The 57,340-nt window shown below is 68.5% G+C and carries 47 protein-coding genes and 1 pseudogene (2 of these 48 cut by a window edge); 12 read left to right on the forward strand and 36 right to left on the reverse strand.

All coding sequences use genetic code 11. The features are described 5' to 3' along the window. A protein-coding gene (locus ACYVGY_RS08580; RefSeq protein ID WP_460457293.1) for a CDP-glycerol glycerophosphotransferase family protein crosses the window boundary here: on the reverse strand, positions 1-137 show its start. 925 nt of this gene lie to the left of the window's left edge; 137 of the gene's 1,062 nt are visible here — the first part of the coding sequence; it begins with the start codon at positions 135-137; its stop codon lies beyond the left edge, outside the window. Here ACYVGY_RS08580 and ACYVGY_RS08585 point away from each other — a divergent pair. Together ACYVGY_RS08585 and asnB are read left to right on the forward strand one after the other, a co-directional pair. Beyond that, positions 133-924 (forward strand): annotated as a pseudogene (locus ACYVGY_RS08585) (glycosyltransferase family 2 protein); the annotation flags it as partial. The gene ACYVGY_RS08580 and the pseudogene ACYVGY_RS08585 overlap by 5 nt on opposite strands. Positions 925-1,058: 134 nt before the next feature. After that, a complete protein-coding gene (asnB, locus tag ACYVGY_RS08590; protein WP_460457072.1) occupies positions 1,059-2,951 on the forward strand; it encodes an asparagine synthase (glutamine-hydrolyzing) in 1,893 nt (630 codons plus the stop codon). 18 nt (positions 2,952-2,969) lie between these two features. Here the strand turns inward: asnB and ACYVGY_RS08595 are convergent, their stop codons facing one another. The 9 genes from ACYVGY_RS08595 to ACYVGY_RS08635 all read right to left on the reverse strand — a co-directional run bounded on the left by ACYVGY_RS08595 (position 2,970) and on the right by ACYVGY_RS08635 (position 10,284). After that, positions 2,970-3,446: a GNAT family N-acetyltransferase gene (locus ACYVGY_RS08595; protein WP_460457073.1), complete on the reverse strand. Its 477-nt coding sequence runs from the start codon at positions 3,444-3,446 to the stop codon at positions 2,970-2,972. A gap of 51 nt (positions 3,447-3,497) precedes the next feature. Further along, positions 3,498-4,133, reverse strand: a complete 636-nt coding sequence (locus ACYVGY_RS08600; protein WP_460457074.1) for a superoxide dismutase family protein — start codon at positions 4,131-4,133, stop codon at positions 3,498-3,500. An 81-nt stretch (positions 4,134-4,214) separates the two neighbouring features. Beyond that, positions 4,215-4,607 carry a VOC family protein gene (locus tag ACYVGY_RS08605; protein ID WP_460457075.1) on the reverse strand — a complete coding sequence of 131 codons (393 nt, stop codon included), beginning with the start codon at positions 4,605-4,607 and terminating at the stop codon, positions 4,215-4,217. A 52-nt stretch (positions 4,608-4,659) separates the two neighbouring features. Further along, complete coding sequence (ntrC, locus tag ACYVGY_RS08610) at positions 4,660-6,063, reverse strand: nitrogen regulation protein NR(I) (RefSeq protein ID WP_460457076.1); 1,404 nt, start codon at positions 6,061-6,063, stop codon at positions 4,660-4,662. A 47-nt stretch (positions 6,064-6,110) separates the two neighbouring features. Then, positions 6,111-7,157, reverse strand: a complete 1,047-nt coding sequence (locus tag ACYVGY_RS08615; protein WP_460457077.1) for a two-component system sensor histidine kinase NtrB — start codon at positions 7,155-7,157, stop codon at positions 6,111-6,113. A gap of 35 nt (positions 7,158-7,192) precedes the next feature. Beyond that, a complete protein-coding gene (locus ACYVGY_RS08620; protein ID WP_460457078.1) occupies positions 7,193-8,305 on the reverse strand; it encodes an acyltransferase family protein in 1,113 nt (370 codons plus the stop codon). A 4-nt stretch (positions 8,306-8,309) separates the two neighbouring features. After that, positions 8,310-8,987 (reverse strand): hypothetical protein, encoded by a 678-nt coding sequence (locus ACYVGY_RS08625; RefSeq protein ID WP_460457079.1) that lies wholly within the window; start codon positions 8,985-8,987, stop codon positions 8,310-8,312. Next, entirely contained in the window at positions 8,984-9,868 is an 885-nt protein-coding gene (locus ACYVGY_RS08630) for an ABC transporter ATP-binding protein (protein ID WP_460457080.1), read from the reverse strand. Before ACYVGY_RS08630 ends, ACYVGY_RS08625 begins: the two co-directional genes overlap by 4 nt. Further along, positions 9,865-10,284, reverse strand: coding sequence for a GntR family transcriptional regulator (locus ACYVGY_RS08635; protein ID WP_460457081.1), 420 nt, complete (start codon positions 10,282-10,284; stop codon positions 9,865-9,867). Before ACYVGY_RS08635 ends, ACYVGY_RS08630 begins: the two co-directional genes overlap by 4 nt. Before the next feature lie 119 nt (positions 10,285-10,403). Here ACYVGY_RS08635 and ACYVGY_RS08640 point away from each other — a divergent pair, with 119 nt between their 5' ends. Continuing rightward, positions 10,404-11,444, forward strand: coding sequence for an adenosine deaminase (locus ACYVGY_RS08640; RefSeq protein WP_460457082.1), 1,041 nt, complete (start codon positions 10,404-10,406; stop codon positions 11,442-11,444). Between the two features lie 51 nt (positions 11,445-11,495). On the opposite strand, the gene ACYVGY_RS08645 is transcribed toward ACYVGY_RS08640, so the two are convergent. Then, positions 11,496-12,836, reverse strand: a complete 1,341-nt coding sequence (locus tag ACYVGY_RS08645; RefSeq protein WP_460457083.1) for a hypothetical protein — start codon at positions 12,834-12,836, stop codon at positions 11,496-11,498. Positions 12,837-12,970: 134 nt separating this feature from the next. Further along, a complete protein-coding gene (gene glnA, locus ACYVGY_RS08650) occupies positions 12,971-14,380 on the reverse strand; it encodes a type I glutamate--ammonia ligase (RefSeq protein WP_460457084.1) in 1,410 nt (469 codons plus the stop codon). Positions 14,381-14,602: 222 nt separating this feature from the next. On the opposite strand from glnA, the gene ACYVGY_RS08655 reads away from it, so the two are divergent. Then, on the forward strand, positions 14,603-15,397 hold the full coding sequence (locus tag ACYVGY_RS08655; RefSeq protein ID WP_460457085.1) for an undecaprenyl-diphosphate phosphatase: 795 nt from the start codon (positions 14,603-14,605) through the stop codon (positions 15,395-15,397). Here ACYVGY_RS08655 and ACYVGY_RS08660 read toward each other — a convergent pair. The 9 genes from ACYVGY_RS08660 to ACYVGY_RS08700 all read right to left on the reverse strand — a co-directional run bounded on the left by ACYVGY_RS08660 (position 15,394) and on the right by ACYVGY_RS08700 (position 24,002). Beyond that, the gene (locus ACYVGY_RS08660) at positions 15,394-17,421 is read right to left on the reverse strand and encodes a tetratricopeptide repeat protein (RefSeq protein WP_460457086.1); all 2,028 of its coding nucleotides are present in this window, start codon (positions 17,419-17,421) and stop codon (positions 15,394-15,396) included. The genes ACYVGY_RS08655 and ACYVGY_RS08660 overlap by 4 nt on opposite strands. 13 nt (positions 17,422-17,434) lie before the next feature. After that, positions 17,435-18,454, reverse strand: a complete 1,020-nt coding sequence (locus ACYVGY_RS08665; RefSeq protein ID WP_460457087.1) for a YheT family hydrolase — start codon at positions 18,452-18,454, stop codon at positions 17,435-17,437. Position 18,455: 1 nt separating this feature from the next. Further along, entirely contained in the window at positions 18,456-19,247 is a 792-nt protein-coding gene (locus ACYVGY_RS08670; protein ID WP_460457088.1) for a lysophospholipid acyltransferase family protein, read from the reverse strand. A gap of 69 nt (positions 19,248-19,316) precedes the next feature. Next, complete coding sequence (locus ACYVGY_RS08675) at positions 19,317-19,697, reverse strand: hotdog fold thioesterase (RefSeq protein ID WP_460457294.1); 381 nt, start codon at positions 19,695-19,697, stop codon at positions 19,317-19,319. 58 nt (positions 19,698-19,755) lie between these two features. After that, positions 19,756-20,364 (reverse strand): YkvA family protein, encoded by a 609-nt coding sequence (locus ACYVGY_RS08680; RefSeq protein WP_460457089.1) that lies wholly within the window; start codon positions 20,362-20,364, stop codon positions 19,756-19,758. Positions 20,365-20,462: 98 nt separating this feature from the next. Next, positions 20,463-22,298 carry a phospholipase D-like domain-containing protein gene (locus ACYVGY_RS08685; protein WP_460457090.1) on the reverse strand — a complete coding sequence of 612 codons (1,836 nt, stop codon included), beginning with the start codon at positions 22,296-22,298 and terminating at the stop codon, positions 20,463-20,465. After that, positions 22,295-22,864 carry a YceI family protein gene (locus ACYVGY_RS08690; RefSeq protein ID WP_460457091.1) on the reverse strand — a complete coding sequence of 190 codons (570 nt, stop codon included), beginning with the start codon at positions 22,862-22,864 and terminating at the stop codon, positions 22,295-22,297. The genes ACYVGY_RS08685 and ACYVGY_RS08690 overlap by 4 nt, the downstream gene beginning before the upstream one ends. A 4-nt stretch (positions 22,865-22,868) precedes the next feature. Then, positions 22,869-23,345: a SixA phosphatase family protein gene (locus tag ACYVGY_RS08695; protein ID WP_460457092.1), complete on the reverse strand. Its 477-nt coding sequence runs from the start codon at positions 23,343-23,345 to the stop codon at positions 22,869-22,871. Between the two features lie 24 nt (positions 23,346-23,369). After that, positions 23,370-24,002: a ParA family protein gene (locus ACYVGY_RS08700; protein WP_460457093.1), complete on the reverse strand. Its 633-nt coding sequence runs from the start codon at positions 24,000-24,002 to the stop codon at positions 23,370-23,372. A 171-nt stretch (positions 24,003-24,173) separates the two neighbouring features. On the opposite strand from ACYVGY_RS08700, the gene gltB reads away from it, so the two are divergent. After that, on the forward strand, positions 24,174-28,640 hold the full coding sequence (gltB, locus tag ACYVGY_RS08705) for a glutamate synthase large subunit (RefSeq protein ID WP_460457094.1): 4,467 nt from the start codon (positions 24,174-24,176) through the stop codon (positions 28,638-28,640). Next, the gene (locus ACYVGY_RS08710) at positions 28,637-30,040 is read left to right on the forward strand and encodes an FAD-dependent oxidoreductase (RefSeq protein WP_460457095.1); all 1,404 of its coding nucleotides are present in this window, start codon (positions 28,637-28,639) and stop codon (positions 30,038-30,040) included. Before gltB ends, ACYVGY_RS08710 begins: the two co-directional genes overlap by 4 nt. Before the next feature lie 36 nt (positions 30,041-30,076). On the opposite strand, the gene ACYVGY_RS08715 is transcribed toward ACYVGY_RS08710, so the two are convergent. Genes ACYVGY_RS08715 through ACYVGY_RS08725 form a run of 3 tightly spaced genes read right to left on the reverse strand, consistent with a single transcriptional unit; the run spans position 30,077 to position 32,849 of the window. Beyond that, complete coding sequence (locus ACYVGY_RS08715) at positions 30,077-30,661, reverse strand: hypothetical protein (RefSeq protein WP_460457096.1); 585 nt, start codon at positions 30,659-30,661, stop codon at positions 30,077-30,079. Further along, positions 30,658-32,340, reverse strand: coding sequence for a GMC family oxidoreductase (locus ACYVGY_RS08720; RefSeq protein ID WP_460457097.1), 1,683 nt, complete (start codon positions 32,338-32,340; stop codon positions 30,658-30,660). Before ACYVGY_RS08720 ends, ACYVGY_RS08715 begins: the two co-directional genes overlap by 4 nt. After that, positions 32,337-32,849, reverse strand: coding sequence for a gluconate 2-dehydrogenase subunit 3 family protein (locus tag ACYVGY_RS08725; protein WP_460457098.1), 513 nt, complete (start codon positions 32,847-32,849; stop codon positions 32,337-32,339). The genes ACYVGY_RS08720 and ACYVGY_RS08725 overlap by 4 nt, the downstream gene beginning before the upstream one ends. A gap of 69 nt (positions 32,850-32,918) precedes the next feature. On the opposite strand from ACYVGY_RS08725, the gene ACYVGY_RS08730 reads away from it, so the two are divergent. Next, the gene (locus tag ACYVGY_RS08730; protein WP_460457099.1) at positions 32,919-34,406 is read left to right on the forward strand and encodes an AAA family ATPase; all 1,488 of its coding nucleotides are present in this window, start codon (positions 32,919-32,921) and stop codon (positions 34,404-34,406) included. Between the two features lie 105 nt (positions 34,407-34,511). On the opposite strand, the gene ACYVGY_RS08735 is transcribed toward ACYVGY_RS08730, so the two are convergent. The 3 genes from ACYVGY_RS08735 to ACYVGY_RS08745 form a co-directional block, all read right to left on the reverse strand. Beyond that, a complete protein-coding gene (locus ACYVGY_RS08735; RefSeq protein ID WP_460457100.1) occupies positions 34,512-34,991 on the reverse strand; it encodes a methyltransferase family protein in 480 nt (159 codons plus the stop codon). Between the two features lie 111 nt (positions 34,992-35,102). Further along, a complete protein-coding gene (locus tag ACYVGY_RS08740; protein ID WP_460457101.1) occupies positions 35,103-36,017 on the reverse strand; it encodes an AEC family transporter in 915 nt (304 codons plus the stop codon). Positions 36,018-36,094: 77 nt separating this feature from the next. After that, the gene (locus ACYVGY_RS08745) at positions 36,095-37,915 is read right to left on the reverse strand and encodes a DUF885 domain-containing protein (protein WP_460457102.1); all 1,821 of its coding nucleotides are present in this window, start codon (positions 37,913-37,915) and stop codon (positions 36,095-36,097) included. 69 nt (positions 37,916-37,984) lie between these two features. Between ACYVGY_RS08745 and ggt the strand changes: the two genes are divergently transcribed. Then, positions 37,985-39,739: a gamma-glutamyltransferase gene (ggt, locus tag ACYVGY_RS08750; RefSeq protein WP_460457103.1), complete on the forward strand. Its 1,755-nt coding sequence runs from the start codon at positions 37,985-37,987 to the stop codon at positions 39,737-39,739. Positions 39,740-39,746: 7 nt separating this feature from the next. Here ggt and ACYVGY_RS08755 read toward each other — a convergent pair whose 3' ends face one another. Next, complete coding sequence (locus ACYVGY_RS08755) at positions 39,747-42,599, reverse strand: ATP-binding protein (RefSeq protein WP_460457104.1); 2,853 nt, start codon at positions 42,597-42,599, stop codon at positions 39,747-39,749. Between the two features lie 7 nt (positions 42,600-42,606). Further along, positions 42,607-43,788 (reverse strand): EAL domain-containing response regulator, encoded by a 1,182-nt coding sequence (locus tag ACYVGY_RS08760; protein ID WP_460457105.1) that lies wholly within the window; start codon positions 43,786-43,788, stop codon positions 42,607-42,609. Positions 43,789-44,102: 314 nt separating this feature from the next. Between ACYVGY_RS08760 and ACYVGY_RS08765 the strand changes: the two genes are divergently transcribed. The 3 genes from ACYVGY_RS08765 to lnt are packed head-to-tail and all read left to right on the forward strand — an operon-like array spanning position 44,103 to position 48,336. Then, positions 44,103-45,191, forward strand: coding sequence for a hypothetical protein (locus ACYVGY_RS08765; protein WP_460457106.1), 1,089 nt, complete (start codon positions 44,103-44,105; stop codon positions 45,189-45,191). Then, positions 45,188-45,853, forward strand: a complete 666-nt coding sequence (locus tag ACYVGY_RS08770) for a hypothetical protein (RefSeq protein WP_460457107.1) — start codon at positions 45,188-45,190, stop codon at positions 45,851-45,853. Before ACYVGY_RS08765 ends, ACYVGY_RS08770 begins: the two co-directional genes overlap by 4 nt. A 23-nt stretch (positions 45,854-45,876) precedes the next feature. Beyond that, a complete protein-coding gene (lnt, locus tag ACYVGY_RS08775; RefSeq protein ID WP_460457108.1) occupies positions 45,877-48,336 on the forward strand; it encodes an apolipoprotein N-acyltransferase in 2,460 nt (819 codons plus the stop codon). Between the two features lie 7 nt (positions 48,337-48,343). Here lnt and ACYVGY_RS08780 read toward each other — a convergent pair whose 3' ends face one another. Beyond that, positions 48,344-48,808: a hypothetical protein gene (locus tag ACYVGY_RS08780; RefSeq protein ID WP_460457109.1), complete on the reverse strand. Its 465-nt coding sequence runs from the start codon at positions 48,806-48,808 to the stop codon at positions 48,344-48,346. A 199-nt stretch (positions 48,809-49,007) separates the two neighbouring features. On the opposite strand from ACYVGY_RS08780, the gene ACYVGY_RS08785 reads away from it, so the two are divergent. After that, complete coding sequence (locus ACYVGY_RS08785) at positions 49,008-52,514, forward strand: indolepyruvate ferredoxin oxidoreductase family protein (RefSeq protein WP_460457110.1); 3,507 nt, start codon at positions 49,008-49,010, stop codon at positions 52,512-52,514. Between the two features lie 45 nt (positions 52,515-52,559). Here ACYVGY_RS08785 and ACYVGY_RS08790 read toward each other — a convergent pair whose 3' ends face one another. The 6 genes from ACYVGY_RS08790 to ACYVGY_RS08815 form a co-directional block, all read right to left on the reverse strand. Continuing rightward, positions 52,560-53,252, reverse strand: coding sequence for an OmpA family protein (locus tag ACYVGY_RS08790; protein WP_460457111.1), 693 nt, complete (start codon positions 53,250-53,252; stop codon positions 52,560-52,562). Between the two features lie 110 nt (positions 53,253-53,362). Further along, positions 53,363-53,938 carry a hypothetical protein gene (locus ACYVGY_RS08795; protein WP_460457112.1) on the reverse strand — a complete coding sequence of 192 codons (576 nt, stop codon included), beginning with the start codon at positions 53,936-53,938 and terminating at the stop codon, positions 53,363-53,365. 43 nt (positions 53,939-53,981) lie between these two features. Then, positions 53,982-54,563 carry a GTP cyclohydrolase I FolE gene (gene folE / locus ACYVGY_RS08800; protein WP_460457113.1) on the reverse strand — a complete coding sequence of 194 codons (582 nt, stop codon included), beginning with the start codon at positions 54,561-54,563 and terminating at the stop codon, positions 53,982-53,984. A 42-nt stretch (positions 54,564-54,605) separates the two neighbouring features. Beyond that, positions 54,606-55,847, reverse strand: coding sequence for a TCR/Tet family MFS transporter (locus tag ACYVGY_RS08805; protein WP_460457114.1), 1,242 nt, complete (start codon positions 55,845-55,847; stop codon positions 54,606-54,608). A gap of 51 nt (positions 55,848-55,898) precedes the next feature. Further along, the gene (locus tag ACYVGY_RS08810; RefSeq protein ID WP_460457115.1) at positions 55,899-56,474 is read right to left on the reverse strand and encodes a pyridoxamine 5'-phosphate oxidase family protein; all 576 of its coding nucleotides are present in this window, start codon (positions 56,472-56,474) and stop codon (positions 55,899-55,901) included. A gap of 45 nt (positions 56,475-56,519) precedes the next feature. Further along, on the reverse strand, positions 56,520-57,340 hold the 3' portion of the coding sequence (locus ACYVGY_RS08815) for a class I SAM-dependent rRNA methyltransferase (protein ID WP_460457116.1). Its footprint extends 352 nt past the window's final position; 821 of the gene's 1,173 nt are visible here — the last part of the coding sequence; its start codon lies off the right edge, out of view; its stop codon occupies positions 56,520-56,522.

The following is a 57,340-nucleotide window of genomic DNA, read 5'->3' on the forward strand; positions in this document are numbered from 1 at the left end:
GGCAGCGTGGCCCCCGCGGCGCCGGCCACGAACAGGCTGCTGACGCCGTGCCCGGCGGCTTGCAGCGCGCTCGCCAGCGGCCCCAGAATGGGCATCGCATAGCGTTCCGTCGCGAACAGCAGGTATTCCGCCATCAATCTTCCCCAGGCCACGTCGCCGCGCATCTCAGCCTGCATTATCACGTTCAACGAGGCTGGCCGCCTAGCCGACTGCCTGGACTCGCTGGCGTTCTGCGACGAGATCATCGTGCTGGACTCGCACTCCACCGACGCCACCGTGGCCATCGCGCAAGCGAAGGGCGCGCGGGTGTACGTGCGTACCTTCGACGGCTTCCGCAGCCAGAAGTGCTTCGCGGTCGAGCAGGCAACGAACGACTGGGTGCTTTGCCTGGACGCCGACGAGCGCGTCAGCCCGGAGCTGCGGGCTTCGATCCTGGCCGCGCGCGACACCGGTTTCGCGAATGTCGCCGGCTACCGCTTCGCGCGCCTGTCCGACTACTTCGGCCGCTTCCTGCGTCACGGCAACGCCTATCCCGACCGCGTGCTGCGCCTGTTCAACCGGCGCCAGGGCGGCTGGCGTGGCAAGCGCGAGATCCACGAAGCCGCCAGCGTGGACGGTCCGGTGCACACCCTGGCCGGCGACCTGATCCATTACCCCTACCGTTCGCTGGAACAGCAGCTGGCCAAGACCCAAAAGTACGCGCGGATGATGGCCGAGCACGAATTCGCGCGCGGCAAGCGCGCCTCGCTATTGAAGCTGGTGCTGTCCCCGGCGTGGCGGTTCTGGCGCGGCTATCTGTTCCGCGGTGGCTTCCTGGACGGCTGGCATGGCCTGGTCTACGCCTACGTCCGCGCCAACTACGTCCGCCAGAAAACCGTAATGCTCTGGCTCCTCCAAAACCACCAGCCCATCACCGACCCTCCGGCCGCCCAAGCGTCAGCCCCGAACCCGCCCCCTGTAGGAGGGGCTTCAGCCCCGAACCTGCCCCCTGTAGGAGGGGCTTCAGCCCCGAACCCTGGCCAAAGGCCAGGCGCTCCCGCCCCAGGCCAAGACGCCTGATGTGCGGCATCGCCGGCGCCTGGCACCCCGACGCACGCGAACCTGAGGACGCCCTACTCGCCCTGGGTCGCCGCCTCGGCGCCGCCATCGCCCACCGCGGTCCCGATGACGCCGGCGCCTGGGCGGACCCCGCGGCCGGCCTGGTGCTCGCCCACCAACGCCTGGCCATCGTTGACCTGAGCCCCGAAGGCCACCAGCCGATGAGCTCGGCCGACGGCCGCTGGCTGATCGCCTTCAACGGCGAGATCTACGACCACGCGGCAATCCGCGCCGAACTGGTGGCCCTGGGCCACGGCTTCCGCGGCCGCTCGGATACCGAAGTACTGCTGGCGGCGATTTCACAGTGGGGCGTCGAGGGTGCGCTCACGCGCGGCAACGGCATGCTCGCCTTCGCCGCCTGGGACCGGCGCGATCGCGTGCTCTGGCTGGCCCGCGACCGCCTTGGCAAGAAGCCGCTTTACTACGGGCACAGCGACGGCCGCCTGGTCTTCGGCAGCGAACTGGCGGCGCTGCGCGCGCTGCCCGGCTTCCGCGCTGAAGTCGATCCGGATGCGCTGGCGCTGCTGCTTCGCTTCGACTACATCCCGGCGCCGCATTCGATCCTGCGCGGCGTGCGCAAGCTGCCGGCCGGCCACCTGCTGCGGCTCGATGCCGCGGCGGTCGCAGCGACGGACCTGCCCGCGCCGCGCGCCTGGTGGACTGCGCTGGACGCGCAGCGCGCCGCGATAGCGCGCGGTTTCGACGGCGACGAGGCCGCGGCGCTGGACCAGCTCGATGCGCTGTTGCGCGACGCCACCGCCCTGCGCATGGAGGCCGACGTACCGCTGGGCAGCTTCCTCTCCGGCGGCACCGATTCGTCCTTGGTCACCGCGCTGATGCAGGCGCAGTCCTCGCAGCCGGTTCGCACGTTCTCGATCGGCTTTGACAACGCCGTTCACGACGAGAGCGCGCAGGCCGCCGCCGTCGCCGCGCACCTGGGCACCGCCCACACGCCGCTGCACGTCGACGGCAAGGCCGCCCTGGACCTGGTGCCGGAGCTGCCGCGGCTGTTCGACGAACCCTTCGCCGACTCCTCGCAAATTCCGATGACGCTGCTGTGCCGGCTGACCCGCCAGCACGTCACGGTGGCGTTGTCGGGCGACGGCGGCGACGAACTCTTCTTCGGCTACCGTCGCTACGCGCGAACGCTAAAGAACGACGCGTTGCTGCGCCGCCTGCCGCGCGCGGCGCTGGCCAGGCTGGCGGGTGAGCCCGGCGAACGCGCACGCCTGGGCGGCTTGGCCGCGCTACGCGCCGAACTCGCCGCCGGCGACCTGCAGGGCCTGGCCCGGCACCGCGTCAGCCACTGGCGCGATCCCGAAACAGTGGTGATGGGCGCCCGCCGCCTCGCCACCGCCTACGACGACCCGGCGGCGATGCCCGGGGTCGGCACGCCCGGCGACGCGCTGATGGCGCTCGACACCGCCTGCTACCTGCCCGAAGACATCCTCACCAAGGTGGATCGCGCCAGCATGTCGGTGGCGCTGGAAGCACGCGCGCCCCTGTTGGATTACCGCGTCGCCGACTTCGCCTGGTCGCTGCCGATGGCGATGAAGTACCGGGCCGGCGAGCTCAAGGTGCTGCCCAAACGCCTGCTCGAGCGCTACCTGCCGCGCGAAATGGTCTACCGCAGCAAGGCCGGCTTTGGTGCGCCGGTGGGTGACTGGCTGCGCGGACCGCTGCGCGACTGGGCCGAAGCCCAGCTTTCGGAACAGCGACTACGCACCGAAGGCCACTTCGATCCGGCACCGATCCGGGCGCTGTGGCGTGAGTTTCAGGCCGGCGAACGCAAGTGGCACACCCATCTTTGGGGCGTGCTTATGTTCCAGGCTTGGCGGGAAGGCTTGCGCTGACTTTCCGCGCGCTGCTTTCTATTCGCTAGCCGGACGCTTGGGCATGGCGGCTTCGTACATTTTGTAGCCGGCGTCGGCCATGCCCAGCGATTCGTAGGTGGCTTGGGCGTTGGCGTTGTGGTGCTCAACGTAGAGGCGCAGGCCGCAGACGTCTTCGCGGGCTTCAGCCGCCTGCTTCACGTGGTCATAGAGCGCGGCGTAGACGCCCTGGCGACGATGCTCCGGCGCGACGTAGACGCTTTGGATCCACCACCAGTCGCCGTTGCGCCAGTCGCTCCACTCGTAGGTGAGCATCAGGGTGCCGGCGACTTCGCCACGGCGCTCGGCGATGAAGTAGCGACCGCGACCGGGCTGGTTGAACACGGCGCGGATGCCTTTGCTCACGGTATCGAGGTCGAGCGCCTTGTCTTCGGTTTCCCGGGCCATGGCGACGGCCCAGTCGGCCATGCGCGCGATGTCGTCGAGGCTGGCGTTGCGAATGACGATGTCGGACATGGGCTTCCCGTGGGGTGGTGGCGCGCCCAGCTTAGCGGGCGCGCCGCGGTCTTATTGCGCGGGGCCGGCGTCGACCGGCGCGGGGTTGGCAAGCTCGATCACGCCGCAGGCAATGCGGCCGCCGGCATCGCCGGTGGGCTGGGTGGCGTAGTCGTCGGCCTTGGCGTGGACGATCACGCCCTTGCCGATGATGTCGTTGGCGCCGCCGCTGCCGATCTCCAGCCCGGTGAGCATCTGGTCGACGGTCGCTTCGCCGTTTTCGCCGGCTACCTGGTTCGGGATGTCGCCCGCGTGGTGCTCACCGCCGGCTTCGCGGTTGCCGTGCGGCTGCTGCGCCGGATTGAAGTGGCCGCCGGCGCTGGTGGCATCGGGCGCGCTGCAGTCGCCGAACTCATGCACATGGAAGCCGTGCGTGCTGCCGGCCGGCAACCCGGTGATCGTGCCGGTGACGCGCACGCCGCCGTTGTCGACGTTGAACATCAGTTCGCCCCCTGCGCCGCTGTCACCGACCGCCGCCAAGGTGGTTCGGGCGGAGGCCGCAAGCTGGGCTTGCGTGATCTCGGGCGCAGACGGTGCCACCGGCGCTTCCGGCGCCGCAGGTGCCTGGGGCTCGGGCGGCGCGGCCGGCTGGCAGGCGGCAAGCGCGACGACGGAGCTCAACAGCAGGAAGGAGCGAAACGGAGTCATGGCGATCCTTGACGTTGGGTGGCGGGTGGCGGGTGGACAGCTTGGGCATAGCGGCATTAACGCTGGGTCAAGACGCACCGGTCAGGTGGGACGATACAGGGCGCAGAGCTTGTTGCCGTCCGGGTCGCGGGCGTAGGACAGGTAGAGCGCGCCGGCGGCGTTCTCGCGCAAGCCGGGCGGGCCTTCGCAGGCGGTTCCGCCGTTGGCGACGGCAACGTCGAGGAACTGCTGCACCTGTTCGGGCGAGGTGCACTTGAACCCGAGGGTAAAGCCGTTGGCGACCGTGGCGGACTCGCCGTTGATCGGCTCGGTCACACAGAAGGTGCTGCCTTCATGCCGATAGAACAGGCGCTTGTGGCCGGTGCTGGCCGTGTTCTCGAACGCGGCGCCGGCGCCCAGGAAGCCCAGCAGGGCGTCATAGAAAAGCTTGGCGCGGGCAATGTCGTTGGTGCCGAGCATGACGTGGCTAAACACAGTGCATCTCCTTGGGTGGTTTGAACGGCGCGTGCTGCGCCGCAGCGTGGCTTTAGCGTGATTTCCTGGGCCGGGTGGTGCCCAGCTTGCGGGTGATCGTGTTCCTTCCGAGCCCCAGTTTCTCCGCCGCCTGCTGCCGGTGGCCTTCGGTGTGCGCCAGGGCGGTTTCAAGCAATACCTGGTCGAAGCGTTCGCGCAGGATGGCATTGAGGCCGGTTTCGCCGCGGGCGAGCGCTTCGCGCACCGCCTGGGCCAGGCTGCGGGTCCAGTCATCGATGGCCGGGGCGCTGCCCTCGCTGCGCAGGGCCTGGCCTAGCTCCCGCGGCGTGATGGTTTCGCCGGGCGCCAGTGCGACCAGGCGCCAGCACAGGTTTTCCAGCTCGCGGACATTGCCCGGCCAGTCGTGGCGCTCGAGTCGCTTCAAGGCTTCGGGATGGAAGCGCTTGGCGGGTGCGCCGAACTTCTTCGCGGCCTGCGCCAGGAAGCGCGCGGCCAGGGCCGGAATATCGCCCTTGCGCTCGCGCAGCGGCGGCAGCCGCAGGCGGACCACGTCCAGCCGATGCAGCAGGTCGGCGCGGAAGCTGCCCTCGCGGACCTTGGTGTCGAGGTCTTGATGGGTGGCGGCGATGACGCGCACGTCCACCTTGATCAACTCGCGGCCGCCGACGCGGAAGAACTCGCCTTCGGCCAACACGCGCAGCAGGCGCGTCTGCAGCGAGGCCGGCATGTCGCCGATCTCGTCCAGGAACAAGGTGCCGCCGTCTGCCTGTTCGAAGCGGCCGACATGGCGCTTCTGGGCGCCGGTGAAGGCGCCGGCCTCGTGGCCGAACAGTTCGCTTTCCAGCAGCTCGGCCGGAATCGCCGCGGTGTTGAGTGCGACGAAGGGTTTGCGTGCCCGCGGTGATTCGCGGTGCAGGGCGCGCGCCACCAGCTCCTTGCCGGTCCCGGTTTCACCCGTGATGAGCACCGACAGTGGCGCCTGCGCCAGCCGGCCGATGGCGCGGAACAGTTCGCGCATGGCCGGCGCGTCGCCGACCAGTGCGTCACCGATCTCGGGGGCCGGCGCTTCGCTTTTGGGCTCGGCGGCCGGCAGTGCGCGAGCGGCCAGGGCCACCGCTTCGTCCAGGTCGAAGGGCTTGGACAGGAACTCGTGGGCGCCGCCGCGGAACGCGCCGGCGGTGCTGGCGATGTCGGTATAGGCCGACATCACGACCACGGGCAGGTCGGGGCGTTTGGCCTTCAGGCTATCGAGGAAGGCCAGGCCGTCCATGCCGGGCATGCGCACGTCGGTGAACACCAGGTCCGGCGGATCGCCGTCCGCCAGGGCGTCCAGGGCCTGCCGCGGGTCCTCAAAAGCGCTGACCGCGTAGCCGGCGTCGCGCAGCGCTTCGGCCAGCACGAAGCGGACGGTACGGTCGTCGTCAACGACCCAAAGTCTGGCAGCAGGCACGGTCATGGCGGGAAGTTTGCACCTTTACGGTGCAAGTGGCGAGAGCGGCGACCTCAGGCTGAGCCGTCGGGATCACTGTCCTGGACCGGGATCAACAGCGCGAACACGGTATGCCCCGGCCGCGAGCGATAGCTCAGTGAGCCGCGGTGTTCGCGGGCGACCTGTTGGGCCAGCGACAGTCCCAGGCCACTGCCCTCGGCGCGACCGGATACCAGCGGCAGGAAGATCCGCTCGGCGAGGTCCTCGGGCACCCCGCGACCATCGTCGGCGACCTCGACCCGCACGGCCAGGCGGTGCGCGGTGTCGCCGATCAGCACATGGTGTTCGGCGCGTGTGCGCAGCCACACCTGCGAGGCGCCGGACTCGAGCGCGTTGCGCACCAGGTTCCAGAGCGCCTGCGACAGGCGGTCGGCGTCGCCGGGGAATTCCGGCAGTGACGGGTCGAAGTCGCGCACCAGCTTGATCGACCAGCCGGCCTCGTTCTCGGCGAGCGAGCGCACACGCTCGAGCACCGCATGGATGTTGGTGGGTTCGAAATCGCGCGGCGGCGCCGGGTTCAGCAGGCGATCAACCAAGGCCGCGAGGCGGTCGACTTCGCTACCTATCAGCTCCACCAGCTCGCGCGCGTCGTCGCTTTCGACGCGACGGCCCAGGAGCTGCGCCGCGCCCTTCATGCCGGCCAGGGGATTGCGGATTTCGTGCGCCAGGCCCTTGAGCGCCGCCGACAGTGCGGCGGGCAAAGCGGTGGCGGGATCTTCGCCGGGGAACTCGTCGGCCGGGTGGGCTTCGAGCCGCAGGCCGCCGTCTTCGGTACGCGCCAGCCAGACGTCGGCGAAGCGGTCGGAATTGCTTGGGAAACGCACGCGGGCGCGTCGAATCCTCAGCGGTTCGCCGCTGGGCAGCAAGCGCGGTATCAGTCCAATGATGCGATCGCCTTCCGCATCCAGCTCGCCCAGGCCCATGCCCACCAGCCGGCGCGCACTGACGCCGAGCCAGCTGGCGAAGGCCGGATTGCAGCCGAGCAAGCGGCCGTCGGCGTCGAGCCACGCCAGCGGGGTGGCGAGCGTTTCGGGCGAAGGGGGCGGAGTCGGGACCGGCATCCGCGAAGTCTAGTGCAAGGCCGTCGGACCCGCGCTCAACCCACGAAGCGCCGGAGCGGGGTGTGTCGCACCAGCAGCTGGTAGCTCAGCAGGCAGCCCGCCAGGGTGGCGCCGCAAGCCAGGGCGAACTTGAGGCTCCAATGCCACGCCTGGTCCATCAGCGCGTACTGCAGCGCGAAAAGCAGCGGCAGATGCAGCAGGTAGGTCCAGTAGGCCGATTGCGCGAGGTAGCGCATCACGGCGCTGGAGCGATCCAGCAGGCGCTGACCCAGCAGCAGGCTAAGCACCGTGAGCCACACGCTCAGGCAAGCCTCCAGGGCGGCGACGCCCCAGGACGCCTCGGGCTGCGGCCCGACTGCAAGCTGCCGCAGGAACTCCGCGTAAAGCACGGCGCTGGCGAGCGCCAGCCACGGCCACAGCCCGCGGGCGCGAACCAGCCAATCCGGCCGGGCATGCACCGCCGTGCCCAGCGCGAAGAACGCGCCGTAGAAAGCGATGGCCCAGAACTGGGGTACCAGTCCTTCGGGGGCGGGGTGCGGCGCACTCACCGAAGCCAGCGCGGGAATCAGAACCACCGGCAACCCGAGCAGCGCCCAGGCCGGATGCCGCGCAAGCAGCCAGGCGCCGACCCGCCCCAATGCCAGCGTCCGCAGGCCCCAGTGCAGCACCCCGAACAGCAGCAGGTAGTAGAGGAACCACAGGTGGCCGGTGCCGGGCGGGAGCCGCGGCGGCTCCGGCTGCTGCAGCCACTCGCGCACCATCGCCAGGAACGGGGACGGGTGCTCAACGTTCGCCAGCGCCCAGCCGGTGCTGGCAGACATCGCCCACCCCATCAGCGGCAATGCCAGCACGAAGGGCACCAAAATGCGCCGCAGACGCTGGCTCGCCAGCGCCACGCCGCCGCGGCGTTCAATCACCCAGGCCGCGAAGAAGCCCGCCACCAGGAAGAACAGCGGCATCCGCACCAGGTGCAGACCCCAGACAACAACATCCACGCCGAGGCTGTTCTGCCGGTCGGCGGTCGGGAAGAATCCGTGCATCAGCGGGCTGTATGCCAGCGCGGCGTGGAAGAACACGCCGGCCAGCATCGCCAGCGCGCGCAGGTGGTCCATGTAGTGCAGCCGCTCCGGCGCGACGGGCACGGCCATGGGCTCAGTAGAACGCCGGCTTGCGGGCGTGGTGCCAGGCGGTGGCGGTGACCACCGCGATCGCCAGCACGACCAGCGTCGTCAGGATCGCGAGCGCCGGGGTCGTCCACACCAGCGCATCGACGCTGATGCGGTCCTTGATCTCCGGCACCTGCGACAGCGCCATGATGTACGGGTTGATCAGCACCATCGAGCCGATCATCGCGAACGTCGCCCAGCCCTCGGACTCGACCGACATCGCCACCGCCAGCGACACCGAGAATGCGAACAGCACGTATCCGAAGATCAGCAGCGAGTACACGAACAGCCCGTCGGGCAGCGGCGTGAACAACACCACCGCCAGCGTGCCGGCCAGGATCACGCCGAACGGCACCAGGAAGGTGATCAGGTTGCCGACCAGCTTGGCTACCGTGAAGTCCAGCGGCGACACCGGCAGGCTCATCACGAACGCGAGCGTCTGCTCTTTTCTTTCGACAATCAGCGAGGTCGAAATCGAGAAGCACGCCACCGACACCATCACGATGATCAACATCAGCGAGCCGACGTAAAACGCCCAGGGCTTGGCCAGCCCCAGGAAGCACAGCGCGACGATGCCGGCCAGTACGTAGATCGCCAGCTGCTTCTGGAACAGCTGCCAGTCCTTGGCGACCAGCAGGCGGATCACGGGGATATTGAGGGTCATGCCACGCCTCCGGTGCGTACGGCGGTTACGAAGATGTCTTCCAGCGCCATCGGGTCGTGGCGTTGTACCTGCAGCCCCTGCGCCGCCAGGCGTGCGGGCAGGTCGGCATGCCAGTTGCGTGCCTTGATTTCGACCAGGCTGCCGTTGGCGCGGGCGCTGGCGATCTCCGGCCAGGCCTCGATGCCGGGCGGCAGCGCGCCCTGGCAGACCACGCGACGCCAGCTGTCCATGAAGACGTGCTTGTCGGCCGACGCCACCAGCCGACCCTGGTGCAGGAAGGTGATGGTGTCGGCCAGCTGCTCGACGTCGTGGGTGTTGTGCGACGAGAACAACACGCTGCGCTGTTCGTCGCGAAGCACGTCGGCCAGCGCTTCGAGAACCTCGAGGCGCGCGACCGGGTCCAGGCCGGTGGTGGGTTCATCGAGCAGAAGCAGGCGCGGGCGGCGCGCCAGGCACAGCAGCAGCAGGGCCTTGACCCGCTGGCCGTGCGAATAGCCGCCTACTGCCTGCTCGGGCCGCAGCTCGAAGCGCTTGACCAGGTCGGCGGCGTAATCCTCGGACCAGCCGGGATAGATGCCGCGCATCAGGTCCATGTGCCAGCGCAGGCTCTGGCCGCGATACAGGCGCATGTCCTCGGCGGCGAAGCCGATGTCGCGCTTGGCCGCGACCTGCGCTTCCGGCAGGCGGTGGCCGAGCACGGTGACGCTGCCGGCGTCGGGCGCGGCCAGGCCGGTAAGCAGGCGCAACAAGGTGGACTTGCCGGCGCCGTTCACGCCGACCAGGCCCATGATCTGGCCTTCGGGAAGTTCGAGCGAGATGTCCTGGAGCGCGAAGTGCGGGTAGCGCTTGCCGATCCCGGACAGGGAGAAGGCGAGGGTCATGGCGTTTTTCCTTGCGGGGTGGCGGCAGGCGCCGCATCGGGTTCGGCGGCCTGGTCGATCAGGCGGTGCAGTTCATCGCGCGGCAGGCCCAGCCGCGCGGCGCAGGCCAGCAGGGCCTCGAGCTGGCGCTGCAGTTCCTCGTGCATCAGCACGGTGGGCAGGTCGCTGCGCTCGGCCACCACCGACCCCTTGCCCTGGCGGGTGGCGATCACCCCGGCGCGCTCCAGATCCTCGTAGGCGCGCCGGACCGTGATGACGCTGACCCGGCTGGCCGCGGCCAGCTCGCGGATGGAGGGCAAGGCTTGCCCGGCCGCCCAGTCGCCAGCCATCACCTTGGCGGTGACCTGGTCGATGATCTGCTGGTACATCGGCCGGGGGTCGCTGGCCGAGAGGAAGAGTTCGGGGTTCACGGGCATCACTGTGCTTCTACAATATGCACAGTATGCACAGTGGCGAGCGGGCCGGCAAGCGACGCTGAGGGACCCCATTTTGGCTTTCGGGCACACTCGGGCCCTGTCCGCTTGAAGCGATCGCGATGCCCTCTACTCCGAACCTGCCCTTGGCCGACTTCCTGCGCGGCCTGCCCAAGGCTGAGCTGCATATCCATATCGAAGGCTCGCTGGAGCCCGAGCTGATCTTCGCGCTGGCCGCCCGAAACGGCGTCTGCCTGCCCTACGAAAGCGTTGAAGCGCTGCGCGCGGCCTATGCGTTCACCGACCTGCAGAGTTTCCTCGACATCTATTACGCCGGCGCCAGCGTGCTGCTTGAAGAGGCGGATTTCTTCGACATGGCCTGGGCGTACTTCCTGCGTGCGCAGGCGGACGGCATCGTGCATGCCGAACTGTTCTTCGACCCGCAGACCCACACCGCGCGCGGCGTGCCCTTCGCGACGGTGATCAACGGCCTGCATCGCGCCTGCCAGCGCGCCGAGGCGGAGCTGGGCATCCGTGCGCGGCTGATCCTTTGTTTCCTGCGCCACCTCAGCGAAACCGAAGCCTTCGACACCCTCGACCAGGCCCGGCCGCATCGCGACAAGTTCATCGGCGTGGGCCTGGACTCCAGCGAACTGGGCCACCCGCCCGAGAAATTCGCGCGCGTGTTCGCCGCCGCCCGGTCCCTGGGATTGCGCGCCGTGGCACACGCGGGCGAGGAAGGTCCGCCGGCCTACATCTGGAGCGCGCTCGACGACCTGAAGGCCGAGCGCATCGACCACGGCGTGCAGGCGGTCCACGACGCCGCGCTGATGAAACGCCTGGCCGAGGAACGCGTTCCGCTGACGGTCTGCCCGCTGTCGAATCTGAAACTGCGGGTGTTCGACACCCTGGACCAGCACAACCTGCGCGAGCTGATGGCCGCCGGCCTGCTGGTCACGATCAACTCAGACGACCCGGCCTATTTCGGCGGCTACCTGCACCAGAACTACCTGGAAACCTTCGAAGCCCTCGGGCTCGAGGCCAGCGACGCGGTCACGCTGGCAGCCAACAGCCTGGAGGCCAGCTTCGCCAGCGCCGAGCAGAAACAGGCGGACCGGGCGCGTTTGCTCGCCTATTGCGCCCAGGCCGGGCTGACGAACTGACGACGCCGCTGTGCCGGCGCTTCGGCAAAACACCCGCGCTGCCACATGGACTCAGAGCGAGACGCTGAACTCGGGTTCCTGCTTCTTCGGCGGCGCTGTGAGCACGATGCTTAGCGCGTCGCCCGCCGCGCCGGCCTGCACCGCGTAGCCGGGCGACGCACCGGCAACCGCGGCCGCTTCCCGCGTCATCCGGCCCTCGGCCACGGCCAGCGCCGCCAGCTGCAGCCGCAGCTTGGCCGCGTGGTCGAGCATCCGCGCCTGGTACTGGCGGTAGTCAACGCCGCTCAGGCCGCTGAGGATGCAGCTTATGACGGCACCCCAGCAGGTCGGATCCGACATTTCGACTATCTGGTGGCGCGACACCGGAACGTGGCCCGCCAGTACCTGCTCACGGTAGTCGTCCCGGCAGGACTCGGCATAGCGCCCCGCGATCCATGCGTCCTGTACATCGGCGTCGAAAGCGACCAGGCGCATGAACAGATCGCGCGGGTACCACTTTCCCGCCAAGGCATCGTCAAGCTCATGGGTGAAGCGCGACACCATGCGGAATTCGCCGCGCAGCGCTTCGCATATCAGGTAGTCCTCGCCGCGCACCGACGCCAGCGCGGGGGCGCAATCCGCCGGCAGCGGCGTCTCCGGTGAGGCGCGGCGCACTTCGAGCAGCAGGCCGGCGGCGCCATTGGCCAGATTGCCCATGACCATTTTGCCGACAAGATCGGTGCTGCCGGCGCCGTGGCGACGGGCACCGGCGAGGATGCCGCAGGCGCGCGCCAGGGCTTCCGACGTGCGGCCTTCCACGGCGTCGAGGGCGGCCGCCGTCAGCGGCAGCCGAAGCGTCTGGTAGGCCGGCATTGGAGCCGACGGGCTGGGCGGGAAGGGACTGCGCAGATGCTCGCTGGCCAGCGCCTGCGCGGCCAGGCGCGTGCGATGCTCCTCTCGCGCCAGCAGTGCACGCACCTCGTCGGTGTTCTCGCGCACGAAGGCCAGGCAGCCCGCGGGGTCCCATTTACAGGAAGCCAAGGCCAGGTCCACGGGGTCGCGCGGTGGGTAAGGACTGTCCTCGAGCAGCGCATAGTTCAGGCCAACGCCGGCCTCGTCCGGCGAACCGGATGAGTTCAGAAGATCGCGGTCGCGGCGTCGTTCGAAGGCGGCGAACCGCTCGACCTCGCCAGCGAGCGCGGCATCGAGCCGGCTCTCGGGCACGACGTGGTCAATCAATGCCAGGGCGGCGAAGCCATTGCTGCCCGCCACCGGCGGCAGCGATACCGACAGCAGCGCTACGTCGGCCCGCGCTTCATCGCTGACGGCAAACCAGCGCAGCGTGGCCGCCAGCAGCACGGCCACCCCCGCGAGCACCAGCAAGCCAAGAAACGATTGCCTGATCCACTTCATCGCGCACCCCTGGGTTGTCGTCGAATCCTAGCCGCAGTTTCGCGAAAACGACAGGCAGGGGGATTTCGATCCGCCTAAAAAGAAAGCGGTCCGGTTTTCACCGGGCCGCCTCTTAGTCACGAAAAACCGACCGCTCAGAGGCCGTAGTACATCTGGTACTCGAGCGGATGCGTCGCCGCGCGGAACTTGGTCACTTCCTGCATCTTCAGCGCGATGTAGCCATCAATGAAGTCGTCGCTCATCACGCCGCCGGCCTTGAGGAACTCGCGGTCCGCGTCCAGCGCGTCCAGCGCCTGGTCGAGCGAATGGCAGACGGTCGGGATGTTCTTTTCTTCTTCCGGCGGCAGGTCGTAGAGGTCCTTGTTGCTCGGCGCGCCCGGATCAATCTTGTTCTTGATGCCGTCCAGGCCGGCCATCATCAGCGCGGTGAAGATCAGGTAGCCCGAGTTCATCGGGTCGGGGAAGCGCATCTCGATGCGGCGCGCCTTCGGGTTGGACACGTAGGGAATACGGCAGCTGGCCGAACGGTTGGAGGCGGAGTAGGCCAGCATCACCGGCGCTTCGAAGCCCGGCACCAGGCGCTTGTAGCTGTTGGTGGTGGAGTTGGCGAAGGCGTTGATCGCACGCGCATGCTTGAAGATGCCGCCGATGTACCACAGCGCCATCTGGCTGAGGCCACCGTAGCCGTCGCCCGAGAACAGATTCACCCCGCCTTTGGCCAAGGACTGGTGCACGTGCATGCCGCTGCCGTTGTCGCCGACCAGCGGCTTGGGCATGAAGGTGGCGGTCTTGCCGTTGCGGTGGGCGACGTTCTTGATGATGTACTTCATCATCATCAGCTCGTCGGCCTTCTTCACCAGCGAATTGAACTTGGTGCCGATCTCGCACTGGCCGGCGTTGGCGACCTCGTGATGGTGCACCTCCACTTCCTGGCCGGCGGCCATCAGTAGCTTGCACATCTCGGCGCGGATATCGTGCAGCTGGTCGGTCGGCGCCACCGGGAAGTAGCCGCCCTTCACGCCCGGACGGTAGCCGCTGTTGCCGCCCTCGTACTTCTTCTTGCTGTTCCAGGCCGCTTCCTCGGAATCGATCTCGAAGAAGGTGTGGCCCATGTCGTTGGCGAAGCGCACGGAGTCGAAGATGAAGAACTCGGGCTCCGGGCCGAAGAAGGCCTGGTCGGCGATACCGGACGCCTTGAGGTAGGCCTCGGCGCGCTTGGCGACGCCGCGCGGGCAGCGCGAATAGCCCTGCATGGTGGCGGGGTCGAGCACGTCGCAAACCAGGATCAGGGTCGGGTCGGCGGTGAAGGGGTCGAGCACCGCGGTGTCCGGATCCGGCAGCAGGACCATGTCGGACTCATTGATACCGCGCCAGCCGGCGATGGACGAGCCGTCGAACATCTTGCCGTCCTCGAACAGGGCCGGCTCGACAATAGACGCCGGGAAGGTGACGTGGTGATGCACGCCGCGCGGGTCGGCAAAACGCAGATCAATGAATTCGATCTCGTGGTCCTTGATCAGCTTTTCGATATGGGCAAGCGACATGTGCGCGACTCCGGCAGGGAAAGGGGTAGTGGGTGGGTTGCAAGGCGCGTGCCAAGCCAAGACTCGGCGCAAGCATCCGTTTTTATTAGATATTATTATTTAATCCACACCAAAAATCCCTTCAATGGTGCATTTGATGACCATAAATGCACCCGTATGGTGCGGCAGCTCGAGCGCCTGGCTCGCGTATGCTCCCGCCTTTGGCCATCGAAACCCGCACCCGTGAACGAGCTGCTGTCCGCCCTTCTGCTGGGCATCATTGAGGGACTCACCGAGTTCCTGCCGATCTCGAGCACCGGCCACCTGCTGATTGCCCAGCATTGGCTGGGTGCGCGCTCGGACCTGTTCAACATCAGCATCCAGGCCGGCGCGATCCTGGCCATTACCCTGGTCTACCGGCAGCGGCTTTGGCAGTTGGCCACCGGTCTGGGCCAGGCCGAACATCGCCTCTACGCGCTGAAGATCGCCGTGGCCTTCGCCGTCACCGCCGCGGTGGGCCTGCCGGTGCGCCTGCTCGGTTGGGAGCTGCCCGATGCCGTGAGCCCGATCGCCTGGGCGTTGGTGATCGGTGGCGTGTGGATGCTGGTGGCCGAACGCATCGCGGAAGGCAAACCGCCTTCGGATGCCCTCACTTGGAAGGTAGTCGTGGCCGTGGGCCTGGCCCAGGTGGTGGCCGGCGTGTTCCCCGGCACCTCGCGTTCGGCGGCGGCGATTTTCATGGCCTTGCTGCTAGGCATGAACCGCAAGCCGGCCGCCGCTGAGTTCGTGTTCCTGGTCGGCATTCCGACCATGTTCGCTGCCAGCGGCTACGCGCTGCTGGAAACCGCGCTGGAGGGCGGCATCGGCGACGAAGACTGGACCAGTCTCGGCGTCGCCTTCGTGGCGGCGACCGTGACCGGCTTTGCCTCGGTGCGCTGGCTGCTGGGCTATATCGCCACGCACCGCTTCACGCCCTTCGCCTGGTATCGCATCGGCTTGGGCGTGGCCCTGCTGCTGGGCCTGCCGGCAGGCAGTTAGTCCGCCGGATAGCCCAGGCGCACCGCGACCGGCGTCAGCCGGGCCAAGGCCTCGGCGAACTCGGTGCGGTAGTGGCGCCAGTGGCCATCCGGAAGCTCGGGGCCCTTGCCGCGCACGCCCGGCAGCGGATTCTCCAGTCCCAACGCCTGCTCGATGATCGCGCTGGCTTCGCCGGCGTCGCCGTCGAGGCGGGCAATACGCACGCGGTCCGGATTCGCATCGCGATGGTCGGCCAAGGCCTCGAAGCAGCGCGCCAGCCAGTCGGCCGAGGCCTGGGGGTCGGGCGCCGGCACGTAGTTTTGCAGGCTGCCGTACACAAACCAGTTCATCAGCGCCTGACGCGGATCCGCTATCAGGGCCAACACCGTGGCGCCGCGCAGCGCCGCCAGGGTGTAGGGATCGAGATGCGGCAGCCAGTCCACCGCCGTGGCCGGATCCAGTCCGGCGGACGCGAAGGCCGCGGTCCAGCTGGCGGCACTGCCGGCACGCGCGTGGCCCGGCGGGAAACGCATCAGGCCAAAGCCGTCGCCGGCCGAGACGATGTTGGCCCGCTCCAGGCCCAGGCGGGCGCCCAGCGCCTGCTTGGCCGTGACCAGCACGAATTCGGCGCGCACGCCGACCGGCGCCCAGACCAGGGTGCCGCTGATTTCGCCTTCGGGCACCTGTTCGGCCGGCGCCACCGACGGTGGCGGCACCATGCGCGACTTGTCCGGCAGCTGGTGCAGCATTTCTTTCCAGCGGGCCGCGGCCTCCGGATAGCGGCCGGCGCCGTCCAGCGCCAAGCCCGCCCAAGCCAAGAGGATGCGCCGGTGCTCGGGGTCGCCCGCCTCGGCCAGCATGCGGCCGGCGCGGGTCAGGGCTTGCTCGAGGTCTTCGGCCTGCTCGACCTCCAGCTTCACCATGCCGCTGCGCAGCAGGCGCGGCTCGATGGCCAGGGCGCGGTCGGCCCAGGCCGAGGCTTCGGCCAGGTCACCGCGGTTGCGGTGGTACTCGGCGAACATGTCCAGGCAGGCCGGGTGGCCGGGCTGTGCGACCAGCCAGCGGTTAAGCAGGTCGAGCACCTCGGGCGGCGGCTGGACCGCGGCCGCCGCCAACTGCAGGCGCAGCAACCACAGCTCGACTTCGTTCGGCGCCTTGGCAAGGGCCGCCTCGACCCGGGCGATGGCTTCCGGCGCGCGCGCGGTGCTGCCCAGCATCTGGCTGAAGCGGCGCAGACTCGGCAGGTGCAGGGGCTGCGCGTCGAGCACGCGCGCCATGTCCTCGAGCGCCGCGGTGCCCTGGCCCTGCTGCAGGCGCAGCTCGGCGCGCAGGCCGACGGCGTCCAGGTCGGCCGGGAAGCGCTCGATCAGTTCGTCCAGGGTCTCCAGGGTCGCGGGGCGTTTTTGCTGGCGGCGCTGGGCTTCGACCAGGCCGCGCAAGGCGACGCGTGGCCGCGCCGGATCCAGCCGCAGCGCGTTCGAAAGCGCCTGCTCGGCGAACACCCACATCTGCCGCTGCAGGTAGGCAATGCCCAGCGCCAGCTGCGCCGAGGCCATGGCTGGCTGGGCCTTCACGGCCGCGGTGTAGCAGCGCAGGGCGTGGTCGGTTTCACCCTTGGCCTGGGCAACGTGGCCTTCGGCCAGCACCACCAGGGGATGGCCGGCATCCACGCGCTGGGCCAGGCGAAGATTGCGATCGGCCTCCGCGCGGTCGTCCCGGGCCAGGGCGGCATGCACCTGCATCAGGTAGGCCACCAGGGAATTGGGGTCGAGCGCGACCGCCTGCTGCAGGCCGTCGGTGGGCTTGCCTTCGGAGAGGTCGAGCGCCGCGCGCGTGGCGTGGAAGTTGCCGCGTTCGGGATCGAGCGCGATCGCCTTGTCCAGGGCCTGGCGGGCGCCGTCGCCGTCGCCGGTCGCTTTCAGGGCGATGCCCAGCAGGTGCCAGGCCTCGGCGTTGGCCGGTTCGGCCTCAACCAGTTGGCGGGCGGTGGCAAGGGCAAGGGCGAAGTCGCCCTGGCGCAGGGCGTCGTGGATGCGAGCAAGCATGGGCAGGCGTGTTCTAGGCGGAAACGGCGATTGTATCCCGTGCCGGCGCCACGGCTGCCGACAAACGTTCGGTCACCCAGCGCTCGGCGTAACCGCGAAGGTTCACGCCCTCAAGGAAGCCGCAGTGCCCGCCGAAATCGGCGATTTCCACGCTTGAATGCGCCGGCAGGGCCAAGCGCGGGAAACCAGCCACCGGGATCACCGGGTCATCGGCCGAGGCCAGTACGCTCACCGGCACCTGCAGCCCGGCCAGGCGATCGCCGGCCACGGCATAGCCATCGAAATATTCCTCGACGCCGGCCAGGGTCGTATGCCGCTCCACCAGCCAGCGCGTCAGGCTGCGCATGTCCTTGGCCAGCACGCTGTCGTCGAAATCGTGATGGCTGGGAAACAGCGCGCGCTTGATCACCAGCGAACGCCGCCACTTCTTCATGAAGTACCAGTGATAGAAGGGTTGCGCCGATTCGAGCGTGCGCATCACCGCCGACGGATCGATCGCCGGGCACACCGCGGCCGCATGCACCAGCGGGATGCCCGCGGCCGGCGCCGCCAGCGCCAAACGCAGCGCGAAGTTGCCGCCCAGCGAATAGCCGGCCGCCAGCATCGGCTGCGCCGGGAAGCGACGCGAGACCTCGGCCGCCGCCTGCACCACCTCGGCCAGCCGGCAGGAGTGGAACAGGCCTTCGTTGAGATGATGGGTGTCGCCGTGGTCGCGGAAGTTGAGCCGGAACACTTCGAAACCGCTGGCCAGCAGCTGGGCGGCGGTATGGCGCATATAGCTCGACTCGCTGCTGCCTTCCCAGCCGTGCAAGAGCAGCACCAGGCCGCGCGATGGCGCATCGGCCTTGGGCAGGTGGCTGTGGAAGCCCTGCAGGCGAACGCCGTCTTCGACGCTGATGATGTGCTCGGCGGTCTCGGCGCCCAGGCGCTGCAGTGCGCGCAGGCCGGCGGCGCGACGCAGCGGCGCCGAACTCAGCACCGACTGCAGGTGTGGATTGCGAAGCCAGCGCGGCGGGCGATAGGCGCTGACCATCTCAGCCAGCCATGGCGGCGATGATGCGTTCGCGACAGGTTTCGGCCATGCGCCGGCGGCCGTCCTCGCTCGACGCCACCGGCTCGAGGAAATGCACCTCGGCCACGCGCCCGGGTTCACCGAGCAGGCGCAGGAAATTCTGCAGGAAATTCTCGCGCGGACCGAAGGCGACGATGGCCTGGGCGTCGCCGCGGGCGCCGTACTTGAGCGCCACCGGCTGCGCCGGCACGCTCGCCAGCACGGCGGGCTGGAAGATGCGCGCATGGAAGGTGCCGATGGCGTCGCCGCCCAGGGTGCGCCCCTCGGGGAATACGCCGACCGCCAGGCCCTGCTCCAGGCGCTGCACCATCTGGTGCATCACGCCGTGCAGCGAATCATTGTTGCCGCGGTGGTGATAGATGGTGCCGCCGCGACTGGCGACCCAGCCCACCAGCGGCCAGCGGGCGATTTCGGCCTTGGCCACGAAACCCATCATGCGCTGGCTGTGCATCAGCTCGATGTCGATCCAGCTGACGTGGTTGGCCACGAACAGCGCCGCACCCGGCAGCGGCGTACCGTAGCGGCGCAGCCGGAACCCGAAGATGCGCATCAGCGTGCCCGACCACCAGCGGATGATGCGATGGTCCAGGCGTTCGCCGCGCAGCTCGATCCGCGCCGAGATCGGATTGATCATCAGCAGGGTCAGCGGCAGGCCCACGCACAAGTGCAGGCACAGCAGCGGCAGACGCCAGAGGTAGCGCAGCGGGCGGCGCCAATCCTGGGACGGACGAGCCGTTTCGGTGGGTGCGGACATTGACGGCATTGTGCCGTAGCCGCGCCGAGTAAACACCCGACGCTGCGGTACGTGGCCGGGCGGCGCCGATCAGGCGCCGATCACCGCCGCGGTCATGCGCGAGATGCAGGTCAGGCGGCCCTGGGCGTCCTCGATGCGGATTTCCCAGACCTGGGTGGCGCGGCCGAGATGAATCGGCCGGGCGGTGCCGGTGACCAGGCCTTCGGTAACGGCACGCAGGTGGTTGGCATTGATTTCGATGCCCGCGGCCTGCTGCTTCAGGGCCGGGTCCAGGCACAGATAGCCGGCCATGCTGGCCAGGGTCTCGGCCAACAGCACCGAAGAGCCGCCGTGCAGCAGCCCGAATGGCTGCCGCGTGCGTTCATCCACCGGCATGGTGGCGCGCAGGAAGTCGTCGCCCAACTCGGTCAGCACGATGCCCAGATGCCCGGGGGCGGTGCCCGCGAGCATTTGGTTCAGGGTCGCGACGTCCGGCCGGTGGCGGAAGGGATCGGCCACGTTAAAGCGCTTAGCGGACGCGCATCAGGCCGGGACGGAAGGCGCTGGTGTAGCTCTTGCGCGCATAGCCCGAGCTGTCGCCGTAACCGCTGCCGCCCTGGCGGTTGCGGCGGCGATGCATGCGGTCCACCAGCTCGTCGCGGCGGGCTTCAAGCCAGTCCGCCCGACCGACGGTCGACGGATCCAGACCGCGGCGCTCGGCTTCGCCCTGGCGATATTCGCAGAACTCGTCGTAGGCCTCGATCTCGTGCTTGAGCTCCTTCACGCACATCTCGATGGCGATGGCGTCATCGAAGTAGCCCAGCACCGGCACATGGTCCGGGATCACGTCGGACGGGTCGGCGAAGTAGACCAGGGCCGACAGCACGCGCTGACGGTCTTCCTCGGGCAGGTGCCAGCCTTCGTCGCGCGACATCGCGATCAGGGCGTCCAGGCGGTCAAGACGCTCGGCGATGAAGTCCGGCACTTCGACCTTGTTGGCCTCGACCAGCAGCTTGGAAGCCGCGGCGATGATGTCGTCAGCGGACTTGCTGCCGGCGGAGGCGCGCGCTTTGGCCAAGGCCTGGTTGAAGTGCTCAAGGTCGCGATCGGAAAGTTCGAAGCTGATGGCAAGAGGCATGCGAGGGTGTCCGGCGGGAGTTACAAGAACCCGAAGCCTAGGCCCGGGCGCGGGCGGCGTCAATCGAACGCAAGCCAGCGCGACAGGGGCCACGCCGCTTACAAGATCGGAACGAGGCCGGCACCAAAGGCGGTCAGGATGCGGGTGTAGACGGTCTTGAGCGGCAGGTCCACCTCGGGGAAGGCGCCCACGTCCTCATAGCATTCGTAAAAGCCCGGCTGGCCCGGCGGGATCGGATTGCAGCCTGGCCTGAGCTCGTAACTGGTGGCGTAGGGGAAGGGCCAGATATCAAAGATCGGCAGCTTCTCGGACAGCTTGCCCAAGCTGTAGTTAAGGCCCGACAGCACCGGCGGCTTCTCCTGGGCGGCGATCAGCCAGGCATTCTCCGGCCGCATGTCGCGCTGGATGCTGGCCAGCAGGGCGCCGGCGAACACCCGGTCGTGCACCACCACCATTGATTCGGTGTTGTAGTTGTCCGAGCGGGGATCGAAATTGTGGCTGCCAACCACGCCGATGCGGTCGTCCACCACCAGCGACTTGGCGTGAAGGCCGACCCGGATGCCAGCGCGTTTGAGCGGCACCGGCCCACTGGACGAGCCCGACGAGCCCGAGCCGAACATCGGCAGGTGCGCGGCACGCGTCTCGCCCAAGGCGCCGGTGGCCTCGACGTTGATCGGGGCGTCGCTCGGATAGGGCTTGTACTCGAAGATGCGGAAGCCCAGCTCGCGAAGATAGAGGCGCTTGTACTTGTGGCTCATGGCATAGACCGGGAACGCGTCGGTGGCCGCAAGGGAATTGGTGGACACCCACACCGTCGGCCTGTCCTTGCGCCTTTGCAGCTCGCGAAAGAGCTTTCGCGCCGGGCGCGAGAGCACCAGATAGGGCGTCTGGATAACCAGCTCGTCGCGGGTGCCTTCAACCAGGTCGCGCATCGCGATCGACGCGTCCTCCCCGGCCTTGAGCTCGCCTTCGTGCTTCTCGGGCAGGTCGGCAAAGAACTCAACGCGGCCCACCGTCAGCCGCAAGGGCTGCATCCTCGCCATCACGGCGCTGCCATCGCCGGCCTCCTCGCGCATGGCGTCAACCCGCAGCGTACGCACCGCGCCCGGATCAAGCAGCGCGTTCGGCGGCACGCCACCGTGGCGGTGCAGGCGCTCGGCCACGTCCTTGAGCTCCTCGGCCGGGCGCGAACGCTCGTAGCTCCAGAACGCGTCGAAGTTGTCGCCCATCGCTTTCACCACCGGGCCCATCACCAGGATGTCGCGATCGCGGTAGTTGTAGCCCTCGGCCCAGTCGAAGTAACGGTCCTGGATATTGCGGCCGCCGGTGATGCCGGCCACGCCGTCCACCCGCACCAGCTTGGTGTGCATGCGCTGGTTGAACTTGGTGAAACAGCACAGGATGCCGGCCGCGTACTGCAGGCTCTGGGTCTTGGCTTCGTCGAAGGTCGGGTTATAGAGACGCAGCTGGAAGTTGGCGTGCTGGCCGGCCAGGGTCGCCTGCAGGTTGGGGTCGGGCAGGCCGTAGAGCTGGTCGAGCAGCACGCGCACCTTCACGCCGCGGCGCGCCGCCGCCAGCAGCTCCTGAAGCACCAGGGTGCCGCTGTCGTCCTTGTCAAAAATGAACATCTGAAGCTCGATGCTTTCGCGCGCGGCGCGGATCAGATGCAGGCGCGCCAGCAAGGAGTCCTGGCCGCGGTCGAGCAGCACCACCTCGTGCCGCGGCGCGTCCGGCGATGAGGCGGCCACCGCCGCGTGGCCAAGCGCGAGCAGGGGCGATTCGACCGCACAGTCCACGCCTTCGCGGCAGCCGACCGTGGTGCTTCGCGCCTGCAGGGCGAGGTCGGCCATGTCCTGGCGTTCGCGCACGGACAGGCTCGAGCAGCCAGCCAGCAGCAGGAGCAGGGCGAAGGAAAGGCGTGGGAGTTTGGTCATGGGGCGACAGCGTCGCGCAATCGCACCCGGAAGTCGAAGCCTACTTCGTCGCGGACCCAGACCCGCTGGCTGGTCATGCCGAAGGCGCGGCGGCTGATCTCGCCCTGGACCACGATGTCGCAGTCCCGGCCCGGCCGGTCGCAGCCGGCGGGAAGCAGCGAGAACGTGACCCCCCGGGTCTTGCCGCGCAGCTCCAGCCGCCCCTTGAGCGCGCCGCCGGACGCCAGCAGAGCCTGCGGGAACCGCTCGGACCGGAACCGGATTTCTGGATGAGCCTCGACGTCCAGGAACTTGGCCGACCGGGTGCTGCGCAGCATCCAGGCCGGGCCGTCGAGTTCGAGGCCCCGGGCATCCACCCGCACCTGCACCCGCCAGCGGCCCGGGCTGTCCTCGAGCAGCTCCCCTTCGATGCGACGAAAGCGGCCGGGCACCGGTCCGGTCACCCGCAGGGACACCTCGAACGCGGCGCGGGAGGCGACCGGATCAACGGCTTCACGGGCGGGTGCGGCGTGGGCGTTACCCATCGCGCCAGCCAGGCAAAGCCCGCCCAGCCACGCCAGCCTCATCCGCTCAGGGCCACCAGAAGGCGGCGAGGCGGGCGATGCCCGGCTCGAGATCGGCATCGTCGGGCAGCGACAGCACCGCGACGCCGCCCGCAGGCATGCCGCGGAAGTCGCCGGACTGGCCTGAGCTGAGCAAGGCCGCCAGCTGCTCGAAGCCGGGGTTGTGGCCGACCAGGAGCACGCGGGACAGGTCGCGGTGTTCGTCGGCCACCTGCATCAGCATGCCCGGGGTGGCGTCGTAGATACGCTGTTCCTGGCGCATTTCGACGTAGCCCAGCGCAGCCAGCGCCTGTTCGGTGGTTTCGCGGGCACGACGCGCCGGCGAGGTGACCACCCGGTCAGGCAGGTAGCCGTGGTCACGCAGCCACGCACCGGCGGCTTCAGCCTCGGCCTGGCCCTGCATGGACAGTGGGCGGTCGAAGTCGTCCTGCCCGGGGGCTGGCGGTTCGGCGTGGGCGTGGCGGAGCAGGATCAGTTCGCGCATGGCCTTCCTTGTGGTGGAGCGGATTCAGAGTGCTTTCTTGAGCCAGCGCAGCAGCGGCGCCCAGTCTTCCTGGTGGCTGCGGATTTGTTCCGAGTGGTAGTCGAATACCGACTTGCCCAGCGCCGCCATCAGCACATAGGCCTGGGTGTCGCGCAGCTCGGCCACCAGCGGGTAAGGCCAGGTCTTGAGCTGGTCGAGGGTCTGTTGGGTGTTGCTGGTCCAGGGCTTGAGGCGATTTCCGACGATGCCCACCGGCAGCTTGCCCTTCTTGACCCGCGGGTGCTGCACCAGCGTGTTGAGGAAGGGCACCGTGGCCTCGAGATCGATGATGGAGGGCAGCACCGGCACGATCACGGCGTCGGCCATGTCCAGGAAGGCGGTGAGGTCTTCACCCATGGCGCCCGCGGGGGCGTCTACCACCAGGCGCTCGACGCCGGCGGGGACGTGCTTTTCCCAGCCGCGCTTGCTGCCGTCGATGGGCAGCACGGCGGTGTCGAGGACCGCGCGCTTTTCGCACCAGTGGGTCGAGGATTTCTGCCGATCGGCGTCGAGGATGGCCGTGGCCTTGCCTTCGACGGCGAAATAAGCGGCGAGATTGGTCGACACCGTGGTCTTGCCGGCGCCTCCCTTGGAGCTGGCGACCAGGATCGTACGCATGCCGGACCTCCACAAGGGGAAGAGACCTCACTCTAACCCGCCCGGCGCGGGCTTAGGAAGGTAACCGAGCAGAAACTCTATTCGGCTGTGTGACCGTGGGGAAAGCCTGCCGATGGCGCCTGTTCCTGCGGCGTGAGCCCGGCTTCCCACTCCCACAAGCACGGAGGGCGCATGCCAGCACCCCCGGTACCGGGCCTGCATTCCCCGGACTTCGAGCGCGACAGCTGCGGATTCGGGCTGATCGCCCAGCTGGACGATCGCCCCTCGCGGGCCCTGGTGGACGCCGGGCTGCAGGCGTTGGCGCGGCTGGTGCATCGCGGCGCGGTCGGTGCCGATGGCCTCAGCGGCGACGGCTGCGGGCTGCTGCTGCGGCGGCCACGCGTGTTCCTGGCGGCAATCGCGCAGGAGGCCGGCATCGCCTTCGGCGACGGCGACGCCTGCGGCATGGTCTTCCTGCCGCATGCGCCCGCCGCTGCGGCGGTCTGCCGCACGGGGCTGGAACAGGCACTCGCCGGGCAGGGCCTGAGCGTCCTGGGCTGGCGCGAGGTGCCGGTGGCGCGCGAGGGCTGCGGCGAGATCGCGCTGCGGGGCCTGCCGCGGATTGAACAGGTGTTCGTACGGGCCCCGAGCGACACCGACAGTGCCGGCTTCGAACGCGCGCTGTTCCTGGCCCGACGCGCCGCCGAGCAAACGCTGGCGAGCGAGGACGATTTCTACGTCGCTACGCTGTCGGCAGCGACCCTGGGCTACAAGGCGATGGTGCTGCCGGACCAGCTGGCCCGCCTGTTCCCCGATCTGGCGCGGCCCGAGCTCGCGTCCTCGACGGTAGTCTTCCACCAGCGTTTTTCCACCAATACCGCGCCCGCCTGGAAGCTGGCGCAGCCGTTCCGGCTGCTGGCGCACAACGGCGAGATCAACACCATCGAGGGCAACCGGGGCTGGGCCCGCGCGCGCGCCGCGCACTGGCGCTCACCGCACCTGGACCTGGCCAGTCTGCAGCCGCTGGTCAGCGAGCATGGCTCGGACTCGCAGAGCCTGGACAACATGCTCGAACTGCTGCTGGCCGGCGGCATGGACCTGCTGCAGGCAATCCGCATCCTGGTGCCGCCGGCGACCGCCTCGCTGGAATACAAGGACCCCGACCTCGCCGCCTTCTACGAGTACTACGGCCTCTCGCTCGATCCCTGGGACGGCCCGGCCGGCATCGTCACCTGCGACGCGCGCTACGCCGCCTGCCTGCTCGATCGCAATGGCCTGCGCCCGGCCCGTTGGCTGCTGACCGCCGACCGCACCCTGGTGGTGGCGTCGGAGACCGGCGTATACGACGTCGCGGACGCGGACGTGGTGGCCAAGGGCAAGCTGGGGCCCGGCGAAATGCTGGCCGTGGACCTGCTGCGGGGCGAGTTCCTGGACACCGGCGCCATTGACGCGGTCAACAAGGCGCGCGCGCCCTTCAAAGCCTGGCTCAAGCAGGGCGTGACCTATCTGAGCACCAGTCTGGTGGATCCGTCGCTGGCGGCCGAACCTTTCGACGCGCTCACGCTGCGTCGGTTCCAGAAACTGTTCCAGCTCAGCCGCGAGGAACGCGAAACCGAGCTTCGGGTGCTGGCCGAAACCGAACAGGAGGCCACCGGCTCGATGGGCGACGACACGCCGGTGGCGGTGCTCTCGCGACAGATCCGGCCGGTATACGACTACTTCCGCCAGGCCTTCGCACAGGTGACCAACCCGCCGATTGATCCGCTGCGCGAGCAGTTGGTGATGTCGCTGGCGACCCAGCTCGGCCCCGAGGGCAATGTCTTTGAGGAAAGCCCCGCGAACGCCGTGCAGGTGATGCTCAATTCGCCGATCCTGTCGCAGCGCAAGCTGCGGCAGCTGCTGGCGCTGGATCAGTTTGAAGCGGCGCATGCCATGCTGCCGCTCTACTTCGCCGGCGATGAAACCCTGGCAGCGGCCCTGGACCGGATCTGCGCCGAGGCCGAAGCCGCGGTGCGCGCCGGCGCGGTGCTGGTGTTGCTGAGCGACCGGTACCCATCGCAGGGTTCGGCGGCCGTGCCGGCCCTGCTGGCCACCGGCGCCGTGCACCATCATCTGTCGGCCACCGGCCTGCGCTGCCGCGCCAATTTGCTGGTCGAAACCGGCAGCGCCCGCGACGCCCACCAGATGGCCTGCCTGATTGGCGTCGGTGCCACGGCGGTCTATCCCTACCTGGCCTACCAGACACTGTCGGCCCTGGGCCGCGCCGGCGTGGTGGACGGCAAGCTGGGCAATGAACCGGCCGAGCTCGGCCGCAGCTACCGCCGCGGCATCAAGAAGGGACTGCTGAAGATCCTGTCGAAGATGGGCATCAGCACCATCGCCAGCTATCGCGGCGCGCAGCTGTTCGAAATCGTGGGGCTGGCCGACGACGTGGTCGCGCGCTGCTTCCCGGGCATGGTCAGTCGACTCCAGGGCGCCGGCTTCGCCGAGCTCGAGGCCGAGGCAAGGACACTGGCGACGCAGGCCTGGACCGACACCGCCGACATTTCCCCCGGCGGTCGCCACAAGCTGATCGTCGGCGGCGAATACCACATGTACAACCCGGACGTGATCGCCGGCCTGCAGCGTGCCGTGCGCAGCGGCGATCCCGCCGACTACTTCGCCTACGCCGAGCACGTCGATGGCCGCCCGGCCTCGGCCTTGCGCGACCTGCTGGTGCTGCGCCCGGACATCACGCCGATACCGCTGCAAACGGTTGAACCGGCCGCGGCGATCCTGGCGCGTTTCGACTCGGCCGGTATGTCCCTGGGCGCGCTCTCGCCCGAGGCGCACGAGGCGCTGGCGATCGCGATGAACCGGCTCGGTGGCCGCAGCAATTCCGGTGAAGGCGGTGAAGATCCCGCCCGCCACGGCACCGAGAAGCGCAGCAAGATCAAACAGGTCGCCAGCGGTCGCTTCGGCGTCACGCCCGAATACCTGGTCAACGCCGAGGTGCTGCAGATCAAGGTCGCCCAGGGCGCCAAGCCCGGCGAAGGCGGCCAGCTGCCCGGCCACAAGGTGAACGCGATGATCGCGCGCCTGCGTCACGCCCGGCCCGGCATCGGCCTGATTTCGCCGCCGCCGCACCACGACATCTATTCCATCGAAGACCTGGCGCAGCTGATCTTCGACCTCAAGGAGGTCAATCCGGACGCGCTGGTATCGGTGAAGCTGGTCTCGCACGCCGGCATCGGCACCATCGCCGCCGGCGTGGTGAAGGCCTATGCCGACCTGATCACGATCTCGGGCCACGACGGCGGCACCGGCGCCTCGCCGATTTCGTCCATCCACCATGCCGGCACGCCCTGGGAGCTGGGCTTGGCGGAAGTGCAGCAAACCCTGCGCGGCAACGACCTGCGGCACCGCGTGCGGCTGCAGGCCGACGGCGGCCTCAAGACCGGCCTGGATGTGGTGAAGGCGGCGATACTCGGCGCCGAGAGCTTCGGCTTCGGCACCGCGCCGATGGTGGCGCTGGGCTGTCGCTATCTCCGCATCTGCCACCTCAACAACTGCGCTACCGGCATCGCCACCCAGGACCCCCGGCTGCGCGCGAACCATTTCACCGGGCTGCCGGAGATGGCGATGAATTTCTTCCGCTTCGTCGCCGAAGACGTGCGTCGCTGGCTGGCGCGCCTGGGCGTGGCCAGGCTCGAGGACCTGATCGGCCGCACCGACCTGCTGGTGCAGGCCGAAGGCATTACCGAACGCCAGCGCCGGCTCGATCTCACGCCGATCCTGGCGGCCGCCGACGGTCGCGGCGAAGCCGCGCGGCACTGTACCGAGGCACGCAACCCGCCGCGCGACACCGGCCGGCTGGCGCAGCGCATGCTCGAGGAAATGGGCGCCGCCATCCACGCCCGCGCGGGCGGTGAGTTCAGCTTCCGCATCGGCAACGCCGACCGCAGCATCGGCGCCCGGCTGTCGGGCGAGATCGCGCGCGTGCACGGCGACACCGGCATGGCCGACGCGCCGATCACCGTCCACCTGCGCGGCCACGCCGGCCAAAGCCTGGGCGCCTGGAACGCCGGCGGCCTGCAGCTGCTGCTCACGGGCGACGCCAACGACTATGTCGGCAAGGGCATGGCCGGGGGGCGGATCGTGCTGCGGCCGCCGGCGGAAGCGCGTTTCGTCGCGCAGCACGCGCCGATCATGGGAAATACCTGCCTCTACGGCGCCACCGGCGGCGAGCTGTTCGCCGCCGGCACCGCGGGCGAACGCTTCGCGGTGCGCAACTCCGGCGCCCTCGCCGTCGTCGAGGGCGTCGGCGACCACGGCTGCGAATACATGACCGGCGGCGTGGTGGTGGTGCTGGGCCGCACCGGGCTGAACTTCGGCGCCGGCCTGACCGGCGGCCTGGCTTACGTGCTCGACCTCGAACGTGACTTCGTGGATCGCTACAACCATGAGTTGATTGACGTGCTTCGCATCACGCCGGAGGGCATGGAGCATCATCGCCACCACCTGCGCGGCCTGCTGCGCGCCCACGTCGAGCACACGGGCAGCATCGCGGGCGCACAGTGGCTGGAGGACTTCCGCGACGTCGCCGGCCGCTTCTGGCTGGTCAAGCCCAAGGCCGCCACGCTCGAGCAGCTGGCGGATGCGCTCAGGAACGCCGCATGAAGCCACGCCACTTCCAGTTCCTGGAGCTGCCGCGGAAAATGCCGCGCGAGTTGCCGGTCAGCACCCGCGTGCTGGGCTGGCAGGAGATCTACCGCGGTTTCGCGGCGCCCGAGGCCGCCGACCAGTCGGCGCGCTGCCTGGACTGCGGAAATCCCTACTGCGAGTGGAAGTGTCCGGTGCACAACCCGATCCCGGACTGGCTGGCGCTGGTGCGGGAAGGCCGGCTGTTCGAAGCCGCCGAGCTCGCGCACTCCACCAATCCGCTGCCCGAAATCTGCGGCCGGGTCTGTCCGCAGGACCGGCTGTGCGAGGGCGACTGCACGCTCAACACCGGCTTTGAGGCGGTGACCATCGGCGCGGTCGAGAAGTACATCGTTGACGAGGCCTTCCGACTCGGCTGGCGGCCAGATCTCTCGGCGGTGCGGCCCAGCGGTCGACGCGTGGCGATCATCGGCGCCGGCCCGGCCGGCCTGGCCTGCGCCGACCGGCTGGCGCGCGCGGGCATCGAAGCCCATGTGTTTGACCGCTACCCAGAGATTGGCGGGCTGCTGAGCTTCGGCATCCCCGCCTTCAAGCTCGAGAAGCACGTGATCGCCACGCGGCGCGGCGTGCTCGAGGCGATGGGCGTGCGTTTCCACCTCGGCGTGGACGTGGATGCCGCCAAGGGCGCCGAGCTGGTGCGCGATTTCGATGCCGTTTTCCTCGGCACCGGGGCCTACACCGCGGTGGATGGACGCCTGCCCGGCCAGGACCTGCCGGGCGTACTGGCGGCACTGCCCTTCCTGGTCGGCAACGCGCGCCTTCAGCTCGGCGCGCCGTCGCCGGAGACGCCGGCAGTGGAGCTGGGCGGCAAGCGGGTGCTGGTGCTCGGCGGCGGCGACACCGCGATGGACTGCGTGCGCTCGGCGCTGCGGCTTGGCGCGGCCGAGGTCAGCTGCGCCTACCGGCGCGGCGAAGCGGACATGCCCGGCTCGCGTCGCGAGGTGAACAATGCCCGCGACGAGGGCGTTCGCTTCCTGTTCAACCGTCAGCCGCTGGCGATTGAGTCCGGGCTGCGGGTGGATGGCGGCAAGCAGGTAAGCGGCGTGCGCCTGGTTGAAACGCGCAGCCAGGGCGGGCGCCATCAGGCCGCTGAACAGGTGCCGGACAGCGACCTCGTGCTGCCGGTCGACGTGGTGATCCTCGCATTCGGTTTCCGCGCCAGCCCGGCGCCGTGGTGGGCGGACTTCGGCATCGAACTCACGGCCGAGGGCCGCGTGCGGACGGGGCCGGACGGGGCCACGTCGCATCCCAAGCTGTTCGCCGGTGGCGACAATGTTCGCGGCGCCGACCTGGTGGTTACCGCGGTCTACGACGGTCGCGAGGCCGGCGACGCGATCGCGCGACGGCTGGTGGGCTAAGCGCGCCGGCCCGCGGGGTGGCCGGCGCGAACGACCTTACTGCGGGCCGTTGCTCGGGAACTGGCAGGTCTGGCCACCCGGCGCCAGCACGAAGGGGCTGGGGCAGCTGGCCGTGGTTTCGGTCAGGTAAGGCGGCACGTCATATTCGCCGACCGTGTTGACGCCCAGATAGGGCTGCCAGCCGGTGCCAAAGACGTAGTCGGTGCCCGCCGTGAAGTGGCGCCCCTGGGCGCCGCCCGTGAGCAGGAAGCCCTGGTGCGCGAACGACCAGCCCAGTCCGAATTCGCCCTGCAGGTCTTCGTCGCCGTCAATGCCCTTGAGGCGAAGCTCACCGGGCCTGAAGCCTTTCGTGAGCGGGAACGTGAAGTCGAGCCCGAAGCCGTCCACGTCGCCGTTGGAGCTGACGTCCAGGTCGCGGTAGCCCACCACCAGCTCCGGTTGGGAGTGGGCGCCGAACTGCCAGTTCAGACCGACGAAGAATTCGTCTTCGCTGGTATTGTCCTGGCCGATCACCGTCGTGGTGAAGGTCGGAGCCGGCGGCGGCGTGGGCACGCCGGCGAGTACCGGGCCACAGGCGAGGACGAGTGCGAATGCGGCGGTCTTGCTGATCAGGATTTTCATGGGCTTTCACCTTTGGAATGGGGCGCTAAAGAATCTGCGGCGCGGAGGGCAAGCGCCTGGATGGTGAGGGAAGGCGCTTCGCCTCCCCCCGAGCTCGGAAACACGCTGGCGTCGCAGATGAGCAGGTTTTCCCACCCGTGCACCGCCAGGTTTGCATCCACTACCGACGTGGCCGGATCCTTCCCCATGCGGCAGGTCCCGAACACATGGGCAGCGGAATAGAAGTCGTAGGTTCCGTATTCCTCCACCAGGGAATCGACCCCGGCTGCCTTAAGTAGTAGACGGCAAGAGCGTGCCATCTCGGCCAGCCGCCGCAGGGCCATGGCGTCGTTGTGGCTGTGGATGCGGGCGAGTGGCTGGCCGAAGACATCGCGGTGCTCGGGATCGAGCTCGACGAAAGACGCCGGGTTAGGCAGGTATTCGCCGATGGCGCTGACGGCCAGTCCGCGTCCGAAAGCTTCCCGCATGGCCTGTTTGTGGCTGCGGCCCCAGCCGGGCAGCGCGCGCCGGGCGTAGGCAATGGGTCCGACCAGGTCGGCTTCATGGACGCCGGCGCTGAGCCGGAATCCGCCAACCACGCCGTCGCGTGCATCCGGGCGATTGAAATCCCAGCAGATCGCATCGGCCGGCAGGCCGCCAAAACTGGCCAAGGGCTCCGGCGCCAGGCCGACGCTGGTCCAGCCCGTGGACTCGAGCAGATTGCGACCCAGCTGACCCGACGTCTCGCCGATCGCCTGCGTCGGGTGCGCCGCGTTGTGGGCCAACAGCAGGCGGGGCGTTTCTATCGCGCCCGCCGCCAGCACCAGCTGCGGTGTTTCCACACGATGCGACTTGCCCGCGGCGTCGCGGTAGTCCACGGCGGCGATCCGGCCTTGGCCACCGACGACAAAGCCGACCACGGTGCTGTCGGGGCGGACAACGCAGCGACCGCTGGCCCGGGCCTTTGCAATGAACGTGACGTCGGCTGAGCCCTTGTCACCGCGCGGGCAGCCACGGGTGCAATTGCCGCAATAGTTGCAGGGCGGCCGCCCGTCGTAGGCCTGCGACAGGGCCGCGCGGGCATTGGCCTGCCACTGCCAGCCCAGGGCCTTGGCGCCTTCGCCGAGCAAGGCGGAGGCGCGGCACAGACGATGCGCGGGCAGCGGGAAAGGCTCGCTGCGCCAGCGGTCGCCGGGGTCGGCGGGCCCCGCCACGCCGATCAGGCGTTCGGCCTCGAGGTAATAGGGCTCCAGCGCTGCGTAATCGAGCGGCCAGTCGGCGCCGACGCCGTGCTCGCTGTGCAGACGCATGGCGTGGGGGTTCATTCGGTGCGCTTCGCCGGTGTAGTGCAGGGTGCTGCCGCCGATTCCGCGCACGTGGTAGTAGCCGGGCCCGGACGGCAGGCGCTGCTCGCCGCGGTTGAGTCGGCCGTGCACGGCGTTCCAGGAGCGCAGGTCGTCCAGCGCAGGGTCGAGGGCCTGCATCGGCGCGAAACGCACCTGCCCCTGGCTGCCAGGCTTGTGCGGGAAATGCGATCGCTCCCAGTTTGGCTGGTCCAGCGGATAGTCGGTGGCGGGATCGAAAGCGGGACCAGCATCGAGCAGCAGCACGCGCAGGCCCCGCTGCACCAAGCGCCAGGCGACGGCACCGCCGCCAGCGCCGGCGCCCACCACCACCGCATCAAAGTCGCCGGATTTCATTCGAGGCTTTCGAAATAGCCGGCCGGCTGCGGCGGGGCACGGGTGGCGAATCCGGCGAGCGCGGCCGGGTCGGCGTAGTACCAGCCCATCGCCAGGTCGCGAACCAGGTCGAAGAAGCGGCGCTGGGGCGCTTCCCAGGGCAGAAGTGACATCGCTTCGGCGATGCCGCCGCGGCTGTCCTCGTCGAGCGCATCGAAGCGTCCGCCTGCGGCCTGGTCCAGCCAAAGACAGCTGAGCTCGAACAGGCGCCGCAGCATCGCGTTGTCGGGAAGCTCGGCCAGGATGCGGCTGGGAACGCCCAGCGCCGTAGCGCTGGGCGATAGCGCATCAGCCGGGATCAGGGTGTCGCAGAAGGCGGCGAAGCAGGGCTCGATCGCGCCGGGCCACGACACCGCGTCCGACGCCACCGCCCACGCCACCTTCGCCCCGGGCAAGGCGAGCCCGGCCAGCGCGGCGGAAATCGTGGCCAGCGCCTGACGACGGGTGAACCGACGGAGAGAAGCGTCCATCGGGCGATGCTAGCGCAAGGCATGGCGAATGGCTCTGCTAAAGTTTCGGTCCCAGCCAAGGACCCCTTGATGAGCGAACTGCAGGATCTCACCGCCCTGATCCGCGCCAACACCGCGCTGATCGTGATCGAGACGCCCGACGAAGGGCGGGTGGTGGACCTGTTCCGGCACCTGCTGATGAACGTCTGGCGTCCGCTGTACCGCTGGTCGATCACCGAAGGCCTGCGCCGCATCGACCTGGACGGCGAGGACGCGCCGATGGCGCCACCCGACGCCACCACCACCCTGCGCACCATCCGGGAAATGGACCAGCGCGGCATCCACCTGCTGCTCGATTTCCACCCCTACTTGGGCTACGCGACCACGCAGCGGATGCTGCGCGAGATGATCGACCGCCGCGAATGCAAGGACCACAGCATCGTGCTGGTCGGCGCCAAGATCGAACTGCCGCCGGATCTCGAGCACGCCGCCGTGCGCTTCTCGCTACGCCTGCCCAACGAAAACGCACTGCTGAAGCTGGTGCAGGACGAAGCCGCGCTGTACATGCGCGAACACGGCGGCAAGCGGGTGGAAGTGGACAAGGAAGCGCTGGCGGCGATCGTGCGCAACCTGCGCGGGCTGTCGCTGACCGACGCGCGCCGGCTGGCGCGACACCTGATCTTCCGCGACGGCGTGATCTGCGCCGACGACCTGCCCGAGTTGGCCAAGCTCAAGTTCGAGCTGCTCAACAAGTCCGGCAACCTGCACTTCGAATATGACACCGCGCGTTTCAGCGACGTGGCCGGCCTGTCGCGCCTGAAGGACTGGGTGGGGCAGCGCCGCGCGGCCTTCACCGGCGACGTCGCGCTGCCCGTGGGCCTGGATCCGCCCAAGGGCATCCTGCTGCTGGGCGTGCAGGGCTGCGGCAAGTCGCTGGCGGCGAAGGCGGTGGCGGGCGGCTTCAACGTGCCCTTGGTGCGCCTGGATTTCGGCACGCTGTACAACAAATACCACGGCGAAACCGAGAAGAACCTGCGCGACGCGCTGGCCTCGGCCGAACAGATTGCGCCCTGCGTGCTGTGGATCGATGAGCTGGAAAAAGGCCTGGCCAGCGCCGGCAGCGACGACGGCGGCGTGTCGCGGCGCGTGCTGGGCTACTTCCTGACCTGGATGGCCGAACGCAAGTCGAAGGTGTTCCTGGTCGCGACCGCCAACGCGGTCAACGACCTGCCGCCGGAGCTGCTGCGCAAAGGCCGCTTCGACGAAATATTTTTCGTCGACCTGCCCGACCATGCGGCCCGCGCCGAGATCTTCCGCATTCACCTGGCCCGTCGCGAAGTGGACTGGGAAGGCTTCTCGCTGGACGCACTGGCGGAGGCGGCCGATGGTTTCTCCGGCGCCGAGATCGAGCAGGCGGTGGTGAGTGCGCTGTACGCCGCACACGCCGCGCAAGGCCCGGTGGACGAGGCGCGCGTGGTCAAGGAAGTGCGCAACACCCGCCCGCTGAGCGTGCTGATGGCCGAGCAGGTCAACGCCCTGCGCGACTGGGCCCGCACCCGCACCGTCCCCGCCGACTGAGACCCTGTAGGAGGGCCTTCAGGCCCGAAGCTTTTCGCCCAGGAGCTTCGGGCCTGAAGGCCCTGCTACAGAAGCTTCGGGCCTGAAGGCCCTCCTACAGGTTGGTCAGAACCAGCGGCGGACGCGGTGGCAGTAGTCGCGGTAGGTCTGACCGAACACCGTCGCCAGGTAGCGCTCCTCGCGGCCGATGACGTAATAGCGGATCACCAGGAGCACCGGCACGAAGGTCAATAGCGGCCAGAGCGTGTTCAGGGCCAGCGTCACCGCGCCGTAGGCCAGCGCCATGCCCAGGTACATCGGATTGCGGGTGTGGCGATAAACGCCCTCCGCCACGAACGCCGTGTCTTCGCGCCAGGGTCGCGGGTCATTGCCCTTGCGGCGGAACCCGCGCAGGGCACTGCCGGCCAGCCACACTGCGGCAATGGCCAGCCCGAAGGCGTGCAGATCGAGCCACCACGCGCGTTCCGCCGACAACAGCGGCAAGGAGTGGTACCCGTACTCCAGCGCCAAGCCAATACCCAGCCCGAGCGCGAAGATGAGCGGCGGCGGGAAGCGAACACCGGGCGAGGCAGCAGGTTCGTGCATAAGGAACTCCGTGGTCGAAACCTGTAGGAGGGCCTTCAGGCCCGAAGCTTTTCGGCGACAAGCGTCGGGACTGAAGTCCCTCCCACAGGAGCTTCGGGCCTGAAGGCCCTCCTACACGAGGTGGCTCAGGAGCCAGGACCAGGCGGGCAGGGTGGCCAGTGACAGCAGGATGCCATAGCCGACCATCGCGGCGGCCAGGCCGGGGGCCAGTCGGTGCGATATCGCTAACGCGGCTGCGGTGATCATCGGCGGCATCGCCGATTCGAGCACCACGGCATCGTGCATCACGCCGGTCATGCCGAAGGCCCAGGCGATGCCAAGCGCCAGCAGCGGCATCACGAGCAACTTCAGCGCCAGGCCCGCGGCCAGCGGTTTGAGTTCGTCGCGCGGCAGAGCCAGCTTCATGCTCAAACCAATGGCCAGCACCACCAGCGGCAGCAGGGCGTCGGCCAGTCGCTGCAGGCCGCCGGCGATCCAGTCGGGTGGCGTTTCGGGCATCACCGTCAGGCCGGCCACCAGCGCCAGGAAGGGCGGAAAGCTCAGCACGCGCCGACCGATCATCGCCGCCGTGGGTTTGGCGTCGCCGCCGTAGCGCGCCAGTACATAGAGCCCGAACGTGGACAGGATCAGGAAGGCGCCGAACTGGTCATAGATCACCGCGTAAGGCAGCGCGTCCTCGCCCAGCAAGGCCTGCACCAGCGGGTAGCCAAGGAAGCTGGTGTTGCCCAGCGCCACGCACAGCAGCAGCACTGCGTGTTCGTCCGGCCGCAGCTGCAGCAGGCGTGTCACGCCGGTCACCAGCACCACCGTGGCCAGCAGCAACAGCCACGGCACCGCAGCCACGGCCAGCACCTGCGGGCCCAGCTCCAGCCGCGGTGCATAGATCAGCACCGAGGCCGGAAGGCAGACATACAGCACCACTTTGTTGAGCACTTCCGACGCGCTGTCCGGGAACAGGCGCAGGCGCTGGAACAACAGTCCCAGCGCCAGCATCGACAGGATCAACGCGAAGGCATCAAACGCCATGGTTCAATCCGCTACGTTCCATCGGCGCCCGCCGGCGCCGCGAACGGACCCGGCGGGAGCCGCGCCAGCGTTTGGCATCACGCCGCGGCCTGCTTCGCCTTCTCGGCGGCGATCCATTCGCGGATCTTGGTCTGCAGCACGCCCATCGGCAGCGCGCCGTCCACCAGTACCTGGCGATGGAAGGCGCGCACGTCGAACTGCGCGCCCAGCTCGGCCTCGGCCTCTTCGCGCAGCTCGCGGATCACGCGCTGGCCGACCTTGTAGGCCAGGGCCTGGCCGGGGATCACGATGTAGCGCTCGACCTCGGCCACCACGTCCGACTCGGCCATCGAAGAGTTCGCCCGCATGTAGTCGATCGCCTGCTGCCGGTCCCAGCCGTAGTAGTGCAGGCCGGTGTCGACGACCAGGCGCATGGCGCGCAGCTGCTCGTCGCTCAGGCGGCCGTACCACTGGTAGGGATCGGTGAATAGGCCCATTTCCTTGCCCAGCGACTCGGCGTACAGCGCCCAGCCTTCGGCATAGGCGGTGTAGCCGCCGAAGCGACGGAAGGCCGGCAGCGACTCCACTTCCTGCTGGATCGAGATCTGGAAGTGATGGCCCGGCGAGGCTTCATGAATCGACAGGGTCTCGACCAGGAAGTTCGGCTGCGCGCGCAGGTTGTAGGTGTTGAGGTAGAACACGCCCGGACGCGAGCCGTCCGGCGACGGCGACTGGTAGGAGGCGCCGGCGTCGGATGCCGCGCGGAAGGCCTCGACCGGCCGCACTTCGTAGTCGGCCTTGGGGAAGATGTCGAACAGCTGCTCCAGGCGCGGATTGATCTTCTGCTGCACGTCGCGATAGGCCTGCAGCGCCTCTTCTTCGGTCTTGAAGTAGAACTGGTCATCGCTGCCCAGGTGCGCGAAGAAAGCCGCCAGGTCGCCTTCGAAGCCAACCTGTTCGCGCACGGCATTCATCTCGGCCAGGATCCGCGCCACTTCCTCCAGACCGAACTGGTGGATCTGCTCGGGCGTGAGGTCGGTGGTCGTGTTCACCGCCACGTTGTGCGCGTACCAGGCCTTGCCGTCCGGCAGGTGCATCTGGCCGACGCCGTCGCGGGCCTTGGGCAGGTATTCGTCGCGCAGGAAGTCGCGCATCTTGGCGTAGGCCGGTACCAGCGTGGCGCTGATCGCTTCGCGATAGGCAGCGGTGAGCCGCTCGCGCTCGGCGGCCGGGAACTCGGCGGGCATGTTCGCTATCGGGCCCCAGTAGACGCTCTTTTCCACATCATCGACCACGTGCGCGGCGAACTGCGGAATCGACTTCTCAACCACCGGCACCGGCTGCACCACGCCGGCGGCAATGCCTTCGCGCAGGTTGGCGATGGCGCTGTCGTTGAGCACCGGGAAGCGGGCGATACGGGCCAGGAAGTCGTCGTAATGCTTGACCTCCGTGAACGGCTGCAGGCTCTGGCCCGAACCCAGCTGGGCCATGAAGCTGCCGAAGCTGCCGAACTGGTTCACCGGCATCATCCAGCCCGGGAATCGGTTGCCGGCCAGCGAGGTTTCGCGGTCGGAGATGAAGATGTCGTAGCTCAGGCGCTGCTGGCCGCTTAGGGCCTCGCGGTCCAGTGCCTGCACGCGCGCCAGGAAGTCGCGCTCGCGGGCCTCCTGCTCGGCGCGGTACTGCGCCGAAAACATGTCCGGCAGCTGGTCGTTGTAGCGCAGGTCGCCCAGAGAGGTGGCGAAGATCGGACTGGCCTTCAGCTCCGCCTCGTGCCATTCCTCGAACAGCGCATCAAGCTCGGCGGCGACCGCGGCCGGATCGGCCTGGGCGGCAGCGGGCGCCGCCGGGGTGGCCGACTCGCGGCTGCAGCCGGCAAGGGCCAACAGGCAGGTAAACAACAGGGCGATGACGCGCATCAGGATTCCTTCGCTTTCGCGGGGCTGGGGTTGCGCTATCTTCCTCCAGTCGCCGCCCGGAGCCTACTGATGAAAGTACTGCCTGCCTGCCTCTTGTTGACCGCCGCCCTCGGCGCCGTCCTTGCCGCCCCGGCCAGCCAGGGTGCTGACCGCATTACCGGTCCCGCCTTCGCGATGCGCTCGGAGGTGATCGCCCCGGAGGCCATGGCGGCCACCTCGCACCCGCTGGCCACCCAGATCGCGCTGGACGTGATGCGTCGCGGCGGCAGTGCGGTGGATGCGGCGATCGCCGCCAACGCGGCCCTGGGTCTGATGGAACCGACCGGCAACGGCATCGGCGGCGACTTCTTCGCCATCGTCTGGGACCCCAAGACCCGCAAGCTGCACGGCTACAACGGCTCCGGCCGGTCGCCCCGGGCGCTGAGCCTGAAGTGGTTCCAGGACAAGGGCTATACCGACATCCCGCCGCACGGCCCGCTGCCGGTGACCGTGCCGGGCGCGGTGGACGGCTGGTTCGCTCTGCACGACCGCTTCGGCAAGCTGCCGATGGCCGACGTGCTCAGGCCCACCGTGGACTACGCCCGCAACGGCCACCCGGTGCACGAAACCATCGCCTACTACTGGAACCGCAGCGTGCCGGTGCTGTCGAAATGGCCGGGCTTCGCCGAGCAGTTCACCCTTGACGGGCGCGCGCCGCGAAAGAATGAAATGTGGCGCAACCCGAACCTCGCCAACACCCTGGAAACCATTGGTCGCGACGGCCGCGACGCGTTCTACAAGGGTGACATCGCCCGCACCATCGGCGACTACTTCAAGGCCAATGGCGGCTTCCTGAGCTACGAGGACATGGCGGCGCACACCGGCGAATGGGTCGAGCCGGTGAGCGCCAACTACCGCGGCGTGGACGTCTGGGAGATCCCGCCCAATGGCCAGGGCATTGCCGCGCTGCAGATCCTCAACATCCTCGAGGGCTACGACTTCTCGAAGATTGCGTTCGGCAGCGCCGAGCACGTGCACCTGTTCACCGAAGCCAAGAAGCTGGCCTTCGCCGACCGCGCCCGCTGGTACGCCGACCCGACGTTCTTCCCCGGCCCGGCCCGCGGCCAGGACGCTGGCGACGCGGCACGGGCGCTGGTGCAGCGGCTGATCTCGAAGGAGTACGCGACCGAACGACGCGCGCTGATTGATCCTGACAAGGCCGCCAAGGCGGTCGATGCCGGCACCCGGCTCAACCAGGGCGACACGATCTACCTCACCACCGCCGACAAGGACGGCATGATGGTGTCGCTGATCCAGTCCAACTACCGCGGCATGGGCAGCGGCATGGCGGCCCCGGGGCTGGGCTTCATCTTCCAGGATCGCGGCGAGCAGTTCGTGCTCAAGGCCGGCCATCCGAACTCGTTCGCACCGGGCAAGCGCCCTTTCCACACCATCATCCCGGCCTTCGCCACCAAGGACGGCAAGCCCTGGATCAGCTTCGGCCTGATGGGCGGCGCGATGCAGCCCCAGGGCCATGCGCAGATCATCATGAACCTCGTGGACTTCGGCATGAACCTGCAGGAAGCCGGCGATGCGCCGCGCATCCAGCATGACGGCAGCACCGACCCGGCCGGCCAGATGCTGGCAATGACCGACGGCGGCGTGCTGAACCTGGAAACCGGCTTCGACTATGAAGTGATCCGCGCGCTGATGCGCAAGGGCCACAGGCTCGAATTCGCGGACGGCCCCTACGGCGGTTACCAGGCGATCATGCGTGACCATGAAAACGGCGTTTACGTCGGCGCCAGCGAAAGCCGCAAGGACGGCCAGGCCGCGGGCTACTGAATCGGGCTCAGCGCCAGCGCGCCTGCAGGTGGCGCTTGAGCCGCTCCACCGCTGTTTCGACATCGGTGCACAGCGGCAGCACCCGTGACCAGTCGGCCGCCTTGGCCGCCGCTTCGGCCGCACCCGCGGCGTCGGCCAAGGGATAGGCACCGACCAGGCGCGCAGCGCCCTTGATCTTGTGGGCCTCCCGCGCCAGCTTGACAAGATCGCCGGCCGCCCGCGCGCTCGCGAGTCCTTTCATGTCGTCGGCGGTGGTGTCCATGAAGTCGTCCATCACCGCCCTGGCTTCGTTGGGATTGCCGCCGGTGAGCAGGTCGAGCACCGACGCATCCAGCGGCGTGGGATCGGCGTTCACCTGGGGCAAGGGCGCGGACGGCATCATTTCGCCGGCCTGTGGCAGCGTGTGCGGCAGCCAGCGACGAAGGCAGGCCACCAGCTCGGGAATGCTGACCGGCTTGGCCAGGAATTCGTCCATGCCGGCCGCCAGACAGCGTTCGGCTTCTCCCTTGAGCGCCGCCGCCGTCAGCGCGATCACCGGGGTGCGCGGCTTCCCGGCTTCGGCTTCTTCCCGACGCAGCGCGCGCGCCATTTCATGGCCGTCCATTACCGGCATGTGCACGTCCGACAGCACCAGCGCATAGCGACCGGTACGCCAGGCCGCCAGGCCCTTGACGCCGTCCTCGGCCGATTCGCTGGCGTAGCCCGCCAGTGCCAACTGACGCGCCACCACCAGACGATTGGTCGGGTGGTCGTCGACGATCAGGATCAGGCTTCGCTCCGCCAGGGCCTGTGCTACCGAGGGCAGCGGCCGCGCCAGGAAACCTTTACCGGCCTCGGGCACGCTCTCGGGCTCGAGGTCTTCGATCCTGCCGCGCGCCAGGGTGATGTCCAGCCGAAGCGTGGTCCCGGCTCCGGGCGTGCTGTCCATGCTCACTTCGCCCTGCATCAACTCGGCCAGGTGGCGCGAAATGACCAGGCCCAGCCCGGTGCCGCCAAATCGCCGCGTCGTGCTGTCCTCGGCCTGGGCGAAGGGCTGGAACAGGCGCGCCTGCTGCTCGGGCGTGATGCCGATGCCGGTGTCGGTGATCCGGAAACACACGCGGTCGCCGTCGCCGTCGCGGCCCTTCCACTCCAGCGCCGCCTCGACCATGCCGGTCTCGGTGAACTTGATCGCATTGGACAGGAAGTTGCCCAGCACCTGACGCAGGCGCAGGGCGTCGACCACGTGCGCCGGGCCGACCCGGTCGTCCACGGCGCAGTTGAGAACGAGGCCCTTGCTGGAGGCCGACCCGCTGAAGTTGGCCACCGTGGACTGCAGCAGGGCCGGCAAGGACACCGTGGTCGGCGACAGGTCCAGCCGACCCGCCTCTACCTTCGAAAAATCCAGGATGTCGCCGATGATCTGCAGCAGCGAGCGCGCCGACTGCTGGATGACCTGGATCGTGCGGCGCTGTTCGTCGTCCAGCCGACTGTGCGAGAGCACCTCGAGCATGCCGGTGACGCCGATCATCGGCGTGCGTATTTCATGGCTCATGGCGGCGACGAAACTGGACTTGGCGTCGCTGGCTTCATGGGCACGGGTTTCGCTGGCGCGCAGGCGCTGCTCAAGCTGCTTGGCCTGGGTCAGGTCGGTGCCGACCGCGATGTAGCCCACGATTTTGCCGCTGCCGTCGCGGGTGGCCGAGGTCGCCAGCAGCACCGGCACCCGGCTACCGTCCTTGCGCACGAAGGTCCACTCCCGCGGCGGCGAACCCTGCTCGATCAGCAGCGGCACCAGGCTGGTGCCGGCGGGAATCTGCCGATCCAGGGCCTGGGTCAGCTCGGCGGTGACTTTCTCGACCTCGGCCGGCAGCAGCAGCTGGTGGGTGCTGCGCTGGCCGATGATTTCCTCGGCCCGGTAGCCGGTCAGGCGTTCGGCATAGGGGTTGAAGCTGGTGATTCGCGTGTCCAGGTCCAGCGAGAAGATCGCCACCCGCGCCGCCGCGAACAGCGAGCGCTGGAACATCTCGCGCTCCTGCAGCGCCTCACGCACCTGTTCGTTGCGCAACAGCTCCTGGTTGAGCTTGTTCTCGAATTTTTGCACGTCGTCGCGCATCACCAGGAACACCTCCATCACCTCGCCCAGCTCCCCCTCAGGCTGGTAGCGCGGCATCACCTGGTAGTCGTGCCGGCGCATCTGCTGCGCCATCGCCGTCAGGCTTTCCACGCCCCGGTAGACGTTTCGGACCAGCTTTCTGCCCACCACGGCCACTATCACCAAGGTGAAAAGGCTCATCAAGGTGCGGATCCAGGCGTAGCGCACGGCCCGCGACTCCTGTTCGCGCACCCGCTGCCCGGCCTCGATCATTTCCAGGTCGCCCAGGCGTTTGATGCGCGTAGTCACCGGGTCGATCGCCGGGTAGAGCTCGGTGTCGGCAAAGCGGGCCAGAGCGACAATGTCCTGGGCGACCAGGATGCCTTCCAGGGTCTTGGCCGCGGTGTCAGCGCGAACCCGGGCCCGGGTGATCTGTTCGTACAGTGCTTTCTGGTCGCGCGTGAGCGGCAGGCGTTCAAGCGCGGCCCAGTGTTCGCGGATACGCAGGCGGGCGTGGCCGACGACCTGGCTGCCTTCCTGCCAGGTAAGCAGGTCGTTGCGGACCCGGATGGTGGTGTCCACGATATCCAGACCATACGCGTCCGACACCGCCTTGATCCGGCGCAGTCCGTCCAGCGACTCGTCCTTGAGGGACTCGAGCGCACGCTGGCTCTGTTGGCGCTCGTACTCATCCAGCACCAGCACGCCAGCGCCGGTGAACAGGAGAAGGCCGAACAGTCCCAACAGCTGGATGCGGATGCCGAACTTGTGGCTCGGTCGCGGCATCGTGCGGTCAGTGATGGGTCTGGCGCCAGCGATGGATGGCGTCGGGCAGCTGCTCGCCCGGGACCGGCGGCGAGATCAGGTAGCCCTGGGCGAAGTCGCAGCCCAGCTGGGCCAGCAGCTGCCACTCCTCCACGGTCTCGACGCCTTCGGCGACCACTTTCAGGTCGAGCTTGCGGGCAAGGTCGACGCTGGTTTCGATCATGGCGCGCTTGCGCGGCTGGGTCGGTGATCCGCTGACGAAGTCGCGGTCGATCTTGAGCTCGGAGAAGGGGATCTGCGACAGCTGGGAGAGCGAGGAATAGCCGGTGCCGAAATCATCCACGCTCAGGCCGAAGCCCTTGAGGCGTAGCCGCGCCAGCAGGCCCAGGCCGCGCGCGGTGTCGCTCATCAGCGAGCTTTCGGTAATCTCCAGCACCATCTGGTCGGGGCTCAGGCCGTGTTCGCGCAGCACCGCCTCGTAGCGATCGGCCACTTCCGGGCCGGACAGGTTCTGGGCCGACACGTTCACGGAAATTTTCAGGTCGAGGTCGCGCGCCTTCCAGCGCTTCCACCAGGCACAGGACTGCACCAGCATCAGATTGGTCAGTTCGTGGATCAGTCCCGCGGCCTCCATCACCGGCACGAACACGGTCGGCGGCACCATGCGGCCATCGGCCAGCCGCCACCGGGCCAGCGCTTCGACGCCGATGATCTTGCCGTTGCCGAACTCGGCCTGGGGTTGGAACCAGGGCAGGATCTCGCCGCGCGACAGCGCATCACGGGCCTGCTCCGGCGTGACTTCGATGTCCAGCGCCGCCTGGCCGTCCGTCGCCGGGGCCTCGTAAAGCGACAGCACGGTGGTGAGCTTGCCGGGCGTCAGCGGTTTCTCGATGCAGCCCAGCACCCGCAGGCCGGAGGCCTTGGCCATCACCTGCACGGTGTGCAGCAGGGCCGGCTCCATGGCGCTGACCACCGCGATCGAATGGGCCAGCCGTTCCTGGGCAACGATGCCGATGAACTCCACGCCGTCCATGCCGGGCATGTCCAGGTCCACCAATACGACGTCGGGCGATTCGGGCAGGCCGCGCAGCAGGTCCAGCGCCTCGAAACCATCGGCCGCCTCGTGAAGTTTAGTCAGCCCCAGGTCGGACAGCAGGCGCAGGCCAAGGCGGCGCTGGAAGCCATGGTCCTCGACCAGCAGGATCGTCAAACCCGCCAACACCATCGTTATCCCCTGGCGGCCCGAATCAGGCCGTTATCGCCTGACTGTACCTGTCGCCCGCATGCCCGGGTAGTACGGGGTCGCGCGAGCGCTCCGGCCAGTCCGCACCCCGGCGGCCGCCGGGAACTGTGCTGCACCGCACATTGCGCCGCCCCCAACCGTACGCTAGCGTCCGGCGGGCGATGGTCAGGGAAGGACACCTCCATACCAGTGGGGGGTCCCCATCGCTTCAGGTTTCGTCAGTTCCAAAATCGGACGCCGTCCGGCGTCCGTGGCGTACACCATTCGAAGGGGAGTCATTGATGAACATCCTTACCCGCGGCACCGCGATGCGGTGCCTGCCGGCTGCATTGCTGCTCGTAATCGCCGGCCCGACCTTGGCCAACACACTCAACCAGAACGTTTCCTGGACCATCGACCGGTCCGGGACTACGGCGAAGTATCGCGTCGTCGCCTATGGCGACTCGATCTACGCCGGCTACAACGGCTCGATCAGCAACGCCGCAAGGTACGCCGCGCCCACGGTTGACGCCGAGTACCTGTCGGCCCGCTGGGGCGCAGACATCGAAAGCATCCGCCGCACCAAGTCGGGTGCGGTTGCCAGCGACGTCTACAACAGCAAGATCGTCTCCGACCGCTCCTACATGCAGGCGGCATCCACCCGCGTGGTGACCTTCGAGATGTGCGGCAACGACGGCCTGCAGGCGCGTACCAGCTTCAAGTCGCAGAACGGCACCTGCAACTACAGCGTGCTCGACACCGCCGTGGCCAACTGCGCGCTCTACGTCGGCCGGGCGATGGACTTCATCAACGCCAACGCCCACGCCAACACCCGCCTGAAGATTATTTCCAATCTTTATTACCCGGGCTACAGCGCCGACAACGTGCAGAGCAGCTGTCGCGATGCGAGCACCGGGCAGACGGTGAAGATGCAGGACCGCTTCCTGCCGGCGATCGCCAGGATGAACTACGCGATGTGCAATTCCGCCCGCCTAAAGGGCTTCCAGTGCGCCGACAGCTTCGCCCAGTACATGGGCGCGGACTACGACAGCAATGGCGACGGCCAGATCGATTCCGAGGCCTTGCGCTACGTGCCGGGTGAAAGCGAGGCGTCCTACGTCAACCGCATCTCGGTGACGCTGCGCGGCACGCTGCGCGACGCGAACGCGCACTTCGTGTCCTCGTCGAGCAGCTTCGACTACATCCAGTCCGACGACGTGCATCCGACCTACACCGGCGGCACCGTGCGCGCCGGACTCTGGGGCGGCAGCACCGGCAAGGGTGCACCGCGCTACACCAGCTTCACCAACGGCCGCAGCCCGATCTGGAACCAGCTTGGCCATGAGCGCATGGGCTGGGCACTGTCGGTCTACAACCCGGCCAGCCCGTGACCGAACGCGGCCAGCCCGGCACCCCGCCGTCCGATCCGGACGGCGACGGTGTGCGGGTGGTTCGCAAGGCAGGGACCGCGGGGCGGTCCCTGCTGTTCGGCTTGGCGGTCGCGGTTTTTCTGATCGCCGCGCTGGCAGGCGGTTGGCGGCTGCTGGCGATCCCGTCGGCGCCGCCAACTCCGGATATCGCCGGCGATGCGGCGGAAGCGACCGAGCCGACGGCGCCGGTCGCTATGGCGCGAGCCAGGGCGGCGCTCGCCGCCGATGCGGTGGTCGAGGAACTTCCCAGCAATGACCCGAATGACATCGCCAGCTATTTCCGGCCCGGCGATCCCGAACCCACGGGTGCCGAATTGATCGGCGCCCTGCACGACGTCGGCATCCGTACCGGCATCGGCGCTTTCAATCCGCCGGGCACCAGCCCGCCGCTGGAAGGCTTGGCCGTGCCCGAGGACTATCCGCTTCCCGACGGCTACGTGCGCCACCACCAGTTCAGCGACGAGGGCGTGGCGATCGAGCCGATCCTGATGTTCGCGCCAGACTTCGTCCTCTATGACGCCAACGGCCGGCCGATCGCGATGCCGACCGATCGCGTGGTGCCGCCCGAGCTGGCGCCACCCGACCTGCCCGTGCGGCGGGTTCGCATTCCCCCGGCAGGCTGAGTCCTGATTGGGAGTGCGCTGATTTGAATGCCGATGGTTTGAGTTTCCCGCGCTGGCGCAGCCTTGCCGGCATCGTGCTCAGCGGCCTGCTGTTGGGCCTGTATGCGCGCGGCGACGCGGCCTGGGTGCTCGGCTTCGTGGCGCTGGTGCCCTGGCTGCTGGCGCTCAATGGCCTGCGCACGGCGCGCGGCGCGCTGGCGAGCGGGCTGGTGATGAGCCTGGCGTTCGTCGCCGCGGTGTTCGTCTGGTTCGGCGCCGCAATCGGCGCCTACATCGGTGTCGGCGCGGTGATCGGCACGGCCGTGCTGCTGGCGCTGGCGCCGCTGATGCAGCCGCAGATTGTGGCGTTCGCACTGGCGCGGCATCTGGCCGGGCGCCGGCATGGCCCGGTGCTGCGCGCGCTAGCCGGTGCGGCGGCGTGGGTCGGCATGGAATGGGCGCTGCCGAAACTTCTCGGCGACACGCTGGGCCACGGCCTGATGCCGTCGGCCGTGCTGCGGCAGATGGCAGACCTGGGCGGCGCCGCCGGCCTGACCGTGTTGCTGCTGTTGGTCAACGAAGCCATCGCGCTGGCGCTGTCCCGGCGCCGCTCTGGCTGGCGCGCCTGCGGCTGGCCGCTGGCGGCCGCCGCAGCGATGCTGGTGACGACGGCAAGCTACGGCCAGCTGCGGCTGACGAGCCTCGCGGCGCCGGCGCCGGACGCGCCGCGGATCAAGGTGGCGATGATCCAGGCCAGCGTCACCCACTACGAACAGCTGCGCGCCGAGATCGGTGCCTATGGCGTCGTCCGGCACGTGCTGGACAGACATTACGAACTGTCCTGGTCGGCCCTGCGCGACCACGGTGCGGACGTACTGCTTTGGTCCGAGACGGTCTACCCGACTACGTTCGCGAATCCGCGCAGCGAAGACGGCGCGGCGCTGGACCAGGAGATCCAGGGATTCGTGGATGCCGCCGGCGTCCCGCTGGTGTTCGGCACGTACGACCTCGACGAGGCCGGTGAGTACAATTCCGCCGCTTTCCTTGAGCCAGGCCGCGGCCTGCTCGGCGTCTATCGCAAGACCCACCCCTTCCCGCTGACCGAACACGTGCCGAGCTGGCTGGACCAACCCTGGCTGCGGCGCATGCTGCCCTGGACCGGCAGCTGGCAGCCGGGTGACGGCGCGCGCGTGCTGCCGCTGCGCACGGCAGACGGCCGCGAAGTGAACGTGCTGCCGCTCATCTGCCTGGACGACGTGCGCACGCAGCTGGCGATCGATGGCGCGCGCCTGGGCGCGCAGGCCATTGTCGGCATGTCGAACGATTCCTGGTTCACCGGCTACCCCGCCGGCGCGCGCCTGCATCTGTCGGTGGCGGCGTTCCGCAGCATCGAGACCCGGCTGCCGCAGGTGCGCGTGACCACCAACGGGCTGAGTGCGGTGATTGACGATACCGGCGCCGTGCTCGCGCGCACGGCGATGGGCGACCAGGCGGTGCTGACCGCCGAACTCGTGGCTCATGATCCGGCGCCGACGCTGATGGTGCGCTGGGGCGACTGGGTGGGCGCTGCGGGCCTGCTGTTCCTGGGCGTGCTGGCCTTCCAGGCGACGGTGCTGTCGCTGGCCACGCGCCGCGCGGCGGCCAGCCCCGAACTCTTCACCGCTAACGCGGTGCTGCTATCGCCGCGCTGGCGGGCTCTGGCCAGCGGGCTTCGGCTGGTCGCCGCTGCCGGCCTGGCCTGGCTGGCGGCGGATATGTTGCTGCGCACCGGGCTGCAGGTGCAGTCGCTCAAGCAGCTGTGGCTGTTCGGCGCCGCCGTGGTGCTGCCGCTGGTGGCGGCGCGGGCGATCCTGCGCGTGTTCGCGGCCCGGGTTCGGATCGAAGGCGTGATGTTGGTGCTGGAGCAGCGCCACCAGCGGATCGAAGTGCCGCTAGCCTCGATCGCATCGCTTTCGCCCTGGCGTCTGCCCTGGCCCGACAGCGGCACCGACCTGGTGCTCGGCTCGGGGCGGCGATGGGCGCGTGGCCTGGCCATCGCCGATCCTGTCGCGCTGGCCAAGGCCCTCACCGATGCGGGCGCACCGGCCCGGATCGCGGACGGCGCTGCGGCGCGCAGCGCGACCCTGGCCAGCGTTCGCGCGGCCGCGGGCCGGCCCTGGTTCGAACACGCGTCCGTGAAGTTCGGGCTGTTCCCGCTGCTGCCAGCGTTGGTGGCGTTCCGCCTGCACCAGGTCATCGCCTTCGGCGGCACCTTTGGCGAGGCCTACACCTACGGCTGGGGCGCCTGGTTCATCGGGCTGCTGGCTTGGTGGGCCTCGTGGTCGCTGGGGCTGATGCTGTTCGCGGCGGCGCTGCGGATCTTCGTCGAGGCGGCCTCGCTGCCGTCGCTGGTCCTGATGCCTTCGCGCGCGGCGGCGGCGCGCCTGTTGCTGGTCTGGCTGGCCCGGGCGCTTTACTTCATAGGCGTACCGGCGTGGCTGCTGGTACGCGTCCTGTCGAGCTGACCCGAAGCTATTCCAGCCTGAGTTTTCCGGTGGCGCCTTCGAAATAGACGTAAAGGTAGTCATTGCCGTCTTCGAAGCTGCCGCCATCCGGCACGTCTCCGGGCCGGTAGACACCGACCACGACCCGAACGTCCTGATCGGTGCAGCCTGCGATGGCCATCGTTACCGAGTCCTTGCCGACGATGGCATTGAGCTCGCTGAGCAGGGCGTCCGACAGGGCCTGGCCACGCACGCTGAGCGACTTGACCCGCGACGCGCGCACGCCCGGCGCCGAGGAAACGGTCTCAAAGGCGATGCTGGCGTCAGGCTGACCGGTCGTGGAGCCTACGCAAGTGAACTGCGCCTGGGTCTGCGAGCTGGCGGGAAGATAGTGAGTCAGGGTGATGGCGTCCAGCGCTTCGGCCTGAGCCGGCGAGGTGGCGAGCACGGCCAAAAGTGCAATGAGAACAGGGGCGTTGCGGAACTGGGTCATTAGGCGCGCCTTCACAAGCAGGGCTTGCCGGCGAGATTGCCGGGCATCAGGCGCTAAGCGCAAGACCTGGCCGACGACTCTTTGGCGAAGGTAGCTGGCCTTGTTGCTGTTTCTGCCCCGACGCGGACCCACGCCACCCGGCCGGACCTGCCGGGCCGGGTATAATTCCGGGTCTTTGCTCCAGCCCCGGAAAACGCCCATGTCTGTCCCCACCCTCCCGACCGAACGTTCGCTCGACCGCGAGTACACGCTCGAGCATAAATACACGCGTGAAGAAGGCCGGATCTACCTGTCCGGGGTGCAGGCGCTGGTGCGGCTGCCGCTGATGCAGCAGATGCGCGACCGCGCCGCGGGCGTCAACACGGCGGGCTTCATCTCGGGCTATCGCGGTTCGCCGCTGGGCGGTTTCGACCTGGAGCTGTGGAAGGCGCGCAAGCACCTGCAGGCCAGCGGCATCGAGTTCACGCCGGGCCTCAACGAGGACCTGGGCGCGACCATGGTGTGGGGCTCGCAGCAGACCAACCTGTTCCAGGGCGCGAAGTACGACGGCGTGTTTTCGATGTGGTACGGCAAGGGCCCGGGCGTTGACCGCTGCGGCGACGTGTTCAAGCACGGCAATGCCGCCGGCACCTCGAAGCTGGGCGGCGTGCTGGCGCTGGCCGCGGACGACCACGCCTGCCGCTCGTCGACGCTGCCGCACGGTTCGGAAGGCGAGTTCGAAAGCGCGATGATGCCGGTGCTCAACCCGGCCGGCGTGCAGGACATCCTGGACATGGGCCTGCTGGGCTGGGCCATGAGCCGCTACACCGGCCGCTGGATCGGCTTCAAGACGATTGCTGAAACCGTGGAGTCCTCGGCTTCGGTCAACGTCAACCCGCACCAGCTCGACATCATCCTGCCGGGCGACTTCGAGCTGCCCCAGGGTGGTCTCAACATCCGCTGGCCGGACCCGCCGCTGGACCAGGAAATGCGCCTGCACCAGTACGCGGTGAAGGCCGCGCAGGCGTTCGCGCGCGCCAACCACATCGACAAGGTGGTGATGGATTCGCCCAAGGCGCGGCTGGGCATCGTCACCACCGGCAAGAGCTATCTGGACGTGCTGCAGGCGCTGGAATACCTGGGCATTGATCGCAAGGTGGCCGAAGACATCGGCATCCGCGTCTACAAGGTCGGCATGACCTGGCCGCTGGAGCCGCTGGGCATCCGCGAGTTCGCGCGCGGGCTGGAAGACATCATCGTCGTCGAGGAGAAGCGCAGCTTCGTCGAGCGGCAGATGAAGGAATACATGTACAACTGGGAGCACCGTCCTTCGATCGTCGGCAAGTTCGACGAGCTCGAGAACTGGGTGCTGCCCAGCACCAACGAGCTGACCCCGGCGCGCATCGCCCGCGTCATCGCCGGCCGCGTGCAGCGCTTCTTCCGCTCCGGGCAGATGGACAGCCGCCTGGAATGGATCAGCGCCAAGGAGCGCGAGCTGGCCGCGCCACGCGCCAATTTCCCGCGGGTGCCGCACTTCTGCTCGGGCTGCCCGCACAACTCGTCCACGCTGGTGCCGGAAGGCAGCCGCGCGCTGGGCGGCATCGGTTGCCACTACATGGTGACCTGGATGGACCGCAAGACCGACACCTTCACCCACATGGGTGGCGAAGGCGTCACCTGGTCGGGCCAGGCGCCTTTCACCGATGAAAAGCACGTCTTCCAGAACCTGGGCGACGGCACCTATTTCCATTCCGGCTCGCTGGCGATCCGCCAGTCGATCGCCGCCAAGGTGAACATCACCTACAAGATCCTCTACAACGACGCCGTGGCCATGACCGGCGGCCAGCCGGTGGACGGCACGCTCACCGTGCCCGACATCGCGCACCAGGTGCGCAGCGAGGGCGTCAAGACCATCGTGGTGCTGTCGGACGACATCGAGAAGTGGAGCAACAAGTCGATCTTCCCGTCCGGCGTCGAGTTCTTCGACCGCAGCGAGCTGGAAGTGCAGCAAAAGCGCCTGCGCGAAGTGGAAGGCACCTCGGTGCTGATCTTCGACCAGACCTGCGCCGCGGAAAAGCGCCGTCGCCGCAAGCGCGGCAAGGTCGTTGACCCGGCCAAGCGCACCGTCATCAATTCGCTGGTCTGCGAAGGCTGTGGCGACTGCGGCGTGAAGTCGAACTGCGTCTCGGTGCTGCCCAAGGAAACCGAGTACGGCCGCAAGCGCGAGATCGACCAGAGCAACTGCAACAAGGACTTCAGCTGCGTGAAGGGCTTCTGCCCGAGCTTCGTCACCGTCAAGGGCGGCGGGCTGCGCAAGCGCAAGGGCAGCGGCAACAAGGAGCTGCTGGCGAACCTGCCGGCGCCGGTCATTCGCGGCGACCTGGAACAGCCCTGGAACATCCTGATCACCGGCGTCGGCGGCACCGGCGTGGTGACCATCGGTGCGCTGCTGGGCATGGCCGCGCATCTGGAGAACAAGGGCGCCTCGGTGCTCGACCAGACCGGCCTGGCCCAGAAGGGCGGCGCCGTCACCACCCACGTGCGCATCTCGAAGACGCCGGCCGACATCCACGCCGTGCGCATCGCCGCCGGCGAAGCCGACCTGGTGCTGGGCTGCGACATGGTCGTGGTCAACGACTACTGGGCGCTGTCGAAGATCCGTTCGGACCGTACCGAAGTGGTGATCAATGATTACCAGGCGATGCCGGGTCCCTTCACCCGCCAGCCGGACATGCAGTTCCCGGCCGACGGCATCGTCGAGGCCATCCGCACCGCACTCGGCGGCCGCGAGCCGCTGCAGGTCGCCGCCACCGAGATCGCCACCGCGCTGATGGGCGACGCCATCGCCACCAACCTGTTCATGCTGGGCGTGGCCTGGCAGCGCGGGCTGGTGCCGATCAGCCTGGAGGCGATCGAACGCGCAGTCGAGCTCAACGGCGCCGCGGTTGAAATGAACAAGACCGCCTTCGCCTGGGGCCGACTGTCGGCGATCAACCCGGATGCGGTGCTGGAAGCCGCGGGCCTGCTGGAAGCCCCTGTGGGAGGGACTTCAGTCCCGATGGCCGGCGCCCTCGACGACGAGGCGATCAGCACGTCCCTCGACGAACTGATCGAACGCCGGGTCAAGTTCCTCACCGACTACCAGGACAAGGCCTATGCCGGCCGCTACGTCGCGCTGGTGGACAAGGTGCGCCAGGCCGAGGCCCGCAAGGCCGACGGTTCGACCGCGCTGACCGCGGCCGTGGCCCGCTACTACTTCAAGCTCATGGCCTACAAGGACGAGTACGAAGTGGCGCGGCTGTACACCTCGGGCGACTTCCAGCAGCGCATTGCCCGCCAGTTTGAAGGCGACTACAAGCTGCACTTCAACCTGGCGCCGCCGATGTTCTCCAAGCGCGATGCCGACGGCCACTTGCTCAAGCAGGAATACGGCCCGTGGATCTTCACGGCGTTCCGGCTGATCAGGAAGCTGAAGTTCCTGCGCGGCGGGGCCTTCGACCTGTTCGGCAAGACCGAGGAGCGCCGCATGGAGCGCCAGCTGATTACCGACTACGCGAAGACGGTCGAAGAGCTGCTGGGCAAGCTCGCTGCCGACAATGTCGGCCTGGCCGCCGAGATTGCCTCGGTGCCGGAACACATCCGCGGCTATGGCCACGTCAAGGAAGCGCATTTCGCCAAGGCCAAGGCCCGCGAAGCCACGCTGCTGGCGAACTGGCGCGCCAGCTGAAGCATCGGGGGCGGGGCGCAGGCCCCGCCCCCGAATCAAGCGCGATCAGGAGCGGATGGGTACCAGGGTGATCTCGACGCGACGGTTCTCGGCGCGGCCGGCGTCGGTGCTGTTGCTGGCCACCGGACGGGTGGCGCCGGCGCCAGTGACCATCAGGCGCTCACGGTTCAGACCGCGGCTGGTGAGGTAATTGGCCACGGCCTGTGCCCGCTGCTCGGACAGCTTCTGGTTGTAGGCGGCGGCGCCAACACTGTCGGTATGGCCGGCGACTTCGACGATGGTCTGGTTGTACTCGGCCAGCGTGTCGGCAACGGTGTTGAGCACCGAATAGGAGTTCGAGCGCAGCGCGTAGCTGTCGAAGCCGAAGGTAATAGCCTCGGGCATGTCGAGCGTGATGTTGTCGCCCTGACGCACGACCTCGACGCCGGTGCCGGCCATGCGCTCACGCAGGGCGCGCTCCTGATTGTCCTGGTAGCGGCCGATGGCGCCGCCGGCCAGGCCGCCGACGCCAGCACCCACCAGCGCACGCTGGCGGCGCTCGGTGGCGTCGCCGCCGCTGAGCAGACCGGCCACGACGCCAGCCGCGGCACCGATCAGGGCGCCCTTCTGGGTGCGATTCATGCCTTCCTCCTCGCCTGCTGGCCGAGGGGCAGACGAGTAGCCGCCCGTGCTCTGGCAGCCGGCGATCAGCATGGCAAGGATGGAAGCGGACAGCACGGTCTTGAATGGGGTCTTCATGGCGAACCTCTGTGGGTTTTGCGGAATGGCCCTTCCAGAGATACTCCTTTGGACGCCCGATAGCGAACCAAGCCACGCGGGCCGTTCAGCTACCCAAACCCCGGCTGACTTCAGAGGGAAGCGGCCTGGTTCTCAAGAATCAGCCCGGCCAGCCAGGCTTCGCCCTGCTCCATCAACTCAAGCGGGGTCTGCTGCCAGCCGGTCAGCACCATCGCCTCGGCGATCGAGAATTCGAGCTGTTGCTTGGTGAACTTGCGCTCGCCGGCAATCACGGCCTCGAGCACGGCGCGCCCCGGCATCGGGGCCTCCATTTCGGCGGTCTTCGCGGCTACCGCCGCGGCCGGATCGTCTCCGCCATGGCTGGCCAGCCATTCGACGCGACGCAGGGCGTCGCTCTGGGCGTCCTTGCTGCCCTCCAGCTGCGGCGCCGCCGCGGCGAGCGACTTGTGCAGGGTGTTGAGTTGGCCGGACACCTTCATACGCTGCAGGTTGGCGGCATCGCGCGCGTGCTCGGCTTCCTCGACGTCCTGGCGCAGGCGTTCGAGCTGGGCGGCCGGCGGTGCGGCGGTACCCAAGGCCTGCAGGGCAGCGTCGAGGCAGGCCAGCCAGTCGCTGCGCTCGGGCAGGGCCGGCGCGGCTTCGATGCGGGAACGGAGATCTTGCAGCTGGGCGCGGGGGTCGCTCATGGCCCGATTATAGGCGTCGCGGCCGCGCCCGCCAGCCTCGGCCTCAGCGGCCGGGGCCGACCTCGATAAAGCGAAGGAATTCGGCGCGGGTGCGGGCGTCCTCGCGGAAGGCGCCCAGCATCTTCGAAGTCACCATGCTGACGCCGCGCTTGTGGATGCCGCGCGTGGTCATGCATTCATGCGCACCCACCACCACCACGCCGACGCCGCGCGGCTGCAGCACTTCCTCAATGCAGCGGGCGATCTGGGCGGTCATCTTCTCCTGCACCTGGAAGCGGCGGGCGTAGGCCTCGACCACGCGGGCCAGCTTGCTGATGCCCACCACCTTGCCGTTGGGCAGGTAGCCGATGTGGGCCTTGCCGATGATCGGCGCCATATGGTGTTCGCAGTGCGATTCGAACTCGATGTCACGCAGGACGATCATTTCGTCGTAGCCGGCCACCTCTTCGAAGGTGCGGGCCAGGTATTCGCGGGGCTCTTCGCGATAGCCGCTGAACCAGTCGCCATACGCGTCCACGACGCGCCGCGGGGTGTCGAGCAGGCCCTCGCGCTGCGGGTCTTCGCCGGCCCAGCGCAGCAGGGTGCGCACGGCGGCTTCGGCGTCTTCTTTACTCGGCTTGTCCATCGTCGTTCTCCGTTGAGGCCCTTATGCTACCCCCGGCCCACGTCACGACGGCGTGCGCGTCACCCGCCACGCCAGCAACCCTGCCAGCGACACCATCAGCGCCGCCAGCAGGAAGGTGGCGCCGGCCAGGGGTCCCTGCACATTGCGCGCGGCCACGAAGGCCAGCGTTTGGGTAAACAGGGTGGGACCCAGGATGCCGGCGATCGAGTTCAGGCTGCCAATGGCGCCCTGCAGCCGGCCCTGCTCGCCCGGTGCGACCCGCGCGGTCATCAGCGACTGCGCCGCCGGCCCGGCAATCGCCCAAAGCGCCGCCACCGGCATGGCCGCCCAGAACCAGTAGCCGTTCGGCGCCAGTGCGTAGAGCACGAAGCCCAGGCCACCCATCGCCGATCCCAGCAGCACGGTGCGGCGGTCGCCCAGGCGGCGCGAGATCGGCCCGATCAGCCCACCCTGCACGATCACGCTCAGCACGCCGACCAGCAGCAGGGTCCAGCCGATCATGCGCAGGCCGTCGCTGCCGTTCCAGCCAAAACGATAGTCGGCGTACAGCACGAAGGTCAGCGGATACACCAGGTGCGCCATCGCCATCAGGAAGCTGACGCTGGCCAGGCCAAACAGCTCGGGATGGCCACGCAGCAGCTTCAGCGCGCCCAGCGGGTTGGCGCGGCGCCAGTCGAAAGCGGCGCGACGCTCCGGTGCCAGCGACTCGGGCAGCACGAAGTAGCCGTAGCAGAAGTTGATCGAACACAGCGCCGCGGCGACATAGAACGGCAGGTGCAGGTCTATCGCTCCCAGCCAGGCGCCCGCCACCGGCGCCAGCGTGAAGCCCAGTCCGAAGGCCATGCCAAGGCGGCCGAAGGCGGCGGCGCGTTTTTCCGGTGCGGTCACGTCGGCGATGTAGGCGTTGGCGGTGCTGAAACTGGCCGAGGTGATGCCGCCGAACAGGCGCGCGATGAACAGGAGCGGCAGCGTATTGGCCATCGCCATGATCAGGAAGTCGATCGCCAGGCCGGCGTTCGAGATCAGGATGACCGGCCGGCGACCGAAGCGATCCGACAGCGCCCCCTGCACCGGCTGGGCGAAGAACTGCATCAGCATGAAACCGGTGGCGAACAGACCGTGCCAGATCGTACCGCTGGCAATCTCGCCGCCGGTGACCTTTTTAAGCAGCGGCGGCAGCACCGGAATGACCACGCCGAACGCCAGCACGTCCACCAGCACGGTGATGAAAATGAAGGCTAGCGCGGCGCGACGTGCGCCCGGCGCGGGGGCGGGAACGTCCAAGCGACGGCTTCCATGGGGCGGGGAGCGAAGTCTAGCCGAAGGCCCGCCGGTTCACGGCGACAGCCAGCTGCCCTGCCAGCGACCGTGCTCGGGCCGGAAGCCGGCGCGGCGATGGCCGCTGGCCGCCAGCGACAGCCAGTCCAACGCGTCCAGGTGCAGCCGAACCAGCGCGAAGTGGCCACGGGCGGCGGTCAGGCTCGCGGCGTCGGCCGTGGTCGGGCGATCACCATCGGCCGGATCAGCCAGCGCCGTTCCGGGCGCCAGCGGCACGGCATAGGTCGCTCGCGCGGCGCGGCCACAGGCAGCCCAGGCGGCGTCGGCTTCGGCGTCGTCGAGATGAAGCACGACCCGGCCCTGCAGCCGCAGCTGTTCCCGGTGGCCGAAGAAACACCAGGCCAGCCGGGGATCGGCCTGCAGCTGGGCCAGCTTCGGGCTGCGCCGATCGGTGTGGAAGGCCACCGTGGCGGCGTCCGGATCCACCGCGCGCAGCACGGCGTAGCGCGCCTGCGGGCCGGCCTCGGCGGCATTGGCAAGCACGCCCTGGTGGAAGGGATCATCGCGACCGCGGGCGCCCGACAACAGGCGTGCCCAGGCGTGGGTCCAGACGGCGTCGAGGGAATCGAACATCAGCCAATTAGTCCATCAGGCGCGTGTCGGGCGCGCGAACAGGGCTCATTCGACCCGGCAGAACACGGCCTTGAGGTAGCGGCTTTCCTTGACGTGCGCCATGAACGGATGGTCGGCGCCGGCGCCGGCCACCTTGAGGATCTGCACGGTGCGGCCGGCGTAAAACGCCGCGCGCCGGATCATGTCCAGGAATTCCTCTTCGCCCACCAGGCCGGTGCACGAGCAGGTGAGCAGCACGCCGCCGGGCTTGATGACCTGCATGGCGAGCTTGTTCATGTCGTTGTATTTCTTGAGCGCCGCGATCACCTGCTCGCGGTCGCGCGTGAGCTTGGCCGGGTCGAGGATGACGACGTCGAACAGTTCGCCGCGCTGGTGCGCATCGCGCAGGTAGTGGAACAGGTCGGCCTGCACGAACTTGACCTTGGCATCGTTCAGGCGCGCGTTCTTCTCGGCGACCTCGAGGATCTCTTCGTCCAGGTCGATGCCGATGACTTCGTCGGCGCCACCGCGAGCTTTGGCGTAGATCGCGAAACCGCCGGAATTGCAGCAGATATCGAGCACCCGCTTGCCCTGGGTGAAGCGCGTGAGGTATTCGCGGTTGTCGCGCTGGTCGGCGAAGAAGCCGGTCTTGTGGCCGCTGCCCGGGCTGGCGCGGAATTTCAGGCCATGCTCGGTGATGACGCTGGGTTCGGGCGCCGGCGGCGAGCGGAAGTCGAAGCTTTCCTGCTTCTGCACGTGTTCTTCGGAGAAGCTGTAGAAGCGGCAGCCCGGGAACTCGGTGCGCAGGGCGCTGTAGATCCATTCGCGGTAGCGGAACGGCCCCGCCGAGAAGAATTCCACCACCAGCAGGTCGCCGTAGCGATCAA

The sequence above is a fragment of the Arenimonas alkanexedens genome, assembly GCF_054781355.1.

Bases quoted from the DNA above. Each gene is read 5' to 3' on its own strand.
- asnB (WP_460457072.1), top strand. From the start codon at position 1,059: ATGTGCGGCATCGCCGGCGCCTGGCACCCCGACGCACGCGAACCTGAG.
- ACYVGY_RS08595 (WP_460457073.1), bottom strand. From the start codon at position 3,446: ATGTCCGACATCGTCATTCGCAACGCCAGCCTCGACGACATCGCGCGC.
- ACYVGY_RS08600 (WP_460457074.1), bottom strand. From the start codon at position 4,133: ATGACTCCGTTTCGCTCCTTCCTGCTGTTGAGCTCCGTCGTCGCGCTT.
- ntrC (WP_460457076.1), bottom strand. From the start codon at position 6,063: ATGACCGTGCCTGCTGCCAGACTTTGGGTCGTTGACGACGACCGTACC.
- ACYVGY_RS08615 (WP_460457077.1), bottom strand. From the start codon at position 7,157: ATGCCGGTCCCGACTCCGCCCCCTTCGCCCGAAACGCTCGCCACCCCG.
- ACYVGY_RS08620 (WP_460457078.1), bottom strand. From the start codon at position 8,305: ATGGCCGTGCCCGTCGCGCCGGAGCGGCTGCACTACATGGACCACCTG.
- ACYVGY_RS08625 (WP_460457079.1), bottom strand. From the start codon at position 8,987: ATGACCCTCAATATCCCCGTGATCCGCCTGCTGGTCGCCAAGGACTGG.
- ACYVGY_RS08630 (WP_460457080.1), bottom strand. From the start codon at position 9,868: ATGACCCTCGCCTTCTCCCTGTCCGGGATCGGCAAGCGCTACCCGCAC.
- ACYVGY_RS08635 (WP_460457081.1), bottom strand. From the start codon at position 10,284: ATGCCCGTGAACCCCGAACTCTTCCTCTCGGCCAGCGACCCCCGGCCG.
- ACYVGY_RS08640 (WP_460457082.1), top strand. From the start codon at position 10,404: ATGCCCTCTACTCCGAACCTGCCCTTGGCCGACTTCCTGCGCGGCCTG.
- ACYVGY_RS08645 (WP_460457083.1), bottom strand. From the start codon at position 12,836: ATGAAGTGGATCAGGCAATCGTTTCTTGGCTTGCTGGTGCTCGCGGGG.
- glnA (WP_460457084.1), bottom strand. From the start codon at position 14,380: ATGTCGCTTGCCCATATCGAAAAGCTGATCAAGGACCACGAGATCGAA.
- ACYVGY_RS08660 (WP_460457086.1), bottom strand. From the start codon at position 17,421: ATGCTTGCTCGCATCCACGACGCCCTGCGCCAGGGCGACTTCGCCCTT.
- ACYVGY_RS08665 (WP_460457087.1), bottom strand. From the start codon at position 18,454: ATGGTCAGCGCCTATCGCCCGCCGCGCTGGCTTCGCAATCCACACCTG.
- ACYVGY_RS08670 (WP_460457088.1), bottom strand. From the start codon at position 19,247: ATGTCCGCACCCACCGAAACGGCTCGTCCGTCCCAGGATTGGCGCCGC.
- ACYVGY_RS08675 (WP_460457294.1), bottom strand. From the start codon at position 19,697: ATGCTCGCGGGCACCGCCCCCGGGCATCTGGGCATCGTGCTGACCGAG.
- ACYVGY_RS08680 (WP_460457089.1), bottom strand. From the start codon at position 20,364: ATGCCTCTTGCCATCAGCTTCGAACTTTCCGATCGCGACCTTGAGCAC.
- ACYVGY_RS08685 (WP_460457090.1), bottom strand. From the start codon at position 22,298: ATGACCAAACTCCCACGCCTTTCCTTCGCCCTGCTCCTGCTGCTGGCT.
- ACYVGY_RS08690 (WP_460457091.1), bottom strand. From the start codon at position 22,864: ATGAGGCTGGCGTGGCTGGGCGGGCTTTGCCTGGCTGGCGCGATGGGT.
- ACYVGY_RS08695 (WP_460457092.1), bottom strand. From the start codon at position 23,345: ATGCGCGAACTGATCCTGCTCCGCCACGCCCACGCCGAACCGCCAGCC.
- ACYVGY_RS08700 (WP_460457093.1), bottom strand. From the start codon at position 24,002: ATGCGTACGATCCTGGTCGCCAGCTCCAAGGGAGGCGCCGGCAAGACC.
- gltB (WP_460457094.1), top strand. From the start codon at position 24,174: ATGCCAGCACCCCCGGTACCGGGCCTGCATTCCCCGGACTTCGAGCGC.
- ACYVGY_RS08710 (WP_460457095.1), top strand. From the start codon at position 28,637: ATGAAGCCACGCCACTTCCAGTTCCTGGAGCTGCCGCGGAAAATGCCG.
- ACYVGY_RS08715 (WP_460457096.1), bottom strand. From the start codon at position 30,661: ATGAAAATCCTGATCAGCAAGACCGCCGCATTCGCACTCGTCCTCGCC.
- ACYVGY_RS08720 (WP_460457097.1), bottom strand. From the start codon at position 32,340: ATGAAATCCGGCGACTTTGATGCGGTGGTGGTGGGCGCCGGCGCTGGC.
- ACYVGY_RS08725 (WP_460457098.1), bottom strand. From the start codon at position 32,849: ATGGACGCTTCTCTCCGTCGGTTCACCCGTCGTCAGGCGCTGGCCACG.
- ACYVGY_RS08730 (WP_460457099.1), top strand. From the start codon at position 32,919: ATGAGCGAACTGCAGGATCTCACCGCCCTGATCCGCGCCAACACCGCG.
- ACYVGY_RS08735 (WP_460457100.1), bottom strand. From the start codon at position 34,991: ATGCACGAACCTGCTGCCTCGCCCGGTGTTCGCTTCCCGCCGCCGCTC.
- ACYVGY_RS08740 (WP_460457101.1), bottom strand. From the start codon at position 36,017: ATGGCGTTTGATGCCTTCGCGTTGATCCTGTCGATGCTGGCGCTGGGA.
- ACYVGY_RS08745 (WP_460457102.1), bottom strand. From the start codon at position 37,915: ATGCGCGTCATCGCCCTGTTGTTTACCTGCCTGTTGGCCCTTGCCGGC.
- ggt (WP_460457103.1), top strand. From the start codon at position 37,985: ATGAAAGTACTGCCTGCCTGCCTCTTGTTGACCGCCGCCCTCGGCGCC.
- ACYVGY_RS08755 (WP_460457104.1), bottom strand. From the start codon at position 42,599: ATGCCGCGACCGAGCCACAAGTTCGGCATCCGCATCCAGCTGTTGGGA.
- ACYVGY_RS08765 (WP_460457106.1), top strand. From the start codon at position 44,103: ATGAACATCCTTACCCGCGGCACCGCGATGCGGTGCCTGCCGGCTGCA.
- ACYVGY_RS08780 (WP_460457109.1), bottom strand. From the start codon at position 48,808: ATGACCCAGTTCCGCAACGCCCCTGTTCTCATTGCACTTTTGGCCGTG.
- ACYVGY_RS08785 (WP_460457110.1), top strand. From the start codon at position 49,008: ATGTCTGTCCCCACCCTCCCGACCGAACGTTCGCTCGACCGCGAGTAC.
- ACYVGY_RS08790 (WP_460457111.1), bottom strand. From the start codon at position 53,252: ATGAAGACCCCATTCAAGACCGTGCTGTCCGCTTCCATCCTTGCCATG.
- ACYVGY_RS08795 (WP_460457112.1), bottom strand. From the start codon at position 53,938: ATGAGCGACCCCCGCGCCCAGCTGCAAGATCTCCGTTCCCGCATCGAA.
- folE (WP_460457113.1), bottom strand. From the start codon at position 54,563: ATGGACAAGCCGAGTAAAGAAGACGCCGAAGCCGCCGTGCGCACCCTG.
- ACYVGY_RS08810 (WP_460457115.1), bottom strand. From the start codon at position 56,474: ATGTTCGATTCCCTCGACGCCGTCTGGACCCACGCCTGGGCACGCCTG.